This is a genomic window from Roseateles puraquae (genome assembly GCF_002205845.1).
Taxonomy (GTDB): domain Bacteria; phylum Pseudomonadota; class Gammaproteobacteria; order Burkholderiales; family Burkholderiaceae_C; genus Pelomonas; species Pelomonas puraquae.
Genome location: NZ_NISI01000016.1, coordinates 56,164 through 112,381, shown reverse-complemented (window position 1 = coordinate 112,381; position 56,218 = coordinate 56,164). Strand labels below are relative to the sequence as shown.

Genomic DNA, 56,218 nt, shown 5'->3' with positions numbered 1-56,218 from the left:
GGTGACACCGGCGACGTCGCCTGTGACCACTACCGCCGCATGAAGGCCGACGTGGCCTTGATGCGCGAGCTGGGCCTCACGGCCTACCGCTTCAGCATCGCCTGGAACCGCGTGCTGCCCCAGGGCCGCGGCCCGGTGAACGGGGCGGGCCTGGGCTTTTACGAGCGCCTGGTGGACGAATTGCTGGCCGCCGGCATCGAGCCCCTGGTGACGCTGCATCACTGGGACCTGCCCGCAGCCCTGGACGACCGCGGCGGTTGGCTCAACCCCGACATGCCCGACTGGTTCGCCGACTACGCCCAGGTCTGCTACCGCGCACTCGATGACCGGGTGCAGAAGTGGGTCACGCTCAACGAGCCCTGGGTGATCGCCGACGGCGGCTTCATGCATGGCGCGCTCGCGCCGGGCCACAAGAGCGCCTACGAGGCGGCCATCGTCGCCCACCGGCTGATGCAGGGTCATGCCCGTGCGGTGCAGGCCTATCGCGCGGCCGGCCGCCACGAGATCGGCCTGGTCGTCAATATCGAGCCCAAGCATGTGCCGGCTGACGCGACCGACGCCGACCGCCACGCCGCGCGCCTGGCCGACGCCTACATGAACCGCCAGTACCTCGACCCCGCGCTGCTGGGCAGCTACCCCGACGAGCTGCGCGAGGTCTTCGGCGAGGCCTGGCCCGACTGGCCGGCTGCCGAGGTTCAGGCGCTGAAGCAGCCGATCGACTTCCTGGGCCTGAACTACTACACCCGCGCCGTCGTCCGCCATGACGCCAAGGCCTGGCCGCTGCCCGTCGCGCCGCAGCGCCAGCCCGGCGGCATCTACACCGAGACCGGCTGGGAACTGCACCCCCAGAGCCTGGCCGACACCCTGGTCTGGATGCACGAACGCTACGGCGGGCTGCCGCTGTACGTGACCGAGAACGGCGCCGCGTTCTACGACCCGCCGGTGACGGTCGATGGCCGCATCGACGACCCGCTGCGGGTGCATTACCTGCGCACCCACATCGCCGCCGTGCAGGACGCCATCGCCCGCGGCGCCGACGTGCGGGGCTACTGCGCCTGGTCGTTGTTCGACAACCTGGAGTGGGCGCTCGGCTACGCCAAGCGCTTCGGCCTCGTGCATGTCGACTTCCAGACACAGCAGCGCACGCCCAAGGCCAGCGCGCGCTTCTATGCTGAGGTCATCGCCTCCCACGGCGCCAACCTCTGAACCCCCATGAGTGTCTCCCCCGCCACGATCAAGGATGTCGCCCGCGTCGCGGGCGTGTCGGTCGCCACCGTTTCGCGTGCCTTGAACGGCGCCGAGAACGTGCTGCCCGACACCCGCCAGCGCATCCTCGACATCGCGCGCGACCTCCGCTACGCCCCGTCCGGCGCAGCCCGCAGCCTTATCACCCGCAAGACCGACACCGTCGGTGCGCTGCTGCCGGACCTGCACGGCGAGTTCTTCTCCGAGCTCATCCGTGGCATCGACCAGGCCGCCCGTGCCCGCGGCCTGCATCTGCTGCTGTCCAGCTCCCATGACGACGCCGACGAAGCCGCCGCCGCGCTGCGCGCCATGAATGGCCGGGTCGATGGCCTCATCGTCATGTCGCCCCATGCGGATGACGACTTCCTGTCCCGCAACCTGCCGCCCAACCTGCCGGCGGTGCTGCTGAACTCCGGCGTGCGCCGGCCCACCCAGCGTGTATTCGCGGTGGACAACTTCGGCGGAGCCCGCGCGATGACCGAGCACCTGGTGGCGCAGGGGCGCCGCCGCATTGCCTTCCTGGGCGGTCCGGCCGGCAACTTCGAGGCCCGTGAGCGCGAGCGCGGCTACCGCGCCGGCCTGCCTCGCGACGCTGAACCCTGGGTGCTGGCAGGCGACTTCTCCGAAGAAGGCGGCCAGCGGGCTGCTGCGCTGCTGCTGGCGCTGCCGCCGGCCCAGCGGCCGGATGCGGTGTTTGCGGCCAACGACATCATGGCCATCGGCCTGCTGGGCGCGCTGCTTGCCGCTGGCGTGCAGGTGCCGAGGGACATGGCCCTGGCCGGCTTCGACGACATCCCCATCGCCCGCTACGTGAGCCCCGCGCTGACCACCATGCATGTGCCCATCGCGGCCCTGGGCAGTCAGGCGCTCGACGCGCTGGCCGACAGCCTCGAAGCCCCCGACACCGACAGCGCCGCCACCGTCATGCCGGTGACGCTGGTGGTGCGCCGCTCCTGCGGCGTGACCCCGACCTGATCCCGTGCGAACCGAAGTACCAACAACAGGAGACAAGACACCATGAGCACATCCTTCCCCCGTATGCCCTGGCGCCGCCATGCGCTGGCCACGGCCGTCTGCTTTGCGCTGGCGGGCGCGGCCTCGGCGCAGACCTCCAACGCCACGGTGCGCGGCACCATCACCGCCGCGGGCGCCACCGCGCCTGCCGGTACCGATGTCGTCGCGGTCAACAAGGCCAACGGCAGCACTTATCGCACCAAGACCTTGGCTGACGGCAGCTACGTGCTGCTCGGCCTGAACCCTGGCACCTACGAGATCCGCGTGGGCGGCGCCACGAGCGGCAGCCTGGTCACGCTGTCGGTCGGACAGAGCGCCACGCTCGACCTGAGCAGCAGCACCAACCAGCTCGGCACCGTCGTCATCCAGGGCACGGCCCAGCGCCAGGGTGTCATCGACTCGCAGGTCGGCACCACCGTGTCCAACCGCCTGATCGAGGCCCTCCCGCAAGCGTCGCGCAACTTCCTGTCGGCGGCCGACTTTGCCCCGGGCGTGCGCTTCGATACCGACGCCAGCGGCAACACCCGCCTGCGTGGCGGCTCGCAGAACATCGACTCGGTCAATGTCTTCATCGACGGCGTGGGCCAGAAGAACAACATCCTGCGCGGCGGCGTATCGGGCCAGGACACCAGCCGCGGCAACCCCTTCCCGCAGACCGCGATCGCGGAGTACCGCGTGCTGACGCAGAACTACAAGGCCGAATACGACCAGGTCTCCAGCGTGGCCATCTCGGCAGTCACCAAATCCGGCGGCAACGAAACGCATGGAAACGTTTACGTGAACCGCACGGGCAGCAACTGGACCTCGCTCAGCCCCATCCAGAAGCAGGATGAAGCCAACGGCATTCCAGCGCCCTCGTACAAGCAGATCGAAGGCGGCTTCAGCATTGGCGGCGCGATCAAGCCCGATGCGTTGCACTACTTCCTCGCCTATGACGGCAAGAGCCTGGACAAGCCGCGGCAATTGACGGCCCAGAACCTGGACAAGTACCCCGGCAGCCCCGGGCTCGTGCCCAGCATCGCCAGCCAGCAGGGCAACTTCAAGGGCCAGTTCAAGGAGCATCTGCTGTTTGGCAAGCTCTCGGCCGAGATTGACGACCGCAATCGCCTCGACATCTCCACCACCCTGCGCAAGGAAACCGGCTACTCGGTGGACGGCGACCGCTTCGCGCCGAGCACGGCGATCAACAACAACAACAACTCCTACCGCCTCGACGTCACGCACGAGTACACCGGCGACCGCTGGTTGAACGAGGCGCGCATCGGCTGGGAGAGCAGCAAGTGGAACCCACAGTCGGACTCCTCCGAGCCGCTCGTGCGCTACAAGTATTCGCCGACCAACGCGATCAACAACGTCCAGGACATCTTCTTCACCGGCGGCTCGCCCAACGCCCAGGACCGCCGTCAGAGTGGCGTCTACCTGAAGGACGACCTCAGCTTCACCGGCATCGCCGGCCACGTCATCAAGGGCGGCGTGCAGTTCAAGGCGATGAAGTACGAACTGAGCGGCACGGCCTTCCGCGTGGCGCAGATCGACACGGTGCTCAACACCACCACCGGCCAGCCCTACTACAACGGCCTGGTTTGCACCGGCACCAACGTGAGCAGCAGCGGGCTGTCCAGCGACCAGTGCAACATCCGCCTGGCCATCCCCAGCACTTCAGCCAACTTCCGCAACAACCAGTACGGCGTCTATTTGCAGGACGACTGGAAGTTCACCAAGCAGCTCGAGCTCAACCTCGGCATGCGGTGGGACTATGAAGACAACATGCTGAACAACAGCTACGTCACGCCGGCCGATCGCGTGGCTGCGCTGAACGCGCTGGACGGCCGCACCGTGGACGGCATCACCGCGCCGGCCGGCCAGACCTACGCGCAGTCGCTGGCCAAGGGCGGCATCAACATCAACGACTACATCTCCACCGGCAACTCGCGCAAGGCCTTCAAGGGCGCGTTCGCGCCGCGCCTGGGCGCGTCCTATGACGTGCTGGGCGACAAGGCCACGGTGGTCTACGGTGGCTGGGGCCGCAGCTACGACCGCAAGATGGCCAACAACGCGCTGGATGAGCTCCAGAAGAACGCCGCGCCCAACGGCGAGATCTGGATGATCAAGAACGACTTCAAGATGCCCTATGCCGACCAGTTCAGCCTGGGCCTGCGCCAGGCGCTGGGCAGCTGGAACATGGACGTCGCCGTGTCCAACATCCACGCGAAGAATCAGTTCATCTGGTTCAACGGCAACCGTGATCCCAACGGCGGCTTCGGCAACTCCAACTCGGTCGACCCGCTGTGGGGCGGTGCGCCGCGCAACTACGGCACGCTGGTGCTCGGCGACTTCGTCGGTCAGAACAAGGCCACCAGCCTGTTCCTGTCGCTGGACAAGCCCTACACCCAGGCCAGCGGCTGGAGCATGACCGTGGCCTACACCTACACCGATGCCAAGACGACCAACAACGAATGGTCGGACGACATCTTCGACTGGACCTACGGCAAGAGCACCTACGGCTTCCGCCCCGCCAAGGATGCCGAGAAGCACCGCCTGGTGGTCGGTGGCCTGACAGACCGTCTGCCGTGGGGCCTGCAGCTCTCCGGCAAGCTGACGCTGGGCGATGGCCAGCCGCGCCGTGTGGTGGACTGCCACACCGGCTTCACCGGCGCCAACGGCTGCCGCGCGGTCGCGCGTGGCTCCGACAGCTTCAAGCAGCTGGACCTCGCCCTGGCCAAGAACTTCAAGGTCCCGGGTGGTGAACTGCAGCTGCGTGCCGACGTGCTCAACCTGTTCAACACGGCCAACTGGGGCTACTACGACGACTGGGTCGGCGGCCCGTCCACGCCGCCCAAGAACGCGCTGGGTGGCGACAACGACCACTTCGACACACGCACCGGCGTGCGCGGCCCGATGCGCCAGTTCAAGTTGGGCGTGAGCTACACGTTCTGATCCGCGTCGACCCCGGGAGCTGGCGGTGCCAGCTCCCACAATTGCCTTCACCATGCCTCACCTCACCCGACGTGCCCTGCTCGCGCACGGCGCCGGCCTCGCGCTGGCGTCTGCCTGGCCGGGCCAAGCCGCGCTTGCAGCCGCAGCGCAGCCCGCCGATGCCTTCCTGGACGACCTCGAACGCCGCACCTTCGACTTCTTCTGGGAGACCACCGACGCTCGCACCGGCCTGGCGCCTGACCGCTGGCCCACGCCGTCCTTCGCGAGCATCGCCGCAGTCGGCTTTGCGTTGACGGCCTATCCCATCGGCGTGGCGCGCGGCTACATCACCCGCGCCCAGGCCCGTGAACGCACGCTCACGACGCTGCGCTTCTTCGCCGGCCTGCCCCAGGGGCCGGGCCGGCGTGGCGTGGCCGGCTACAAGGGCTTCTTCTATCACTTCCTCGACATGAAGGAAGGCCTGCGCTACGCCGAGTGCGAGCTGTCCACGGTCGACACCGCGCTGCTGCTGATGGGCGCCCTGCATGCGCAGAGTTTCTTCGACGGCACCCATGCCGACGAGGCCCGAATCCGGGCGCTGGTGGACCGGCTCTATGGCCGGGTCGACTGGGCCTGGGCGCAAGTCCGCCCGCCCTCCATCAGCCATGGCTGGACGCCGGAGCAGGGCTTCATCCCGTCCGACTGGAAGGGCTACAACGAAGCCATGATGGTCTACCTGCTGGCGCTGGGTTCGCCCACGCGGCCCGTCAAGGCCGAGGCCTGGGACGCCTGGACCAGCACCTACGACCGCGACAGCTGGGGCGAAAGCTACGGCCAGACCCTGCTGCGCTTTCCGCCGCTGTTCGGCCATCAATTCACCCACTGCTGGGTCGACTTTCGCGGCATCCGCGACGCGTACATGCGCGCCAAGGGCTTCGACTATTTCGAGAACTCGCGCCGAGCCACCTACGCCCAGCAGGCCTATGCCGCCGCCAACCCGCTGGGCTGGCAGGGCTACAGCGCCGAGGTCTGGGGCGTCAGCGCGAGCGACGGCCCCGCCGATGTGACGCTGGCCTATCGCACGACGGGCGGCCAGATCGAGCAGCGCCGTTTCATCAGCTACGCCGGCCGCGGCATGGGCCTGTACGACGACGGCACGCTCGCGCCCTATGCGGCTGGCAGCTCCATTGCCTTCACGCCCGAGATCGTCATCCCGGCGTTGCAGGCCATCAAGGCACGTTATCCGCACACCTGGGGGCGCTATGGCTTCTGGGATGCCTTCAACCCCAGCTTCAACTACCCCGACATCAAGCTGACGCATGGCCGCATCGAGCCGGGGCAGGGCTGGGTCGACACCGACATGCTCGGCATCGACCAGGGCCCGATGTTGGCCATGCTGGGCAACCACCGTGGCGAGCTGGTGTGGCAGGCCCTGCGCAAGAACGCCCATCTCGTGAAGGGCCTCAAGCGCGCCGGCTTCTCAGGCGGCTGGTTGGGTTGACATGACACGCAAGGCCAGCCCGCGAGTCGTCATGCCCGAGCCTGCCCGGGCCCACGGCCTCCCTGTGTCTGTGTGCCTCTTTGGCCTTGTTCAGCGCTGCGGAGACTGCCGGTGAGCCTGCAACGACGCGCCTTCCTCGGGGCCTCCGTGGCCCTGGCGGGCTGCACGCCCGCCGCGGGCCCCACGACCCTGCGCTTCTGGGCCATGGGCCGTGAGGCAGAGGTGGCGGCGCAGCTCATCGCGGGCTTCGAGCGCGAGCATCCGGGCATTCGCGTGAAGGTCGAGCAGCTGCCCTGGACGGCGGCGCACGAAAAGCTGCTGACCGCCTTTGCCGGTGACGCCACGCCCGACCTGGCCCAGGTCGGCAACACCTGGCTGCCGGAGATGCAGGCCCTGGGCGCGCTGGAGCCTCTGGAGCCCTGGCTGGCGGCGAGCCCAGAGGTGCAGCCGGCCGACTATTTCGATGGCATCTGGGCCACCAACGCACCGGCTGGCCGGCGCGTGGGCCTGCCCTGGTATGTCGACACCCGACTGCTGTTCGTCCGGCAGGATCTGCTCGCCGCGGCGGGTGTCCCGCGCATGCCCGTGACCTGGGCGGACTGGACAGCGGCCATGGTCCGGCTGCGTGAACATGGCATGGCCACGCCGCTGCTGCTGCCCACCAACGAGTTCGAGCCGTTGCTGGCCTTGGCCCTGCAGCAACCCGGCGAGGTGCTGCGCGACGGCGGCCGCTACGGCAACTTCGCGTCGGCCGATTTCCGTCGTGCGCTGGGCTTTTATGCCGAGCGCTTCCGCGTGGGCGACGCGCCGGGCCTGAGCAACAACCAGGTCGCCAACCTGTGGCTGGAATTCGGCCGTGGCAGCTTTGCCTTCTACATCTCTGGGCCTTGGAACATCGGTGAGTTCAAGCGCCGCCTGCCGCCCGAGTTGGGCCAGGCCTGGACCACGGCCGAGCTGCCAGGGCCGCGTGGCCCGGGCGTGTCCATCGCCGGCGGCGCGAGCCTGGCGATGTTCAGGCGATCTGCCCACAAGCGGGAGGCCTGGGCCTTGATCAGCTACCTCAGCCGGCCCGAGGTGCAGCTGGCGTTCTACCGCCTGACGGGCGACCTGCCGCCACGGCGCAGCGCCTGGGCCTTGCCGCTGGAAGGCGCCACCTTGGCTGAAGACCGGCATGCGGCCGCCTTTCGGCGCCAGCTGGAGCGGGTGCGACCCACGCCCGCCGTGCCCGAATGGGAGCGCATCATGCAGGAGATGCAGCTGGCGGCTGCGCGTGTGGTGGGCGGGCGCGAGACCGAAGACACGGCCGTGCGCCAACTCGATGCGCGCGTGGATGGCATCCTCGAGAAACGCCGCTGGATGCTCGACCGGCAGGAGGGCGCATGAGGCACGGCCGCCGCGAATCCCTGGCCGCGTGGGCGTTCGCCGCTCCGGCCCTGGTGGTCATCGCGCTGTTCTTCGCGGTGCCGGTGTTCGCAGGCCTGGCGCTGAGCCTCACCGACTTCGACATCTACGCGCTGGCCTCGCTCAGCAACCTGCGTTGGCAGGGGCTGGACAACTACCTGCATGTGCTCAGCCTGCCGCTCTTCTGGAAGGCGCTGGGCAACACGCTGTACTTCGTCGTGCTGGGGGTGCCGCTGTCCATTGGCGTCTCGCTGGCGGCGGCGGTGCTGCTCCAGAGCAAGCTGGTGCGCTTCAAGCCGCTGCTGCGCACGGCGCTCTTCGCGCCGGTGGTGACGACGCTGGTGGCCGTGGCCGTCATCTGGCGCTACCTGTTCCACGTCAAGTACGGCCTCGTGAACTACACGCTGCAGTCCCTCGGCATCGACCCCATCGATTGGCTGGGCGACCCGCACTGGTCCATGCCGACCATCATCCTGTTCGCGGCCTGGAAGAACTTTGGCGGCAACATGATCATCTTCATCGCGGCGCTGCAGGCCGTGCCGCACGACCTGTATGAAGCCGCCCGGCTGGACGGCGCACGGCCCTGGGCGCAGTTCCGCCACATCACGCTGGCCAACATCGCGCCGACGCTGCTGATGGTCAGCATCCTCACCACGGCCGGCTATTTCCAGCTCTTTGCCGAACCCTATGTCATGACGCAGGGTGGCCCGCTGCAAAGCACGGTGAGCGTGCTCTACCTGATGTACGAAGAAGGCTTCAAGTGGTGGAACCTGGGCCTGGCTTCGGCGGTGGCCTTCGTGCTGTTCGTGATCATCGTCGTGGTCAGCAAAGGCCTGATCGCGTTGCAGCGCCGGCTGACGGGAGGCGAGGCATGAAGCCAAAGGCCCTGCTCATCAACGGCCTGCTGTGGGCCTTCGCCGCGCTCGCCGTGTTCCCGCTCGTCTGGATGGTTTGCGTGTCGCTGATGCCGCTGGGCAGCGCCTCCAGCCTGCCACCGCCCGTGCTGCCGCATGAGCCAACGCTGGTCCACTACCGCGCGCTCCTGGGTGACGGTGGCCTCAAGCGCGCCTTCGTCAACAGCTTCGGCCTGGCCGTGGCCAGCACGCTGATCTCGGTGAGCTTCAACACGCTGGCCGGCTATGCCTTCGCCAAGCTGCGCTTTCGCCATCGTGAGCGCGTGTTCGGCTTGCTGATCGCCGCGTTGGTCATTCCTGGCCAGGTGGCCATGCTGCCGCTCTTTCTGATGCTCAAGAGCATGGGCCTGGTGAACACCTGGGCGGGCGTGCTCATTCCCAGCATGGCCGGCATCTTCGGCATCTTCCTGGTGCGCCAGTACGCCCGCGGCGTGCCGGACGAACTTCTGGAGGCCGCGCGGCTCGATGGGGCAGGGGAGTGGCGCATCTTCTGGAACATCGTGCTGCCCACCCTCAAGCCGGTGTTGGTGACGCTGGCGGTGTTTGCCTTCCTGGGCAGCTGGAACGACTTCATGTGGCCCCTCATCGTGCTGACCGACGGCGACATGCACACGCTGCCCGTGGCCCTGGCGGCCCTGTCGCGCGAGCACGTGCAGGACAGCGAGCTGATGATGGCCGGCGCGGTCATCACGGTGCTGCCGGTGCTCGCCTTGTTCGTGGCCTTGCAGCGGTACTACATGCAGGGGTTGTTGATGGGAAGCGTGAAATGAACGCGACAAGCAAGAGGGCCACAGAGGCACAGAGGCACAGAGGCATGCGGGTGCTGTCGTTCCTGTGTCTGCATGCCTGCGCGGCCTTGCTTCTTCTGCCTGGATCGGGCGCCGCCGCCGTTCTCGACGACATGAAGGACACGGCCCGCTGGCAAGCCAGCGCCTCCGACCAGGTCAAGGCCAGCCTGCGCCGCGATGCTCGTGATGACAGCCTGTGCCTGGACTACGACTTTGCCGGTGTCTCCGGCTATGCCGTCATGCGCCGGGAGCTGCCGACGGACTGGCCGGCCGACTTCGCGCTGGCGGTGCCACTCAAGGGGCAGGGCCGCGGCAACGATGTGCAGATCAAGTTCGTGGACGCCAGCGGCGACAACGTCTGGTGGGTCAACCGCCCCGCGCTGGCCTTGCCCGACACGTTGACCGAGATGCGCTTCAAGCGCCGGCATGTCGATTTCGCCTGGGGGCCCGCGGCGGATCGCCAGCTCAACCGCACGCAGTTCCTGGAGTTCGTCGTGGTGGCCGGCCAGCAGGGCGGGGGCGCCGGGTCGTTGTGCATTGGCGCACTCGACCTGAGCCCGCGCGAACCCGCCCCGGCCGCCTGGCCTGCGCCCCTGCGCAAGCTGGGTGCCGGCGAGTTGACGCTGGACTACCGCGGCCTGCGCGAGTTCAACGGCCTGTGGTTTGCCCGCGGTGCGGCCACGCGCGTGGAGGTGTCGGAGGACAACCGGCGCTGGCAGCTGCTGTCTGCCCAGCCGGGGCGTGCGCTCTTCCTGGGCGAGCAGGAGTGGCGCTGGCTGCGCCTGCGTTACGAAGGGCGCCAGCCGCCCGAGGTCGAGCTGCGCGACGCGCGCCAATGGCCCGACCGCAATGCCGCCGTGGCCGAGTTGGCGCGCTCCCTGCCGCGCGGCGACCTGCCGCGTGCCTTCCTGGGGGCCCAGAACTACTGGACGGTGGTCGGCGTGGACGGCGGTGCCCAGCGCTCCGGGCTGATGAGCGAGGACGGTGCGATCGAACTCACGCGCGGCGGCCCCAGCATCGAACCTGCCGTGCGTCTGGACGACGGCCGCCTCGTGACCTGGGCCCAGTCGCGGCAGGAGCACCGTTTGGTCGAGCAGGCGCTGCCCGTGGTGCAGTGGCGGCATGCCGAGGTCGAGCTGCGGGTGGAAGCCGGGGCCGATGGCCCGCCCGCTGCGCCCGGCCTGCTGGCCCGCTACACGCTGCACAACCCCACGTCGCGGCCGCAGCGCTATGCCTTGCTGCTGGCGCTGCGACCCTGGCAGGTCAACCCGCCGCAGCAGTTCCTGTCCACGCCGGGCGGTGTCAGTCCGGTGGCCTCGCTCGCGTGGGCGGACGGCCATCTGGCGATCGATGCCCTGCGCCTGCGCCCGCGCGAAACACCGGCCGAGGTGCGAGCCGCGCCCTGGCATGCAGGGCCGAGCCTGGCCGCGTTGCAGGCGGCGCCCCCCTTGACGCAGCTCGCCGATCCCGAGCAGCTGCCGTCGGCGCTGATGCGCTTTGACCTGATGCTCGCGCCCGGTGAATCACGCAGCGTGGGCTGGGTCACGGCCGGCGAGGCCGCCGCACTCGACACTCGCCTGGCCGTGGCCGCAGCACAATGGCGCGACCGGCTGGGCCACCTGACGATGCGTCTGCCCGCGGCGGCCCAGCCCGTGGCCGACAGCATGCGCAGCGCGCTCGCGCAGATCCTGATGTCGCGCGAGGGCCCGGCTTTGCGGCCCGGCACGCGCTCCTACGCGCGCTCCTGGGTGCGCGACGGCGCCATGATGGTGGCCGGCCTGGTGCGCATGGGCGAGCTGCAGGCGGCGCGCGAGTTCGTCGACTGGTTCAGCGGCTACATCTTTGCGTCAGGCAAGGTGCCCTGCTGCGTGGATCAACGCGGCGCCGACCCGGTGGTGGAGAACGACAGCCATGGCCAGTACCTGTTCGCCGTGGCCGAGCTGTGGCGCCACACCCAGGACCGCGCCCTGCTGCAGCGCCACTGGCCGCAGGTGCAGCGGGTGATGGCCTGGATGGAGGCGCTGCGCCAGAGCGAGCGCAAGCCTGGCGCCGACCCGCGCTTCAAAGGCCTGATGCCGCCGTCCATCAGCCATGAGGGCTACTCGGACAAGGCCGCCTATTCCTACTGGGACGACTTCTGGGCCCTGCGCGGCTACAAGGACGCGGTGCAGATGGCGCAGGCGCTGGGCGAGGCACCGCTGGCCGCGCGCTGGGCCGGCTGGCGCGACGAGTTCGAAGCCGATCTGTCCGCCTCCATCGCGGCTACGGCGCGTCACTACGGCCTGGACCACATTGCCGGAGCTGCGGATCGGGGCGATTTCGACGCCACCTCCACCACCATGGCGCTCAATCCCGCGCAGGCAGAGCATCTGCCACCTGCGCTGCTGCGTGGCACCTTCGACCGCTATGTGGCCGAGGCCTTCGCGCGCATCGACGGCCGCAAGCCCTGGCGCGACTACACGCCCTACGAGCTGCGCAATGTCAGCGCGCTGGTACGCCTGGGCCGGGTGGACGAGGCGCACCGCCTGCTCGACTGGTTCTTCACCCACCAGCGCCCGGCGGGCTGGCAGCAGTGGGCCGAGGTGGTGCTGCCGGATGCGCGCGAGCCGCGCTTTCTGGGTGACATGCCGCACGCCTGGGTGTCGTCCGACTACCTGCGCGCCGCGCTGGACCTGCTGGCCTACGAGCAGGAGTCCAGCGGCAGCCTGGTGATTGCGGCCGGCGTGCCGGCGCGCTGGCGTGACGCAGGTGAGGTCGGGGTGGCGGGTTTGTCCACCGCCTGGGGCCGGCTCGACTACCGGCTGCTGCGCCGTGACGGCGGCTGGACGCTGCACCTGGACCGTCGCCCCGACCGCCTGCCCGGGCTGGTGCGCTTGGCCTGGCCGGGCGCCGAACCCTTGCCGCGCGCCCGCGCCGCGGGCCAAGCCCTCGCTTGGCAGGGCCGCGAACTGCCGCTGCCTGCCGATGTCCTGACCGTCGAACTGGATGCCACCCCATGAGCCTGAACCGACGTGATCTGCTGAAAACCTCTCCCGCGCTGTTGACCGCCTGCGCCAGCCTGCCGCCCACCGTGCCCGCCGGGCTGGTTGCGGGTGAGCAGCGTGCCTGGGAGGTGGGCGGCGAACGCTGCTGGGTGTGGCTGCCGCCTGGCTACGCCCAGCGCAGTGCCCGCTGGCCGTTGGTGGTCTTCCTGCACGGCTCCGGCGAGCGTGGCACCGACCTGGAGAAGGTCAAGGTCCATGGCCCGCCCAAACTCGTCGCCCAGGGCGCGGCCTGGCCCTGCATCCTGGTCAGCCCGCAACTCGAAGACGGAGCCCGCTGGAACCCGGACCGGCTGCATGCCCTGCTGCTGGCGTTGCAGGCGCAACTGCATGTCGACCGACAGCGTTGCACCGCCACCGGCCTCTCACTCGGTGGCTACGGCGTGTGGCACTGGGCGACGGCCTATCCGCGCGACCTCGCCGCCATCGCGCCGGTGTGCGGCTACGGTGACCCGGCGCGCGTCGCCGCGCTGCGGCAGGTGCCGGTGCGCGCTTATCACGGCGACCAGGACACCGTCGTGCGCCTGGCGCCCCATGTGGCCTGCATTGAGGCGCTGCGCGCCGCCGGTGGCAGCGCCACGCTCACCATCTACCCTGGCGTCGGCCACGACTCATGGACGCCCGCCTACAACGACCCTGGCCTGCTGCCTTGGCTGCTGGCGCAACAGCAAACATGACCCCGCATCTCCTCCGCAACGCAGCCGGCCTCCAGGTCGAGCTGCTGTCCCATGGCGCGTTGCGTCGGCTGATGGCCGGCCCGGCGCTGATGATCAACCTCTTCCCCGGCAATGAGCTGGAGGGTGGCCCCGCCAATGTGTGGCTGCGTCGGCGCGAGCCGGGCGCCGACTGGCAGGTCGTGCCGCTGCTCGGGCCGCAGTCGCCGCTGAGCGTGCATGCTGGCGAATCGAGCTTCGAGATGCGCGGCAGCTGGGCGGGCCTGTTGCTGCGGCTGCAACTGCGCCTGGCGGCCGAGGCGCCCGTGCTGTTCTGGCACCTGGAAGCGGTCAACGAAAGCGGGGTGGCCTGCGAGCTGTCACCGGTGCTCGTGCAGGACGTGGGCCTGGCCGACTACGGCGCCGTGCGCACCAATGAGTTCTACGTCAGCCACTACCTCGACCTGCAGCCGCTGCAGCACGCCATGCACGGCGCGCTGCTCGCGGTGCGCCAGAACCAGCCACAGCGCGGCCAGCATCCGTGGCTGCTGGCGGGCTCACTGAGCCGGGCGGACGCCTATGCGACCGATGCCGCGCAGGTCTGGGGCCTGGCCGCGCGTGACGGCGCGCCCCCGCCCGCCCTGAGCGCGGGCCTGCCCAACCGGCGACTCCAGCAGGAGCACGCCGTGGTGGCGCTGCAGGATGAAGTGGTGCATCTCGCGCCGGGCGAGCGGCATGGGGCCGGCTTCTTCCTGGGCTTGCAGGCCCATCACGAAGCCGCCAGCAGCGACGCCGACCTCGCATGGCTGGCTGACTGGTTGTCTCTGCCCGAAGCCTTGCCCGCAGCGCGGGTCGAGGCGCCAGCGCGTGCGCCGGCCCGCAGCCTGTTCGCGTCGGCGCCGCCCCTGGCCAGCCGTGACCTCGCGCCGTCGGAGTGCCAGGGGCTCTTCCCTGGAGAACACCGTCACGCCGAGTGGCAGGACGGCCGGCTGCAGAGCTTCTTCAGCGGCGAGGCCAGCCATGTCGTGCTGCGGGCCAAGGAACTGCGGGTGCAGCGGCCGCATGGCCACATCTTGCGCAGCGGCCAGCACCTCGTGCCCGACGAGTCCGCGCTGACCTCCACCTGCTGGATGGGCGGCGCCTTTCACACCATGCTCACGCAGGGGCATGTCAGCATCAATCGCATCCTGTCCACCCAGCGCAGCCTGCTGGGCCTGTTCAACACCGCGGGGCTGCGCCTGTTCGTCGACCTGCCCGGCCAGGGCTGGCGGCGGCTGGGCCTGCCGTCGGCCTTCGAGATGCGGCCCCAGGCCTGCCGCTGGCTGTACGCGCATGAGGCCGGGCTGATCGAAGTGGTGGCCGAAGCCGACGCCGCGCCCGACCGCATGGCGCTGCACCTGCGCGTCATCGAAGGCGAGGCCCTGGCCCTGCGTGCCACCTTGAGCCTGGCCCTGGGCGGCGATGACGGCGCGGCGCCCCAGCGGCCGCTGTGGCAGCACAGCGGGGAGCGGGTGCGCATCACGCCGCCGGCGGGCAGCGAGCTGGCGCAGCGCTTTCCGGCCGGGGGCGTCGAGGTCGAGGCGCTTGGCGCGGCCATCGTCGGCGATGACGGGCGCCTCTACGACGACGGCCTGAGTCGCGGCGAGCCCCTGGTGTGCCTGGACTTCGCTGCGGCGCGGCAGTTCGCGCTTGCGTTGCGCGGCGACCTCGTGCGGGCGGCGCCGGCGGCGCCGCAGCCCCTGGCTCTGCCGCGCTGGCAGTCCCGTGTGCCGGCGCTGGCCCAGCTCGGCGAGATCCTGCCCTGGTACGCCCACAACGCACTGGTGCACTACCTGTCGCCGCGCGGCCTGGAGCAGTACTCCGGCGGCGGCTGGGGCACGCGGGATGTCTGCCAGGGCCCGCTGGAGATGCTGCTGGCCCTGGGCCAGACGGCGCCGGTGCGTGACCTGCTGCTGCGCGTGTTCAGCGCCCAGAACCCCGATGGCGACTGGCCGCAGTGGTTCATGTTCTTCCCGCGCGAGGCGAGCATCCGCGCGGGTGACTCGCACGGCGACATCGTGTTCTGGCCGCTGCTCGGCCTGGCGCAGTACCTGATCGCCTCGGGCGACGCGGGCGTGCTGGACGAGCCACTGCCGTTCCATGGCGGTGACGTCGCCCCGCTGGCCGCGCACGTGGCCCAGGCACTGGCCCTGATCCGCCGCCGCGTGGTGCCCGGCACGGGCCTGGCAGCCTACTGGCATGGCGACTGGAACGACTCCCTGCAGCCGGCCGATCCTGCGCTGCGCGAGCGCCTGTGCAGCGCCTGGACGGTGACCCTGCACCACCAGATGCTGCACACGCTGTCGGCAGCCTATGCGCAGCTTGGCCGGGCCGACGAGGCCGCGCAGCTCGGCGCCGAAGCCGTGGGCGTGAAGGCCGAGTTCCAGCGCCTGCTGGTGCAGGATGGTGTCGTGGCCGGTTATGCCCTCTTCCCGGAGGCCGGCGAGCGTGAGCTGTGGATCCACCCAGCCGACACCCGCACCGGCCTGCGCTACAGCCTGCTGCCGATGATGCATGCGGTGCTCGACAGTCTCTTCACGCCCGAGCAGGCGCGCACCCAGGCGGCGCTGATCGAGCAACACCTCAAGGGTCCGGACGGTGCGCGGCTGTTCGACGCGCCGCTGCCCTACCGCGGTGGGCCATCGACTCTCTTCCAGCGGGCCGAGACGAGCACCTTCTTCGGCCGCGAGATCGGCATCATGTATGTGCATGCCCATCTGCGGTACGCGCAAATGCTGGCCCACCTGGGGGAGGCCGAGGCCTTTCTGCAGGCGCTGGCGCAGGCGCACCCGGTGGGCCTGGTCGACCGGGTGCCCGTGGCCAGCCCACGCCAGGCCAACTGCTACTACTCCAGCTCCGACGCCGCCTTTGCCGACCGCTACGAGGCCCAGGCCCAGTACGGCCGCGTGCTGGCCGGCGAGGTGGCGCTGGATGGCGGCTGGCGCATCTACTCCAGCGGCCCGGGCATCGCGCTGGGCCTGGTCATCGGCTCGCTGCTCGGCCTGCGGCTGGAGCACCAGGCGTTGATCGTCGACCCGGTCATGCCGCCGCTGTTGGATGGCTTGCGCGTCGACCTGAGGCTGGGCGAGCTGCACTTCGAGCTCACCTACCGCGTCGGCGCGCAGGGCCATGGCGTGGCCCGCGTGTTGGACGAATCCGGCCAGCCGCTGCCCGCCACGCGGCGTCCTCACGCCTACCGCACCGGCGCGCTGGCGCTGGCGCGTCCTCCCGGGGGCGGCGTGTACCGCTGGACGATCGAGCTGGGCTGACCGCCCGCGCTGCGGGGCCGCCTCAGCCTCGTCTTCAGGCGCCGATGAAGCAGTTCCGGCCGCGGGCCTTGGCGGCGTAGAGCGCCTCGTCGGCCTCCCGCAGCAGGTCGTCGGCGCTGCGCTCGTCGCCGGGCTCGCACAGGGCGAAGCCGCCAGACAGGGTCACGTGAGGTGCCGTGGGTGAGTCCGGGTGCGGGAGGGCGGTGCTGGCAAACACCCGTGAGATCGCGTTGGCCAGCGTGCGTGCCCCTGAACGCGGCGTGTCAGGCAGCACCAGGGCGAACTCCTCGCCGCCATAGCGCGCCACGGCGTCCAGCGGGCGTCGTGCCAGCTGGCGCAACATATGGCCAATGGTTCTGAGGCAGTCGTCGCCGGCCTGATGGCCGAGCGCATCGTTGTACTGCTTGAAATGATCCACGTCACACAGCATGACCGTCAGCGGCTTGCCCGCCGACCGGCACAGGGCCATGGCCTCCTGCAGCTGATGGTTGAAGCCGCGGCGGTTGAGCAAGCCGGTGAGCGCGTCGTGTGATGCCTGCTGGCGCAATTCGGCATTGGCGCGCTGCAGTTCCAGCGTCAGCGCCTGCAGGCGCTGCTGCATCACGCCCAGGCGCTGCATGGAGTAGAGCTTGGCCTCCAGCACCAGCGGATGAACCGGCTTGGTCAGGTAGTCGTCGCCGCCGGCCGCGATGCCGTCCGCCACGTTCGTCGCCTCGGTCAGCGATGACAGGAAGATGATTGGTGTCCAGCCGCCCAGCCGCGCCTCCAGCGCCCGCAGCTGCCGGGCGAGCCAGTAGCCGTCCTGGTCGGGCATGACGATGTCGCTGAGCACCAGATGAGGCCGGTGGCGTTCAAACAGCTCCAGCGCCCAGGCGGCGCCCGAGGCTTCGATGACCTGGTGGCCCAGGCGGTCCAGGTGGTAGGCCAGGCTGCCGCGTACGCTCTCGTCGTCGTCCACCACCAGGATGCGCAGGGGTTGTGCCATCGGGTCGGTCATGTTGCGCTCGTCACATCCACCAGCACGAAGTGCTTGCGCACGGGCATCACCACTTCGAACTCGCCCTCGAAGCCCGGCGGGATGACGCCGCCCTGGCCGGGGCCGATGTCCAGCGTCCCGTCGGGCCCGTGCAGGCGCACATGGCCTTCGAGCACATGGAAGTACTCCTGCCGGCCGGGCGGGAAGACGATGCGCCAGCGGCCGACCTCGCAGGCCCAGATGCCGGCGCTCATGGGGCCGCACGCGTGCAGCGTCCAGGTCTGGCGGTGCGGGGCACCCTGCACGCGGCGGTCCTCGCGGGGCTGGTCGTGGACCGGCGCGAGGCCGTCGGTCGAGTCGATGAGCACGAGGCGGGACGTCATGCGGCCATCCGCATCGGGATCGTCACCGGGCCGTCGTTGACGAGGTGCACCTGCATGTCGGCGCCGAATTCGCCACTGGCCACCACCGGGTGGTCGCGGCGCGCGATGGCCAGGGTGTGCTCGTACAGCCGCCGACCGAGTTCAGCCGGGGCGGCGCCTGAGAAGCTCGGCCGGTTGCCGCCGGCCGTGTCGGCCGCCAGCGTGAACTGGCTGACGATCAGCAGCCCGCCGCCCACGTCCTGCAGGCTGCGGTTCATCTTGCCGGCCTCGTCGCTGAAGACGCGCAGCTTCAGCACCTTGGCGATGAGCTTCTCGGCAATCGCTTCGGTGTCGGTGGGCTCGGCGCAGACCAGCATCAGGAAGCCGGCGTCGATCTGGCCGATGACTTGGCCAGCCACTTCCACGCGGGCTTCCCGCACTCGTTGCAACAACGCGATCACATCAGGTCCTTGGGGTCGTCAAAGTGGGCTTCCACGTTCATCGGCAGCATCTGGATGCTGGCGCGCAGGCCGGGCAGGGCGCGCATGAGGGCTTGCTCCACCTCATTGCGCAGGGCGGCGGCGCGGGTCAGCGTCCAGTGGGCTGGCATGTGCATGTGCAGGTCGATGAAGCGACGCTGGCCCGCCACGCGGCTCACGATGTGGTCAAAGCGCACGTCTTCGGGGTGACGGTAGCTGTCGAGCACGGCCTTGACCTGGGCCTGGGACTCCGCGTCCAGCGCTTCGTCCATGAGCCCGCGGGTGGATTCGCGCATCAGGTGCACGCCTTCGCGCAGGATGTTCAGCGCCACGCCGATGGCCAGCAGCGGGTCCAGCCACTGCCAGCCGGTGGCCATCACGCCGAGCAGACCCGCCACGACGCCCGCCGACGTCCAGACGTCAGTGAAGAGGTGCCGCGCGTCGCCCTCCAGTGCGATGGAGCGCACCTCGCGTGCCTTGCGCAGCATGGCCCAGGCCAGCACGCCGTTCAGGGCGGAGCTGACCACCGCGAGCGCCACGCCGATGCCCACGTCATGCAGCGGCTCGGGCTGGCGCCAGCGGTCGACTGCGCCCCAGAGGATGCCGAGGGCGGCCGCGATGATGAGGATGCCCTCGAAGCCGCTGGAGAAGTACTCGGCCTTGTGGTGGCCGTAAGGGTGCTCGGCATCCGGCGGCTGGGCGGCCCAGGTGATCATCCCCAGCGCGAACATCGCGCCGGCCAGGTTGACGAGGGATTCCAGTGCATCCGCGGCCAGGCTCACCGAACCCGTCCACCACCAGGCGAGGGACTTCAGCACGATGGTGACCACCGCGGCGGCCACGGAGAGTTTCAAGTACGCGCGGGCTTGCATGCCGCCATTGTCGCCAGCCTTCCTAGAATGCCGGCCATTCTCCGGAGCCTGACGCATGACCGCCACCACCACGACCGACGTTTCCCACATCGCCCCGCGCGAGAAGGCCGAGATCCTGTCCCAGGCCTTGCCCTACATCCGCAAGTTCCACGGCAAGACCATCGTCATCAAGTACGGCGGCAACGCGATGACCGATCCGGTGCTGCAGCAGGACTTCGCCGAAGACGTGGTGCTGCTCAAGCTCGTGGGCCTGAATCCGGTGGTGGTGCACGGCGGCGGCCCGCAGATCGAGGACGCGCTGAACAAGCTCGGCAAGAAGGGCCACTTCATCCAGGGCATGCGCGTGACCGACGAAGAGACCATGAGCGTCGTCGAATGGGTGCTGGCGGGTGAGGTGCAGCAGGACATCGTCGGCCTCATCAACGCCGCCGGCGGCAAGGCCGTAGGCTTGACGGGGCGTGACGGCGGCATGATCCGCGCCAAGAAGCTGCGCATGCTCGACAAGGACGACCCGGCCAAGGAACACGACATCGGCCAGGTTGGCGACATCGTCTCCATCGACCCCTCGGTGGTGAAGGCGCTGCAGGACGACCAGTTCATCCCGGTCGTCAGCCCCATCGGCTTCGGCGAGAAGAACGAGAGCTACAACATCAACGCCGACGTGGTGGCGGCCAAGCTGGCCACCGTGCTGCAGGCCGAGAAGTTGCTGATGCTGACCAACATCCGCGGCGTGCTCGACAAGGCGGGCGAACTGCTGACCGAACTCACGCCCCGCCGCATCGACGAGCTGGTGGCCGACGGCACCATCAGCGGCGGCATGATCCCCAAGATCGCAGGCGCCATCGACGCAGCCAAGAGCGGCGTCAACGCCGTGCACATCATCGACGGCCGGGTGCCGCACGCGATGCTGCTCGAAGTGCTGACCGACCAGGCCTACGGCACCATGATCTCGTCACGGTGATCGCCCCCGTGAACCCCCGCGACCGGGTCTGGCTGTTCGACCTCGACGACACCCTGCACAACGCCTCGCATCGCGCCTTCCGCGAGCTGAATGCGTCGATGACGGCCTACATCGAGACCCACCTCGGCCTGCCGACCGAGGAGGCCGTGGCCTTGCGCAACCGCTATTGGCTGCGCTACGGCGCCACGCTCACCGGGCTGCAGCGGCACCACGGTGTGAAGTCTGCGCATTTCCTGGACGAAACCCACCGCCTGCCCGGGCTGGAAGCGCATCTGCACGGCCACGCCCACGACCTGGCGGCGCTGCGCCGCCTGCCGGGGCGCAAGTTCCTGATGACCAATGCGCCGGTGGCCTATGCCGAGCGCGTGCTGGCCGCCATCGGGCTGCAGGGTGTGTTCGAGCGGCTGATCTGCATCGAGGACATGCATTGCTTCGGCCAGTCCCGGCCCAAGCCGGATGCGCGCATGTTTCGCATGGTGTTGGCGCGCCTGAAGCTGAACCCGGCCCGCTGCGTGCTGGTCGAAGACACCCTGGAGCACCAGAAGACCGCGCACGGCCTCGGCATGGACACCGTCTGGATGCAGCGCTGGTTGCGCCAGGCGCGCCGCGCGCGTCTGAACCGGCGGCCGGTCTACGTGGGGCGCCGGGTGCGTTCGCTGGCGGCTTTGGTGAGGTCCCCCCACTTCTGAAGGAAGACCGGCGTGACCGAGGCGGTATCCTCAGCCGACAATCCGTGCCTGGCGCCGATCGGTGGCGCCGTCTTTTGAGCCCAGAGAGCCAATGACCCCGTTTTCGGTCCTCATCGTCGAAGACCAAGCCCGCTTCCGGGAGGCCTTCACGCACGCGCTTGGCAGCGTTCCCGACATCGAACTGCTCGGCATCGCGCCCGACCTGCCCCAGGGCCGCCGCATGTTCGACCAGCTCCAGCCGGATGTGCTGCTCGTTGACCTGGACCTGCCGGGGGGCAGCGGCATCGAGCTGATCCGGCATGCGGCGCAGACGCGGCCGCAGTGCGAGGTCATGGTGATCTCGGTCTTCGGTGACGAGCAGCATGTGGTGGCCAGCATCGAGGCCGGCGCCACTGGCTATCTGCTCAAGGACAGTCTGGCCCTGGACCTTCCCGGCCAGTTGCGCTCGTTGCGGGCGGGTGGCAGCCCGATCAGCCCGGTCATTGCGCGCCGGCTGCTGGTGCGCCTGGCCCCGGGTTCCCAGCCCAGTGGCCCCTCGCCCGAAGCCATGGCCGCGGCCATGGCCGACGAGGAGGTGGTGGCCCTGTCGGAGCAGGAGTCGCGCGTGCTGCACCTGGCTGCAAAGGGCTTCACCTTTGACGAGATCGCGCAGTTCATGCAGGTCTCGCCCCACACCGTGATGACCTACGTGAAACGGGTCTATCGCAAGCTGCATGTGCGCTCCAAGGTGGAAGCCATCTACGAGGCCCGCCGCCTGGGCTGGCTGAGGGACTAGGGCCTTCGCGGCCCCTTGCCTGGGTGCCAGCAGGCCCTGGTCATCGCGGTCGACTAGCATCGCAGGCATGGACGCCGACCTGCCCGCTGCCGATCCCGCTGCTCCCAACCCGGCGCCTGGCGCGCCGCGCAAGCGCCTGAAACCCGGCGAGCGGCGCACCCAGATCCTGCAGGTGCTGGCCGGCATGCTGGAGCAACCGGGCGCCGAGCGCATCACGACCGCAGCCCTGGCCGCCAGGCTCGACGTCAGCGAAGCCGCGCTTTACCGGCACTTCGCCAGCAAGGCGCAGATGTTCGAAGCGCTGATCGAGTTCATCGAGGCCAGCGTGTTCGGCTTGGTCAACCAGATCGTCGACAACCCGCATCCGCTGCCGCCACCGGGCAAGGCGGCGCGCATCGCCAGTGTGGTGCTGCAGTTCGGCGAGAAGAACCCCGGCCTCACGCGCGTGATGGTGGGCGATGCGCTGGTCTACGAGAACGAGCGGCTCACGGCCCGCATCAACCAGTTCTTCGACCGCATCGAGTCGTCGTTGCGTCAGGTGCTGCGCGCGGCGGCCGAGGCGCAAGGATCGGCCACGCCCACGGTGCAGGCCAATGCGCAGGCCTCGGTGTGGGTGAGCTTCATCATCGGCCGGCTGCAGCGCTATGCCCGCTCGGGCTTCAAGCGGCTGCCCACCGAGCAGCTGGAGCCCTCGTTGCGCAGCATCGGGTAACTACACTGGCGGCATGTCTGCCGCGCTTGAATCCCTGATCACCCGTGCCGAGGGCCTGCTGAGCCGGCTGGAGGCCGTGCTGCCCCATGCCGCGACGCCGCCCGACTGGGCCGCCTCGACCGCCTTCCGTGCCCGCCGCCGCCATGGCGCGCTGTGCCTGGAGCCGGTGCGCGCGGTCAGTCGCATCACGCTGGCTGACCTGCAAGAGGTCGATGCGCAGAAGGAAAGGCTGCTGCGCAACACCGCGCAGTTCGTCGCCGGTCGCCCGGCCAACAACGTGCTGCTGACCGGCGCCAAGGGCACCGGCAAGAGTTCGCTGATCAAGGCGGTGCTCAACGAGTTCTCGGGTCAGGGGCTGCGGCTGATCGAGGTCGACAAGGCCGACCTCGTGGACCTGCCGGACCTGGTGGAGCAGGTGCAGGCCCGCCCGGAGCGCTTCGTGGTTTTCTGCGACGACTTGAGCTTCGACGAAGGCGAGGCCAGTTACAAGGCGCTCAAGAGCGTGCTCGACGGGTCGGTCGCGGCAGCCACCGACAACGTGCTGATCTACGCCACCAGCAACCGCCGCCATCTGCTGCCCGAGAAGATGGTCGATAACCTCGGCGGCACCCACGGCGAGCATGGCGAGATCCACCCGGGCGAGGCGGTCGAGGAGAAGATTTCCCTGTCCGAGCGCTTCGGCCTGTGGATCAGCTTCTACCCCTTCAGCCAGAACGAATACCTGGCCATCGTGGCGCAGTGGCTGCGCCACTTCGGGCTGGATGAAGCGGCCATCGAGGCCGCACGCCAGCCGGCACTCATCTGGGCGCTGGAACGCGGCTCGCGCTCGGGCCGCGTGGCCTTCCAGTTCGCACGCGACCTGGCGGGGCGGGCATGAGTGACCGGCCCATCACGGAAGTTGCCGTCGGCGTGCTGGTGCGGCCGGATGGCCAGTTCCTGCTGACCTCCCGGCCCGAGGGCAAGGTCTACGCCGGCTACTGGGAGTTCCCGGGCGGCAAGGTCGAGCCGGGCGAGACCGTCGAGCAGGCCCTGGCCCGCGAACTGCGGGAAGAGCTCGGCATCCAGATCGGCGCGGCCCATCCCTGGAAGGTCGAGATGTTCGACTACCCCCACGCGCTGGTGCGGCTGAACTTCTGCAAGGTGTTCGACTGGACGGGCGAGTTCCAGATGCTCGAAGGCCAGCAGATGGCCTGGGCCGACCTGCCGGTGCAGGTCAAGCCCGTGCTGCCCGGCACCTTTCCCGTGCTGGACTGGTTTGCCCAGGAACGCGGCCATGCCGGCCCCACTCACCTAGACTGACGCCATGAGCAGTGCTTGGTTGGATGAAGTGAAATGGGACGAGCGCGGCCTGGTGCCCGTCATCGCCCAGGAAGAGGGCACGGGCGACGTGCTGATGTTCGCGTGGATGAACCGCGAGGCGCTGGCGCTCACCGCCGAGCGCGGCCAGGCGGTGTACTGGAGCCGTTCGCGCAACAAGCTCTGGCACAAGGGCGAGGAGAGCGGCCACTTCCAGCAGGTGCACGCCATCCGCATGGACTGCGACAACGATGTGCTGCTGCTGACCATCACCCAGCTCGGGCACGATCCCGGCATCGCCTGCCACACCGGCCGGCACAGCTGCTTCTTCCAGAAGCTCGAGAACGGTATCTGGCACACCACCACCCCGGTGCTGAAAGACCCGCACAAGATCTATGAGTGACGACATCCTCGCGCGCATCGGCGCGGTCATCGAGTCCCGCAAGGGCGCAGACCCCGGCACCAGCTATGTGGCCAAGCTCTTCGACAAGGGCCTGGACGCCATCCTGAAGAAGGTCGGCGAGGAAGCCACCGAGACGGTCATGGCGGCCAAGGACGGCGACCCGAAGAAGGTCGTCTACGAGGTGGCCGACCTGTGGTTCCACAGCATGGTGGCCCTCGCTCATTTCGGCCTGAAGCCCGAGGACGTGCTGGCTGAGCTGGCCCGGCGCGAGGGGCTGTCGGGCCTCACCGAGTTCGCCCAACGAGGACCGCAAGCATGAGCACCGACCCGAACTGCATCTTCTGCAAGATCGTCGCCGGCCAGATTCCGAGCAAGAAGGTCTACGAGGACGAGGAGGTCCTGGCCTTCCACGACATCCATCCGTGGGCGCCCGTCCACGTCCTCATCATCCCCAAGCGCCATATCGCCTCCATGGCGGACGTGACCGAGGCCGAGGCAGGCCTGCTGGGCAAGATGACCACCCTGGGGCCCCGGCTGATGAAGGAGCTCGGGGTGACGGGAGGCTTTCGCCACGTCATCAACACCGGGGCGGACGGCGGGCAGGAGGTCTACCACCTGCATCTGCATGTGATGGGCGGCCCGCGCCCCTGGTTGAAAGGCTGAGGGCCAGCCCCACCTGGGTGAATTCCTGATTAACCCTTCCGGCGCGCGGGTGTCCCCTTCGCGCCCTCCCCTAGAATTTGAGCCAGTCCTCAAGGAGCAAGCATCATGGGTGGTTTGAGCATTTGGCACTGGCTGATCGTGCTGGTCGTCGTCATCGCCGTTTTCGGCACCAAGAAGCTGCGCAATGTCGGCTCTGACCTGGGCGCGGCCGTCAAGGGCTTCAAGGACGGCATGAAGGACGGCTCCGCCGATCCGCAGGCCCCCGCGGCACCGGCCCAGCAAGTGGCCAACAGCAAGGTCAACGACCCCAACACGGTCGACGTCGACGCCAAGACCAAGTCCTAAGTGCTCGACTTCGGCTTCGACAAGCTCGCGCTGATCGGCGCGGTGGCGCTGGTCGTCATCGGGCCGGAGAAACTGCCGCGCGTGGCCCGCACGGTCGGCGCGCTGCTGGGCAAGGCCCAGCGCTATGTGGCCGACGTCAAGGCCGAGGTGAACCGCTCCATCGAACTGGAAGAACTCCAGAAGATGAAGTCGCAGTTCGAGACCGCCGCGCGGGACGTTGAACAGAGCGTGCGCCAGGAGGTCGATACCGCCAGCCAGGCGCTCAACCAGACCTGGAGCGACGTCACCAGCGACTCCGCCTACGAAGGCGGCGGCTACACGCCGCCGCCGCCCAGCTACCGGCACCCCAAGAAGAACTGGCGCCTGAAGCGGGGCGCCACGCCGCTGTGGTTCAAGCAAAAGGCCGGCGTGCGCCGTCACACCCAGTCCGGCGCGGCCCGCGTGGCGCGCTTTCGCCCGCCCCAACGTTGATGCCCCCCGCCCAAGGTACTCCTTGGCCGGCCCCCCGAGTGGGCGGCGAGGCTTGCCGGCTCGACCGGCAAGCCGATCGCCATGACGGGCCGGCTTGGGAGCGGCCCGGCGCTCGACCCGACAATACCCGCTCGTGCCGGTAGCCTGAAGAAACGACATGAGCTCCTTCCAGAACCCTGACCACGACGAGCTGGCCGGCACCGAGCAGCCCTTTGTCGCTCACCTCATCGAGCTGCGTGACCGCATCATCCGTGCGGCCTACGGCCTGATCGCGGCCACGGTGCTGCTGGCCATCTGGCCGGGGCCGAGCCGGCTGATCGACATCATCGCCGCGCCGATCCGGGCCCACATGCCGGCCGACGCCAAGCTGATCGCGGTCGGCGTGTTCTCGCCCTTCTTCATCCCGCTGAAGGTGCTGCTGATGGCGGCGGTGCTGCTCGCGCTGCCCTGGCTCATCTACCAGGCCTGGGCTTTCATCGCGCCGGGCCTGTACAGCCACGAGAAGCGTTTTGCACTGCCGCTCATCACCTTCGGCAGCCTGCTGGCCTATGGCGGTATCGCCTTCGTGCAGCTGTTCGTGCTGGACCGCATGTTCGGCTTCATCCAGGCCTTCACGCCCGCGTCGGTGGCGGCCACGCCCGACATCGCGTCCTATGTGGAAGCCATCCTGGGCCTGTACATCGCCTTTGGCATGGCCTTCCAGGTGCCCATCGTGGTGGTGCTGGCGGTGCGTGTGGGGCTGGTGACGGTGGAGCAGCTGGTGTCCTTCCGCGGCTATTTCATCGTGGTGGCCTTCATCATCGCGGCCGTGATCACGCCGCCGGACGCGATCTCGCAGCTGGCTCTGGCCGTGCCGATGTGCCTGCTCTACGAAGCTGGCATCTGGGTGGCCAAGATCTTCCTGAAGAAGCGCACCGACGACGAGGGCGCCAGCCCGCCCGGTCAGTCGTCCTGAGTGCGCGGCGGCGTGGGCCGCTGCCCGACGGCAATCTGGAAACTCAGCGTCTTGCCGGCGCGTTGAACGGCCACCTCCGCCTCGCTGCGGGGCTTGAGCGCCGCGACCGTGGCCAGCAGCTCGGCCGGTGAATGCACCGGATGCGCGCCAATGCGGGTCAGCAGGTCACCCGGCTTCAGGCCGGCCTTGGCGGCAGGCGCTTCCGCCACGACCGCCGCAATCAGCACGCCCTTGGCATCGCCGCCCAGCTTCAGGGCCTCGGCGAGCTCGGGCGTGAGCTCACGGGTCTCCACGCCGATCCAGCCGCGTGCCACCACGCCATCACGGAGCAGGGCGCTCGCTACCTGGCGGGCCATGTCCACCGGGATCGCAAAGCCGATGCCCAGGCTGCCTCCGCTGCGCGAGAAGATGGCCGTGTTGATGCCCACCAGCCGGCCATCGGCATCCACCAGGGCGCCGCCCGAATTGCCGGGGTTGATGGCCGCATCGGTCTGGATGAAGTTCACGAAGTTGTTGATGCCGAGCTGGCTGCGGTCCAGCGCCGACACGATGCCCGACGTCACCGTCTGCCCCACGTTGAATGGATTGCCGATGGCCAGCACCGCGTCGCCCACCTGCAGGCTGGCGGCATCGCCGAGGGCAATCACCGGGAGGTCGGGCAGATCAATGCGCAGCACCGCCATGTCGGTCTCGGGGTCGGTGCCGATGAGCTGGGCCTGGGCCTGACGGCCGTCAGCCAGCATGACTTCGATGTCCGACGCGCCCTCGACCACATGGTTGTTGGTCAGCAGCACCCCGTCGGCCGAGATGATCACGCCCGATCCCAGGCCGCGCTGGGGGCCGCTGCGGGGCTGGCGCGGGCCGAAGGGGAAGCCGAAGAAGCGCTCATGCGCCTGGTCGGCACGCGATGGCGCCTTGCTGGCGGTGATGCTGACCACGGCCGGTGCCGCCAGGCGGGCCGCCTGCGAGAAGCCGGCGCGCAGCACCGAGGCCGGTGGCGACGGGGGCAGGGCGATCTGCTGCGCGGTGCGGGCCGTGACGGCGGGCGAGGGCTGCCGCCAAGGCGTCTGCTGTAGCCACTGGGGCTTGAGCGTCTGGACGACGAAAAGCCCGGCGAGAGCGACCGTGACCGCCTGCGCGAAAATCAGCCAGAGCCTCTTCAACACCCGAACATCCTCTTCAAGCCATGACCGATCGCGCCGCGCTGGAACAGCACCTGAACCGGCTGCTCGAACCCTCACGCTTCAAGGATTATGGGCCGAACGGTCTGCAGGTCGAGGGGCGCGCCACGGTCAGCCATCTCGTCTGCGGGGTGACCGCCAGCCTGGCCTTGATCGATGCCGCCATCGCGGCGGGTGCCGATGCCATCCTGGTGCACCACGGCCTGTTCTGGCGGGGGCAGGACGGCCGCGTCACCGGCTGGATGAAGCAGCGCCTGGCCCGCCTGATCCAGCACGACATCAACCTCTTCGCCTACCACCTGCCGCTGGATGCCCATCCGGCGCTCGGCAACAACGCGCAGCTCGGCGCGCGCCTGGGCTGGGTGGCCGACGGCCGCTTTGGCGAGCAGGACCTGGGCTTCACCGGCGCCTTGCCGGCCACGGACCTCGCCACGCTGACCGAGCAGGTGCAGACCGCGCTCGGCCGTGCGGTCACGGCGGTGCCCGGTGACGGCCGACCGCTGCGGCGCGTGGCCTGGTGCAGCGGTGGCGCGCAGGGCTACTTCGAGGCCGCCATCGCCGCGGGAGCCGATGTCTTCCTGACGGGCGAGATCTCCGAACCCCAGGCCCACTACGCCCGCGAGACCGGGGTGGCCTTCATCGCCGCTGGCCACCATGCCACCGAGCGCTACGGCGTGCAGGGCGTGGGCGCTCAGGTCGCGCAGGACCTGGGCTTGCGCTGGCAGTTCATCGATATCGACAACCCGGCTTGACCGGCGATCGGCACGAGGCAGCGCTTCACGCCGCCTAACCTCGGCTTCACTTTCCAGCACACCCGGCGCCCTAGCATCGGGCGCATGCGCTGTACCCGCCGTTGTCCTCCCCGTTTGCGGGTCTGCCAGAGTCATTTCACTTCAGCCGGCACGCGGGTCGATCGGGCCGCAGCTTGACCCGGCCTGGCAGCCAGGGCCCCGGTTGGGCGGGCGGCGCGCCACGGCGGCGACAGGTGGCCTGCTGTGCCGTCATCGCCGGCCATGCGGCGCTGTTGTTGCTGGCATGGCAGTCTCGGCGGCTGCCAGCGGGGGCTGCGCCGCCCCGACCCTCACTCGTGGTGCAACTGCTGCCGTCGCTGCTGGAACGGCGCCGACTGCCGGAAGTCGCGCGGGTCCGCGCCCCGGCCGCGCTCCCACAACTGCCCAACGTGCCATTGCCGGCGCTGCCCACGCTGCCTTCGGAGCCGACCCTGCCGGTGGCAGGAGGCGATGCGGTCGCGACCGGCAGCCCCGCCTCCTTGGGCGCCGCCGCGGCCGGTTCAGCAGCCTCAGGCCCGCGGGCACTCGACCTGCGGCCGAGCATCGCGGTGCTGCGAGGCGCCCTCGTCAACCCGGCAACCGTCGACCCACGCAGCAACAGCCCCAAGCCCACCTTCGAGGAGCGTGTGGCGATGGGGCTGGACCCGACGCTGTGCGTGAAGCTTGAGCGCGACCCCGACGGCACGGTGCGCCGGCGCATGGGCAAGCTGGGCCGTGCGCAGTCGCTGCTGCAGTCCACGCATGGCGTGGGCGCCCAGGGCCTGCTGGTCTGTGAATGACGGGCGCCTGGCCCGAGGCTCAGGCTGCGGCCATCGCGTAATCGATGGCTGCCTTCACGGCCACGACCTGTGCCAGGTTGCATTCGGCCGGCGTGGTGCGCGGGCTGTCCGGGTAGACCTCGGTCGTCGTCGCGAACCGGGCGCCGGTGATGGCGGCGCACAGCGCCCAGCGGCTGACCGGGAACTCGATGACGCCCGGCGATTGCAGCGGCGATTCGTTGATCTGCCCTTGCGCATCCGGCTCGGCGATGTGTGTGACCTGCGCGACCGCGTCGATGACCGCGCGCTGGAAGGCGGGTTGCGGGTGATCGGCGTCGTCGACGAGATAGAAGCCGTCCTGGATCTCGCCGGGCTCGAAGGGCTTGCCGTCGCGGGCGGCCAGGGCGGGGCGGAACTCGGATTCGTCGGTGTCGGTGGTCTCGTGCAGGTCGATGTGCATCAGCACCCGGCCCTTGAGCGGCGCGAGCAGGGCGACCAGCGCCGCGGACTCGGCCGCCGGGCTGCCCTCGCGGAAGTTGCGGTTGGGGTCGAGCGCGCCATGGTTCCAGCGCTGGATGCGTTCGTAGGCCCAGGGGCTGACGCAGGGCACCACCAGCAGGTTGGCGCGGCCCGCGGTCTCCTCGCCGTGCTGCCTGAGGTACTGCAGCGCGCCATGCACGCCGCTGGTCTCGTAGCCGTGCACGCCGCCGGTGACCACCAGGTGGGGCAGGTCGTCCCGCCAGCCGCGGCTGCGCACCACCTGCAGCGGGAAGCGCTCGCCGTCGTAGTCGAGCTCGCCGTAGGTTTGGACGTCGAAGCGTTCGCGCAGCGGCGCCAGGGCGGCGAGCACATCGTCGGCATAGCGGCGTTGGCGCACAAGCCGGGCGCGCCAGGCGGCCACCTCGGCCTCGCCCCAGGGCACGCCGGGCGTGCCGACCGGATAGAACGGCGTGTTCATGCGCGGCCCTTCTCGCTGGCGATCCAGGCGTTGATGCGCTGCTCCAGCAGCGGCAGCGGCATGGCGCCCTGGTCGATCAAGGCATTGTGAAAGCGCCGCTGGTCGAACTTCGGCCCCAGCGCGGCTTCGGCGCGGGCGCGCAGCTCCTTGATCTTCAGCAGGCCCATCATGTAGCTGAGCGCTTGGCCGGGTTGCGAGGCATAGCGGTCCACTTCGGCCGCCATGAAGACCGGGTCATGGCCGGTCTGCTCGATCATGTAGGCGATGGCTTTGTCGCGCGACCAGCCCATCGCGTGGATGCCGGTGTCCACCACCAGGCGCGCGGCGCGGAACATCTGCGCCTGCAGGTGACCGAAGCGGGTGTAGGGGTCGCGGAACAAGCCGATCTGCGGCCCGAGGGTCTCGGCATACAGCGCCCATCCCTCGCTGAACACCGAGTACTGCGACTGCCGGCGGAAGTTGGGCAGCTCGCCGAGTTCGACCTGGCGAGAGATCTGCAGGTGATGGCCCGGCACCGTCTCGTGCGCCACCAAGGTTTCCATGGCCCATTTGGGGCGGCGCTTGAAGGCGATGGCATTGGCGTTGAACCAGCCCGGTGTGGTGCCGTCCAGCGATGGGCCGTTGTAGTTGTCGGCTGCGCCTTCGCCGGTGTAGGGCGGCATGCCACGGATGCCGTAGGGCGAGCGCGGCAGTTGCGCGAACAGCTTGGGCAGCTCGGGGTCGATGCGCTTGGCGATGGCGCGGTAGCCTTCCAGCAGCTCCTCGCCGCTCTGGTTGAAGAACTTGGGGTCGCTGTAGAGAAACTTCTTGAACGCGGCCAGGTCACCGTCGAAGCCGGCCTCGGTGCGCACCTTCTCCATGTCGGCGCGGATGCGCGCCACTTCGCGCAGCCCGGTGGCGTGGATATCGCCCGCGCCCAGCGGCAGCGTGACGTTGCGCAGGATGAGGGCCTCGTAGACCTTGTCGCCGCCCGGGTAGCCCGACAGGGAGCCACTTTCCGGCGCCTTGGGCGCCAGCTCGTCCTTCATCACCGCGAGCAGCTTGCGCTGGGCCGGGTAGAAGTGCTCCTTCAGCGCGGCCTGGCCCTGGGCCTGCAGCTGGGCCTTGACGGCCGGGTCCACTGTCATGCGGTTGAAGGGTTCGTAGACGGGGCTCTTGGTCAGGTCGTCGGTGAGCTGGCCTTCCACCTGCGCGATGGCGCGGGCCAGCACCGGCCGCGCCGTGACCCAGCCCAGGCTCAGGCCCTGGCGCAGGATGGCGATTTCCTGCTCGACCCGCGCCGGGTAGGCCGCCAGGCGTGCCAGCCATTGCCGCACCTGCGCCTCGTTGTTGGCCGGCACATTGCGCGCCAGGCCGGCGAGGGCGGACTGTGCGCCGTACAGCGTGCCCAGCGTCAGCGTGCGCCAGCCGGGGAAGGCCTGCATCGCCACTTCCTGCTGGTAGCGGTTGATGAACAGGGCGAGGGAGACCCGGTCGGTGTCGCTCAGCAGGCTGGCGTCCACGCGCTGCGCCCGTGCCAGCAGGTCGCGCGACAGGGCATCACGGGCGGCGAGGCCGGCCGGCGAGCGGTCGCTGAGCTTGTCGTTGAAGCGCAGGTCCCCGCGCATCGTGGCCCACTCGGGCGCGGCCTTGGCTTCGGCTTCCCAGGCGTCATCGAAGAGGGCGTGCAGGGACTGGCGCGCCTTGGCGGCGGCATCGGTGGCCGCGGGCGGGCGAGTGGTGTCGGCGGCATGGGCAAGGGGCCCGCTGAAAGACAGGCCGATGATCACGGCGGCAACGAGGGTCAGGCGCAAGGGGGTCTCCGGTGCGTGGGGATGAGGCGGGGTCAGCCGGCCGGCAGTCTGCCAGTGCGCCTGCGGGGTGATGAAAGAATGAGGCATGACCTCGGAAAACTCCCTAGGCGAACCGCGCGCCGTGCCCCTGGCCATCAGCATGGGTGATGCCTGTGGCATCGGCCCGGAGATCATCGCGCGGCTGTGGCAGCAGGGCGCCGTGCAAGACGCGGTGGTCGTTGGCGATGCCGCCGTCATGAGGCGGGCGCTTCGGGTGGTGGGCGGGGGCCTGGCGGTCGCCACGCTGACTGACCTGTCGGAGCGGCCTCGCGTGCCGCCCCATTGCCTGCCTGTGTGGGCGCCTGAGGGGCTGCCGGCGGATCTCGTCGAGGCGCCGGTCGGCCAGATCGATGCGCGCGCCGGGGCTGCCGCTGCGCGGTGCATCGAGGCTGCCGTTGCCCAGGTGCAGGCCGGCGCGGCGCGGGCCCTGGTCACGGCGCCCATTCACAAGGAGGCGCTGCATGCCGCCGGGTCGCCTTACCCCGGGCATACCGAGATGCTGCAGGCCCTGGCCGGCGGCGCGCCGGTGCGCATGATGCTGGCTAACGAGGAGCTGCGCACGGTGCTGGTCACCATCCACTGCTCGCTGCGCCAGGCCATCGAGCGTGTCACGCGCGAGGCCGTGCGGGAGACGCTGGTCATCACCCACGCCGCGCTGCGCCGCATGGGCTTTGCCACGCCGCGCATCGCGGTGGCCGGTCTGAACCCGCACGCGGGCGAGGGCGGCCTGTTCGGTGATGAGGAGATCGTGCACATCGCGCCTGCCATTGCGGACGCACGTGCCGCAGGCATCGAGGCCAGCGGCCCGTTTGCGCCCGACACCATCTTCATGCGCGCCCGCCGTGGCGAGTTCGACGTGGTGGTGGCGATGGTGCACGACCACGGCCTCATTCCGGTGAAGTACCTCGGCGTGGAGCAGGGCGTGAACGTGACGCTGGGGCTGCCCTTCGTGCGCACCAGCCCCGACCACGGCACGGCTTTCGACATCGCCGGCCGAGGCGTGGCCGACCCGGCCAGCCTGGCAGCGGCACTCGCGATGGCGCGACGGCTGACCGCCGACGCGGCGCGTTAGCGTGACGTGCCGCCCAGCGCCGCGAGCTGGGCGCGGGCGCGTGCGGTGGCGCGTTCGATCAGGTGGGCGCGTTCGTAGGCGCGCATGCGGCCCGTCTCGCACAGCTTGCGCAGCATGCGGGCGGTCATCGTCACGGTTTCCTGGTGGCGATTGCCGTGGGTGAAGATGAAGAAGCTGCGGCCCGCGCTCACATGGGCCAGGCGCACCTTCTGCCAGTGCTCGCCGGTGTGCATCTGGTAGGCGAAGCCCAGCTCCATGTTGTCCATCAGCACCGCGCCGCTGGCGGGCTCGGGGGCGCTTTCGGCAGGCGGCAGGCCGTCGATCGAGATGTCGACCGCCTGGATCGGCTCGGCGGCGGCGACGGCATCGTTGCCGGACAGGTCCAGGTCGAGCTCGCCGTTCCAATCGACGGTGGACTCCTCCACGAGGCCGAGGCTCTTGGCCTCGGCCGGGGTCAGGCGCTGGCTGGCATCGAGATCGCCAGGCGCCGTCTCGCCCGCGATGGGTTTGGCCAGGTCGGCTTCCACCGGCGGGGCAGCGCCGAAGATCTGGTCCAGCTGCTTGATCAGCAGATTGGTATCGAGCGCGCTCGGGGCCTGGCCTTTCAGCGACTCGGCATGCGCGGGCAGCAGGGCGCCGAAGAAGTCCTTGCGCGGCGCGTCCGGCCAGCGGATCAGGTCCAGCCCCTCGTTGAGGGTGCGCATCAGGTTGGGCAGCTCGCGCAGGAAGTCGGCCCGCGCCGCCGTGCCACCCTTGGGCTGCACGCTCATCACCAGCGCACGGCCGAGCTGGCGCAGGCGCAGCGCACGCTCCGGCGCGCCTTCACGGGAGGCCAGCACGATGGCCTGGCTCCAGACCTGCGCCAGGAAGTTGCGCAGGAAATCCTGCATCGGCACCTTGGCCAGCTGCTGCTGCAGTTGCAGGGCGTAGCGCTGTTGCAGGCGCAGGTCGGTCTCGCGCCGCTCCACCACCGCGGCGGCATCACCCGCGGCCTTCAGCGTGTTGCGGGTCTGCTCGGCGATGAAGGCTTCCAGGGCGTCCAGCTTGGCCGTGTAGACGTCCATGCGGTCGAAGTCGCCCTGGGCCACGTCCTGCACGAGGTCGCGCACATGCGACAGGAAGGAGCGGCCGGGGTCGTCGCTGAAGTCGTCGAAGGCGCAGGCGAGGGACGCCATGCGGTTGACGAACTGGCGCACCGGGTGGCGGCGCGACGAGAAGAAGGTTTCGTCCCCCAGCGCGACACGCAGCACCGGCAACTGCAGCCGGGCCAGCAGGCGCGCCATTTGCGGCGGTACCTTGGGGTCGGACAGGATCTGGTCGAACAGGCTGCTGACCACATCGATGACCATGTGGTCCAGCCGCCCGGTGGCCAGCTGGCGCAGTTCGTCTCGGTGCTGCTGGATGACGTTGGTCGGCAGCGGCAGCTGCCCCCAGGCGCTGGGCTCGCCACTCAGGGTGTCCAGGCCCATGCGGCCGGAATTGCCGGTGTCGTAGCCGCCGAGATCGGCCGGCATCGGCGCCTGCGCCAGGCGGCGCAGCAGATCCATCATCTGCGGGTCGACACGGCCCAGGCCGCCGCCACCACCGCCGCGCCCGCCGTAGCCGCCGGGGCCGCCAGAGCCTGCGCCATAGCCGCCGCGCTGGCCGAGCCCGCCATGGCTGGAGCCGCCCAGGCCGCCGGGGCCACTGCCGCCGTAGGGACCGCCGCGGGTCGACAGCGGCGCGTGGCTGGAATCGAAATCGCCGTGCTGCGTGTTGCCCAGGCCACCGTGGCGGGACAGGCCGGCATCGGGTGTTGCGCGCACCCGCAGGTCCTGCGGGCGCAGGCCCCGCGAGCGCAGCAGCTCGGCGATGTCGCCGTAGCAGGCCCGCATCTCCTGGGCCAGGGCGCGGGTCAGTTCATCGGTCAGGGTCTGCCGGGTCTGCGGGTCGTCGGTGATGCTTTGGATGGCATCCAGCAGCCCTTGCGCCACCAATTCGGGCCGCAGCGGGTTGCGCTCGCCGACCTGGATGCTGGCGACGTAGGACTCCACTTCCCGCAGCTCCCACTCGCAGTGGTGGCCGATGGCCAGGCCGATGCGGTCTGCGGCGACCAGGTTGTTGACCTGGTCGTCATCCATGAGGGAGAGCTCACCCCAGTCCTTCTTGCCGGTGGGGGCGGCGGTCGGCTTGGTCTCGGCCTGCTCGGCGGCCACCTGGCGGCGCAGGCTCTGCACAAAACGTTGCGAGAACACCGCCTGCTGCTGCCGGAAGACAAACTGCGCCGCCAGCAGCGCATCGCGCCGCTTGATCTGCCCGGCCGACAGCGCCGACAGCCCCAGACCTTCCGCGCAGCGCTCAGCCGCCTGCTCGCCCGCGAGTCGGATGCGGGTGAGCGAGGCTTCGAGGTGAGGATTCAGGCGTATCTCAGGCGCGTTCATCAAGAATGGGGCTCGAGCAGCGGCGAAAGTATCGCGCTTGCAACAGGTGCGGGTTTTCCGCGGGTCGCCAACTCCGTGACAAAAAAAAGCCCGGTAACCAATCCTTACCGGGCGGCGGGGTGGGGCGAGAGCTTAGCGCTTGAGCGAATCCCGGATTTCGCGCAGCAATTGGATGTCTTCCGGGGTCGGCGGCGGCTCGGCCGGCGCGGGCGCGGCCTCGGGGGCGCGCTTGAGGCGGTTGATCTGCTTGATCATGAGAAAGATCACGAACGCCAGGATGATGAAGTTCAGGGACACCGTGATGAAGCTGCCGTAGGCGAGCACCACGCCCTGTTTCTTGGCGTCGGCCAGCGTGGTGGCCGTCTGGCCCGCCAGCGGAATGAAGTAGTTGCTGAAGTCGAGCCCGCCGAAGATCTTGCTGACCACCGGCATGATGACGTCGCCCACCAGCGAGTCCACGATCTTGCCGAAGGCGCCGCCGATGATCACACCGACCGCCAGGTCGACGACATTGCCCTTGACGGCGAACTCCTTGAACTCGGAAAAGAAACTCATGCGCGCTCCTGTGGGCGTGGTTGTGGCGGTGGATGGAAAAGCCGCGGATTATGTTGGCGCCAAGCGTGCGGCCCCCGAAAGCGGGTAAACCTGTGGTCCGACTCGGTTGTCCCGGCCAAAGGGGGCGATGCGCGTCCGCTAGAATCCCGAGTTGCCCCTGATCAGAAGTCTCTTTAGAGGACCCTCATGAGTGACCAGCAAGTGGACCAAGGCAAACGCACCTGGTTGATTGCAACCGGCTGCGCCGGCGCCGTCGGTGGCGTCGCGACCGCCGTGCCCTTCGTCAGCACCTTCGCGCCCAGTGAGCGCGCCAAGGCCGCGGGCGCCCCCGTCGAGGTCGACATCTCCGGCATCAAGCCTGGCGAGAAGCTCACCGTCGAATGGCGTGGCAAGCCGGTCTGGATCGTGCGCCGCACGCCCGAGCAGGTCGAGGCCCTCAAGAAGAACGACAGCCAGCTGGCCGACCCGAACTCCGATCGCAAGGCCTACCCCATCCCCGAGTACGCCAAGAACGAAGCGCGCTCGATCAAGCCCGAATACCTCGTCGTCGTGGGCATCTGCTCGCACCTGGGCTGCTCGCCCAGTGACAAGTTCGCCGCCGGCCCGCAGCCTTCGCTGCCGGACGACTGGAACGGTGGCTTCCTGTGCCCCTGCCATGGCTCCACCTTCGACATGGCCGGCCGGGTCTTCAAGAACAAGCCGGCGCCCGACAACCTCGAAGTGCCCCCCCACATGTACCTGTCCGACAGCAAGCTGCTGATCGGCGAGGACAAGAAGGCTTAACGAGAAACCACGGGACGAGACATGGCTGAATTCAAGGAAGCGCCCGCAGGCGCCTCGGTCGGCGTGAAGACCATGACCTGGCTGGAGAACCGGTTCCCGACCGCGTTCGACGCCTACAAGGTCCACATGGCCGAGTACTACGCGCCCAAGAACTTCAACTGGTGGTACATCTTCGGCTCGCTGGCCCTGCTGGTGCTGGTGATCCAGATCGTCACCGGCATCTTCCTGGTGATGCACTACAAGCCCGACGCGGCCCTGGCCTTTGCGTCGGTCGAGTACATCATGCGCGACGTGCCCTGGGGCTGGCTGATCCGCTACATGCACAGCACCGGCGCCTCGGCGTTCTTTGTCGTGGTGTACCTGCACATGTTCCGCGGCCTGATCTACGGCAGCTACCGCAAACCCCGCGAACTCGTCTGGATCTTCGGCTGCGCGATCTTCCTGTGCCTGATGGCCGAAGCCTTCATGGGCTATCTGCTGCCCTGGGGCCAGATGTCCTACTGGGGCGCTCAGGTGATCGTGAACCTGTTCGCCGCCGTGCCCTTCGTCGGTAACGACCTGGCCCTGATGATCCGCGGCGACTACGTGGTGGGCGACGCCACGCTGAACCGCTTCTTCAGCTTCCACGTCATCGCCGTGCCGCTGGTGCTGCTCGGCCTGGTGGTGGCCCACCTGCTGGCCCTGCATGACGTCGGCTCCAACAACCCCGACGGCGTGGAAGTCAAGAAGGGCCCGAAGGATGCACAAGGTCGTCCGCTGGATGCCGTGCCCTTCCACCCCTTCTACACGGTGCACGACATCTACGGTGTCTGCCTGTTCCTGATCGCCTTCACGTCGATCATCTTCTTCGCGCCTGAGCTGGGTGGCTACTTCCTGGAGTACAACAACTTCATCCCGGCCGACCCGCTCAAGACGCCGGCCCACATCGCGCCGGTCTGGTACTTCACGCCGTTCTATTCGATGCTGCGCGCCACCACCGACGTGATGGTCAACGTGCTGTGTGGCGTCATCGGCGTGGCGGCCGTCGTGAGCTTCCTGAAGGGCAAGTTCGGCGGCGCGGCCAAGCTGGCGCTGCTGGTGGGTGCCGCGGTGCTGATCTTCCTGCTCAAGGTCTTCGATGCGAAGTTCTGGGGCGTGGTCGTGATGGGTGGCGCCGTCGTCATCCTGTTCTTCCTGCCCTGGCTGGACCACAGCCCGGTCAAGTCGATCCGCTACCGCCCGAGCTGGCACAAGTACGTGTACGCCGTCTTCGTGGTCTTCTTCCTGTGGCTGGGCTACCTCGGCATCCAGCCGCCGAGCGACATGGGCACCCTGGTGGCCCAGGCCGGCACGCTGTTCTACTTCGGCTTCTTCCTGCTGATGCCGTGGTGGAGCCGCCTGGGTACGCCCAAGGCCGTGCCCGACCGTGTGACCTTCCACGCCCACTGAGCCGCGGAGCAACAACACAAATGAAAAAGCTGATCGCCATCCTGCTGGCCTCGCTGAGCCTGGCTGGTGCCGCCCACGCCTCCGGCGGCGGCATGGAGTGGGACAAGTTCCCCAAGGAGAAGATGTCGGACATGGCCGCGCTGCAACATGGCGCCAAGCTGTTCGTCAACTATTGCCTGAACTGCCACTCCGCGGCCTACATGCGCTACAACCGCCTGCGCGACATCGGCCTGTCCGAGGCGGACATCAAGAACAACCTGCTGTTCGCCGGTGAAAAGGTCGGTGAGACCATGAAGGCCAGCATCGATCCCAAGGATGCCAAGGCCTGGTTCGGCGCCAACCCGCCTGACCTCACCGTCATCGCCCGCTCGCGTGCCGACGGCAGCAAGGGTTCGGGGGCTGACTACCTCTACACCTACATGCGGACGTTCTACCGCGACGAGAGCAAGGCCACGGGCTGGAACAACCTCGCCTTCCCGAACGTCGGCATGCCGCACGTGCTGTGGGAGCTGCAGGGCCAGCGCGCCGCCAAGTTCGACGAGGTGGCCGACCCGCACGACCACGAGAAGAAGACCCACGTCTTCGCCGGCTACGAGCAACTCACCCCCGGCAAGCTGACCGAGCGCCAGTACGACGACGCGGTGGCCGACCTGGTTGCCTACCTGCAGTGGATGGGCGAGCCCGCCCAGGCCCAGCGTTTCCAGCTCGGCGTGATCGTGTTGATCTTCCTGCTCTTCCTGACCGTCTTTGCGTGGCGCCTGAATGCCTCGTACTGGAAGGACGTGAAGTAAGCCCGCAAGTCCCGACGCCGCCACAAGCGGTGTCGAACCACGCAGTGGGGAGCGTCGAGCGACCCACTGCGTTTGCTTTTTCAGCGCGGCCTCGGCCAGCGCGCGTTTTTGATTGACTGACCCCTCGGGAGCCCAAGCCATGATGGTCCTCTACTCCGGTACCACCGACCCCTACTCGCACCGCTGCCGCTTCGTGCTGTTCGAGAAAGGCATGGACTTCGAAATCCGTGACGTCGACCTGTTCGCCAAGCCCGAAGACATCGCGCTGATGAACCCGTACAACGAGGTGCCCATCCTGGTGGAGCGCGACCTCATCCTGTACGAGTCGCACATCATCAACGAGTACATCGACGAGCGCTTTCCGCATCCGCAGTTGATGCCCGGCGACCCGGTGGCGCGCGCCCGCGTCCGCCTGTTCCTGCTGAACTTCGAGAAGGAGCTGTTCGCCCACGTGAACGTGCTCGAAGGCCGCGGCGCCACGACCAAGGCGACCGACAAGCAGCTCGAAAAGGCCCGCGCCCAGATCCGCGACCGCCTGACCCAGCTCGCCCCGATCTTCCTGAAGAACAAGTACATGCTGGGCGACGACTTCTCGATGCTCGACGTGGCCATCGCTCCGCTGCTGTGGCGTCTGGACTACTACGGTATCGACATGTCCAAGAACGCGCTGCCGCTGCTGAAGTACGCCGAGCGCATCTTCAGCCGCCCGGCGTACATCGAGGCGCTGACGCCCTCTGAAAAGGTCATGCGCAGATAAAGGGCCCACCCCGTACGCGCTTCGCGCGCCCCCTCAAGGGGGGCACTGCCGGCGGCCTGGCGGAGCCAGATCCGCGGCAGTCGCTGGGTTTTGAGTGGGTTGTTGGCCAGAGGGCTGTAGTACATGGACAAATCGCAAGGCCAAGAGGGTGCAGCGGGTGGCACGTCCACCCGCCCGTACCTGATCCGCGCGCTGCACGACTGGTGCACGGACAACGGCTTCACGCCCTACATCGCGGTGCATGTCGACCGCTCGGTGCAGGTGCCGATGGAGTACGTGTCCAACAACGAGATCGTGCTGAACATCGGTTTCGATGCCACCAGCGGCCTGGACCTGGGCAACGACTTCATCCAGTTCAAGGCACGCTTCGGCGGCGTTGCGCGCGAGATCATCGTGCCGGTGGACCATGTGGTCGCCATCTACGCCCGTGAGAACGGGCAGGGCATGGCCTTCCCGGCACCGGAGCCTCTGGCTGAAGGCGCGCCCCTGCCCAGCCCCGCGCCCCAGGAAGCCCCGCGGCGCAGCGGCCTGCGCCTGGCGACCGAGTCTCCCGAGGCGGGCGAAGGCGAGGGCGATGACACGCCGCCGCCAGAATCCCCGGGCGGTTCGCCGCGGCCTTCGCTCAAACGGGTGAAGTGAGCGTCTAGAATCGCGGTCTTCTTTCGCCGGCTTAGCTCAGTTGGTAGAGCAACCGCCTTGTAAGCGGTAGGTCATCAGTTCGAATCCGATAGCCGGCACCAGTTCAAGACCCCATCGCCTCGCGGCGCTGGGGTCTTGTCATTTCTGAAGCAGCTTGACGCGGATGCGGCCCGGCAGCCCCTGCTGGGCCAGCAACGCCTCCAGGCGCGGCAGCAACTGGCGCAGCTTGGCAGCGACCGCGGCATTGGCAGCCAAGAGACTCCAGCCGTCCTCGTCCAGCGGGCCGGCCTGAAGGCTGGCTGCAAGGTTCCCGGGCAGTGCTGGCGCGATGAGGCGAAGGCGCCGTCGCGAATCCTCGAGCCGCTCGCCCAGCCGCGCCAGGCTCGCGTGTTCCCTCAGGGCTTGCGCCACCGGCGTAGGCGCCGGGATGCTGGCACGCGGCACTTTGGGCGGCAGATAGCGGGGCGCGGACGACATGGCGGCAGTGTAGTCAGCTCGCCGCCCCACCCCTGGCCCGCAGAGGCGCGCTGCTAAACTGCGCCGCTTTGCGCGACCGGGCAAGTCCTTCTTGCAATGCCTTGCCGCGTCCCCAGATTCGCGCCTTCAGTTTCGCGTCCCAGGCGACCGGGCCCTTTTGGCCGGTGCCGGCGCAGCACCCATCCTTCGCAGCATGTTGCCCAAGCTTCTCACTTCGATTTTCGGTAGCCGCAACGAGCGTCTGCTCAAGCAGTACCGCCGCATCGTGCAGCAGATCAACGCGCTGGAGCCGAAGTACGAGGCGCTGACCGACGACGAACTGCGTGCGCAGACAGCCGAGTTCAAGCAGCGCATCGCCGGTGGCGCGACGGTGGACGACATCCTGCCCGAGGCCTTCGCCGTCTGCCGTGAAGGCAGCAAGCGCGCCCTGAAGATGCGCCACTTCGATGTGCAGCTGATCGGCGGCATGGTGCTCAATGCCGGCAAGGTCGCCGAGATGCGCACCGGTGAAGGCAAGACGCTGATGGCCACGCTGCCCGTCTACCTCAATGCCCTGACCGGCAAGGGCGTGCACGTCGTGACGGTCAACGACTACCTCGCGCGCCGCGACGCCGAGTGGATGGGCAAGCTCTACAACTTCCTGGGCCTCTCGGTCGGCATCAACCTGCCGCAGATGCCCCGCGAGGAGAAGCAGGCGGCCTACGCGGCTGATGTGACCTACGGCACCAACAACGAGTACGGCTTCGACTACCTGCGCGACAACATGGTCTACGAGACCGCCGATCGCGTGCAGCGGGGCCTGGCCTACGCCATCGTCGACGAGGTCGACTCCATCCTGATCGACGAGGCCCGCACCCCGCTGATCATCTCGGGTCAGGCTGACGATCACACCGACGTCTACCTGCGCATCAACGCCGTCGTGCCCCAGCTCAAGAAGCAGATCGGCGAGCTCGATCCGCGCACGGGTGAGGGCGTCATCGAGCCGGGTGACTTCACGGTCGACGAGAAGTCGCACCAGATCCACCTGACCGAAGACGGCCATGAGGTCGCCGAGCGGCTGCTGGCCCAGGCCGGCCTCATCCCGGAAGGGGCCAGCCTCTACGACGCGGCCAACATCACGCTGATGCATCACCTGAATGCAGCGCTGCGGGCCCACCACGTCTATCACCGCGACCAGCACTACGTGGTGCAGAACGGCGAAGTCATCATCGTCGACGAATTCACCGGCCGCCTGATGGCCGGTCGCCGCTGGAGCGATGGCCTGCACCAGGCCGTCGAGGCCAAGGAAGGCGTGCAGATCCAGGCCGAGAACCAGACGCTGGCCTCGATCACCTTCCAGAACTACTTCCGCATGTACGGCAAGCTGTCGGGCATGACCGGCACGGCCGACACCGAGGCCTACGAGTTCCAGGAGATCTACGGCCTGGAAACCGTCGTCATCCCGCCCAACCGGCCGACCATCCGCAAGGACGAGCTCGACCTCGTCTACAAGACCGACCAGGAAAAGTACGCGGCCGTCATCGAGGACATCCGCGCCTGCCACGAGCGCGGCCAGCCGGTGCTGGTGGGCACGACTTCCATCGAAAACTCCGAGCTCATCTCCAAGCTGCTCACGCAGGCCAAGCTGCCGCACAGCGTGCTCAACGCCAAGCAGCACGAGAAGGAGGCGCAGATCGTGGCCCAGGCCGGCCGCCCTGGCGTGATCACCATCGCGACCAACATGGCCGGTCGCGGCACCGACATCGTGCTGGGCGGCAACGTCGAGAAGCAGATCCAGTTCATCGAGGCCGACGAGTCCATCCCCGAGGCCGAAAAGGCCGCGCGCATCCAGCAGCTCAAGGACGAGTGGCAGGGCCTGCACGACAAGGTGCGCGCCGAAGGCGGCCTGCGCATCATCGCGACCGAGCGCCACGAGAGCCGCCGCATCGACAACCAGCTGCGCGGCCGGGCCGGCCGCCAGGGTGACCCGGGCTCCAGCCGCTTCTACCTGTCGCTGGACGACCAGCTGATGCGCATCTTCGCCGGTGAGCGGGTGCGCGCCATCATGGACCGGCTCAAGATGCCTGAGGGCGAGGCCATCGAAGCCGGCATCGTCACGCGCAGCATCGAAGGCGCCCAGCGCAAGGTCGAGGCTCGCAACTTCGACATCCGCAAGCAGCTGCTCGAGTACGACGACGTCTCCAACGACCAGCGCAAGGTCATCTACCAGCAGCGCAACGACATCCTCGAGGCCGAGAGCCTGGTCGCCCAGATCGGCTCGCTGCGTGAATCCACGCTGACCGATGTGGTGCGCACCTATGTGCCGGCTGAAAGCGTCGAAGAACAATGGGACCTGGCCGGCCTGGAGCAGGTGCTGCAGAGCGAATGGCAGATTTCGCTGTCCCTGACCGAGCTGGTCAAGAAGAGCGACTCCATCACCGACGAGGACATCCTCGCCGCCGTGATCAAGGCCGGTGACGAGCTCTTCCAGAGCAAGCTCGACCGCGTCGGCATCGAGCAGTTCAACCCCTTCATGCGCATGGTGCTGCTGCAAAGCATCGACCAGCGCTGGCGCGAGCACCTCGCGGCGCTGGACTACCTGCGCCAGGGCATCCATCTGCGTGGCTACGCCCAGAAGAACCCCAAGCAGGAATACAAGCGCGAGGCCTTCGAGCTGTTCTCGCAGCTGCTCGACCTGGTGAAGATGGAAGTCACCCGCACGCTGTTGAACGTGCGCATCCAGTCGCAGGAAGAGGCCAACGAGGCTGCCGAGGCCATGGAGCGCCGCGCCGAGGCGGTGTCCAACGTGACTTACCAGCATCCCAATGAAGACGGCTCGGTCAGCCAGGAGGTCGACCCCGCCACGCTGCTGCAGCAGTACGGGCACGTCGGCCGCAACGACCCCTGCCCCTGCGGCAGCGGCAAGAAGTTCAAGGCCTGCCACGGCAAGCTCGCCTGATCCGCGGCGGCGTTTCACCCGATGACGGGCCGGTCTTGCCGGCCCGTTTTCATTGCAGCCCCCCGGGCAGACCCCACCCATCTGGGGGGAAGAACGTGCGTTTGCACACATCCCGGGCCCGGGGCCACATGCATGGGGGGTGCTCGGGGGATGCCGTCCCCCCTAGAGTGCAGTCAGACCCCTCAGATTTCGGGTAAGCCCGATAGGAATCCCAGAATGTCTCGCATCAAAGCCCTGATCGCTGCCGCAGCGCTGAGCCTGACCTCAGCTGCCATTGCCGCCACCGTGAAGGTGTCCGATATCTCGTACATCGATTTCACCGGCGACGGCGAGAACTTCTCGGTCACCAAGTCCGCCTTCACGCTGGACACCGACACCTGGGTCACCGGCTCCCTGATCACCGTGGAAGGCGATGCGCCCTCCATCGACATCCAGACCGTGGCCCTGCGCAACCTGACCAGCGGCCAGAGCCTGAGCTGGACCGAAACGCTGGCTGTGGACTGGAACCTCATCCGCGTGGGCCTGGAGCAGTGGAGCTTCAGCACGCAGCAGCTGAGCGCCGGCCAATGGGTGCTGGATGTGACCGGCACCGCCTGGGGCGACAAGATCGAGCAGGGCTTCACCGCCACCGTTGAGCTGCCGGAGCCGGATGCCGGCGCACTGGCTGCCGTGGCCGTCCTGGGCGCCCTGGTGGCGTCGCGTCGCCGCAAGGCCTGAGCCCCGCCCCCGGAGAACCCGAATGAACACCCGCCTCCTTCCCGCTGCCGCCGCCCTGGCCCTGATGTCGATCGGCCCGTCCGCCCTGGCCGCGACCGACGTGAGCCTCGCCTGGAACGGCAATGCCGCCAAGACCGGCGTGCAGCTGAACGCCTTTGACGGCAACACCAAAGTCTTCGGTGGCCTGGCCACCGAGCTGAGCTACAGCGAAGTGCTCACCGGCGGTGCGCGCGACAGCTTCGCCGCGTTCTGCATCGAGCCGCTGCAGTCCAACACCAAGCTGACCGCCACCTACAGCAAGTCCGAGTTCACCGGCGAGACGGGCAGCCTGCTGGCCGCCCTGTACACCACCTCCTACAAGACCAGCGCCACCTGGGGCAACACCGAGCAGGCCGCCTTCCAGGTTGCCGTGTGGGAACTGACGCAGCAGACCGGCGGTCTCTACGACGCCGGCACGGGCAGCTTCCGCGTGGCGGGCGCCGACAGCGTGGTGACCCTGGCCAACAGCTTCCTGGCCAGCGCCACGGCCTTCACCGGCACCAGCACCTACGCCATCTACAAGCTGACCAACAGCACCTACCAGGACCTGATCACAGCGACCAAGCTCGACGTGCCCAACACCGTCGTGCAGGTGCCGGAGCCGCAGACCTACGCCATGCTGCTGGCCGGCCTGGGCATCGTGGCCTTCAACGCCCGCCGCCGCCTGCCGCGCTGAGGTCGGACGCGCGTCAAGACAGGGGCTCCTTCGGGAGCCCTTGTGCTTTTTGGGGCCGGGCCGGCCGTGGCTTCCTACAATCCGCGCGCTTTCCCTGACTCTGCTGAGCGCGCCATGCCCGTCAACCTCACCGCCCCTGATCCCGCCACCCTCTTGCCCGTGCCGGGCGTGCGCCTCGGCGTGACGATGGCGGGCGTGCGCAAGGCCAACCGCCGCGACCTCACGGTCATCGCGCTCGACGAGGGCGCCGCGGTGGCCGGCGTGTTCACCACCAACCGTTTTTGCGCCGCGCCGGTGCAGCTGTGCCGCGAGCATCTGGCCGCCGGGGCTGCCGTGCGCGCGCTGCTCATCAACACCGGCAATGCCAACGCCGGCACTGGCGCCGATGGCCTGGCCCGGGCCCGCGCCACCTGCGAGGCCCTGGCCGGGCTGATGGGCTGCGAGCCCACGCAGATCCTGCCCTTCTCGACCGGCGTCATCATGGAAACGCTGCCGGTGGACCGTATCACCGCCGGCCTGCCCGGCGCGCTGTCGGCCCTGCGGGACGATGGCTGGGCCGAGGCCGCGGCCGGCATCATGACCACCGACACCCTGCCCAAGGCCGCCTCGCGGCGCATCACGCTTGGCGGCGTGCCGGTCACGCTGACCGGCATCTCCAAGGGCGCGGGCATGATCCGCCCCAACATGGCCACGATGCTGGGCTTCATCGCCACGGACGCCAACATTGCGCCGGCCCTGCTGCAGCCACTGGTCAAGGCCGCGGCCGATGCGTCCTTCAACCGCATCACCATCGACGGCGACACCTCCACCAACGACTGCTTCATGCTGATCGCGAGCCGCCGCGCCGCGCACGCCGAGATCATGTCGCTGGACAGCGCCGATGCCCAGGCCCTGCTTGCGGCGCTCACGGCGCTGGCCCAGGAACTTGCCCAGGCCATCGTGCGCGATGGCGAGGGGGCCACCAAGTTCATCACCATCACCGTGGAAGGTGGTCGAGACGAGGCGGAGTGCAAGCTGGCGGCCTACGCCATCGCCCACTCGCCGCTGGTCAAGACGGCCTTCTTCGCGAGCGACCCCAACCTCGGCCGCATCCTGGCGGCGGTGGGTTACGCCGGCATTGGCGACCTCGACCAGGGCCTGATCGACCTCGACCTGGACGACGTGGCCGTCGTGCGCCAGGGTGGGCGGCTGCCGGCCTACCGCGAGGAAGATGGCCAGCGCGTGATGAAGCAGGCCGAGATCACCATCCGCATCGGCCTGAACCGCGGCAACGCCCGCGCCACCGTGTGGACCTGCGACCTGAGCCACGACTACGTCAGCATCAACGCCGACTATCGGAGTTAGCCCACCCCTACCGGCTTCGCCGGCCCCTCAAGGGGCGCACCACGCGGCCCGGCAAAGCCGGTTCCGCGGGCGCTGCTGGGTAAAACCCTGCGTGACCATCGGCGCGGCAGCAGCGCGCGATGACAATCCTTTGCATTGTCATTACCCCAGGACATCGCTCGATGAAGCTCTCCCTGTCTGCCCTGACCCTCGCTGCCGTCGTCGCCACAAGCGCCCAGGCCCAGGGTCTCAGCTACCCCGTGACGCGCAAGGTCGACCAGGTCGACACCTACCACGGCACCACGGTCGCCGACCCGTACCGCTGGCTGGAAGACGACAACAGCGCCGAGACCAAGGCCTGGGTCGTGCAGCAGAACGAAGTCACCGACAAGTTCCTGGCGGCCATGCCGCAGCGCCTGCCCACCCGGCGCATCTACACCGAGCTCTACAACTTCGAGCGCTTCAGCATCCCCTTCCGGGAAGGCGGCCGCTACTTCTGGAGCCGCAACGATGGTCTGCAGCAGCAAAGCGTGCTCTACACGGCCAAGACGCTGAAGGACGAGCCCCAGGTGGCCCTGGACCCCAACGCGATGAGCAAGGACGGCACCGTCGCGCTCAGCGGCGTGGTGCCCTCGCGCGACGGCAAGCTGCTGGCCTACGGCGTGGCCGGTGCCGGCTCTGACTGGCAGACCTGGAAGGTGCGCGACCTGGCCACCGGCCAGGACCTCGCCGACAAGATCGAATGGGTCAAGTTCAGCAGCGCCAGCTGGACGGCTGACGGCCGCGGCTTCTTCTACGCCCGCTACGACGCGCCCAAGGAAGGCGAGGCTCTCAAGGGCGCCAACTACTACCAGAAGCTCTACTACCACCGCCTGGGCACGCCACAGTCCGAGGACGTGCTGGTGGCCGAGAACCGCGAGGACAAGGAGTGGGGCTTCGGCACCGAGGTGTCCGACGATGGCCAGCTGCTGTTGATCAGCGTCTGGAAGAGCGCCGGCCGCAAGAACGGCCTGATGGTGCTGCCCCTGCCCAAGGGCAGCTTTGCCGGCGGCAAGCCCCAGCCGATCACGCTGGACTTCGACGCCCAGTACTCGCCCGTGGCCGTGGTGGGCGGCAAGCTCATCGTGAAGACCGACAAGGACGCGCCCCGTGGCAAGCTGATCAGCATCGACCTGAAGAAGCCCGCACCCGCCGGCTGGAAGACGCTCGTGGCTGAAGGCCCCGACGCCATGACCGGCGCCTCGGCCGTGGGTGGCCGCTTCCTGCTGACCTATCTGCAGGATGCCGCCACGCTCGTGCGCGTGCACGCCGCCGACGGCAAGCGGCTGACCGACGTGAAGCTGCCCGGCGTGGGCACGGCCGGTGGCTTTGGCGGCCGCTGGACCGATGCCGAAACCTTCTTCAGCTACACCAGCCTCACCACGCCCGCGTCCATCTACCGCTATGACGTGAAGACGGGCAAGGTTTCGCTCTTCAAGGAGCCCAAGACCATCTTCAACAGCGACGAGTACGAGACGCGCCGCGAATTCGTCACCAGCAAGGACGGCACGCGCTTCCCGATCTTCATCGCGGCCAAGAAGGGCCTCAAGCTCGATGGCAAGAACCCCACGCTGCTCTACGGCTACGGCGGCTTCGACATCTCCATCACGCCCGGCTACGGCGTCACCGCGGCCACCTGGCTGAAGATGGGCGGTGTCTACGTGATCGCTTCCATCCGCGGCGGTGGCGAGTACGGCGCGGCCTGGCATGAGGCCGGCACCAAGCTCAAGAAGCAGAACGTCTTTGACGACTTCATCGCGGCCGGCGAATGGTTGGTGGCCAACAAGGTGGCCAGCCCCGCCACGCTGGCCATCAACGGGGGCAGCAACGGCGGCCTGCTGGTCGGCGCGGTCACCAACCAGCGCCCCGACCTCTTCGCCGCGGCCGTGCCGCAGGTCGGCGTGATGGACATGCTGCGCTACCAGAACTTCACCATCGGCTGGGCCTGGGCCACCGACTACGGCACCAGCAAGGACAGCCCGGAGATGTTCAAGGCCCTGCAGGCCTACTCGCCGCTGCACAACATCAAGAGTGGCGTGAACTACCCGGCCGTGCTCGTCACCACGGGTGACCACGACGACCGCGTCGTGCCCGCGCACAGCTTCAAGTACGCCGCCACGCTGCAGGCCGCCGACACCGGCGCTGCGCCCAAGCTGATCCGCATCGAGACCAATGCCGGCCACGGCGCGGGCAAGCCCACCTCCAAGATCATCGAGGAGCGCAGCGACATCCTGGCCTTCATCGCCCACGTGATGAAGCTGGAAGTGAAGTGAGCACGGCGGCCACCTTGCGCGATCTCGGCGTCGGCGACGCCGAAGCCTTGGTGGCCCTGTACGAGCACCTGAACCCGGGCGACCCGCCCCCGTCGCCCGCGGCGGTGCGGGCGGTGTTCGCCCATCCGGGCCTGCGGCATTTCGGGCGGTTTGCCGAGGGCCGGCTGATTGCCAGCTGCAACCTCGCCGTCATCCCCAACCTCACGCGCGGCGGGCGCAGCTACGGCGTCATCGAGAACGTCGTCACCGAGGCTGCGCACCGCGGCCGGGGCCACGGCCAGGCGGTGATCCAGCATGCCCTCGGCCAGGCCTGGGCGAGCGGCTGCTACAAGGTCGTGCTGACCACCAGCCGCAAGGACCCAGCCGTCTGGGCCTTCTATGAGCGCTGCGGCTTTGCCAGCGGCGACAAGCGCGCTTTCGTCATCCGCGCGCCAGCCACCTGAGCGTTCAGAAGTTCACGGCCTTGGTCTTGAAGCCACGGGCCACCAGCGTCGCGTTGATGAGCTGCGCCTGCTCACGGCTCGGGAAGGGCCAAACCGCCGCGCGCCAGCCTTCCGGCGTCTGGATGACGTCGGCCTGCAAGGTATCGGGGTCGCCATGCACCCCGGCCAGGCTGGCCTGCATCTTCTTGAGCAGGGCTTCAGCATCCGCCTTGCTGCCCGGCGGGCCCACCAGAGCGACCACCACCTTGTCGGGTGACTGCGCCATGCGCGTCAGGCGCGGGTCCGCGGGTTCCGACTTGCCGGTCTTGGCTTCACCGCGCGCCGCGGGCTTCTCGCCCGCCTTGTCCGAAGAGGTGTCGGGCGACTTGTCGGTGACCTTCTCCGCAACCTTGCCTTCCGGCTCGCGCGGCTTGCTCGACAGCAGCGGCGGGCGCTTGATGCCGTCTGCGCGCTCCACGAGCCGCGGGCGGATATCGGGCGGCGGCGCGTCAGCGTCGGGCTCGCTGGCGGCCGTCGCGGGCGACGAGGCTGCGGTGCTGGCGGGCGCAGAGGCGGGTGCAGACGTGGCCTCGGCACCCTCCGATGCCGACGCAGCCGACGCAGCCGATGGGGCGGATGCGGTCGATTCAGCGGGTGCCGCTACGGAGGCTGCAGGCGCTGCCGGTGTCGAGGCGGCTTCTGCCGGGGGCGTCACGGGTTCGCTCACCGAGCGAGGCCACATGAGCCACGCGGCGCCCGCGGTCAGCACCAGCGCCAGCGCGGCTGCGATGCCCACGCGCCGCGGGTCCCACAAGCGCCGGCCGATGATCTCCGACGGGATGCCGCGCCCGGCCAGCACGCGCGTGCGCTGCTTGCCGTGGTCGATGCCCGCCGTCATCAGATAAAGCTCGAAGGGCCAACCGCTGTGCCGGCTGGCCAGCGCCTCGTCGATGACCACCACGCGCCAGGGCTGCGCTTCGGGGGTGGCGGGCGGGTCGGCAAAGCCGTGGGCCAAAGCGAAGGCTTCGATGCGCGCCGGCCGCAGGCCCGGCACGAACCGCTCGTTGAAGGCGCGCCACTGTGTGCGCGGCTTCAGGCCGGGCAGCTTCAACCGGTGCGTGAGGGCCTGCAGCCGATGCCACAGCGCGGCCACCGCCGAAGGCCGGGGCGCGGCGGCCAGTTCGTCGAAGGTGACGGCGTCGGTCAGGACGGGCTCGACCAGGCCGCCCGCCTCGGCCGAGGCGCGCACGAAGGGCAGGGCCACCACGCCCACGGTATGCACGTCGCCCGCGGCAATGCGCCGCGCCAGGGGGTGGCGGTTGTGCCAGGCGACGATCTGTTCAGCAAGACGCTCCATGACGACTACATCTTCCCCGCTCGGCCTGTGCGGCGGCCAGCCGAACAGGCAGGTGAACTCAGCCCAGTTGCTTCAGCAGCCAGGCGTTGAGGTTGCGGATCTCCTCCAGGCAGACCGAATGCGCCATCGGGTAGTCGTGCCACTCGACCGCATGCCCGAGGGCCTGCAGCGCATCCCGGCTGGCCGTGCCGCGGGCGGGCACCACCACGCCATCCTGGGTGCCGTGGGCCATGAAGATCGGCAGGTCGGCATTGGCTGGCGCCCGTTCGGCCGCCGTGCTGGCCGCCAGCGGCAGATAGCCCGACAGGCCCACCGCGCCCGCCAGGCGCTCGGGGTAGCGCAGGGCCGTCATCAGGGCCATGGCGCAGCCCTGCGAGAAGCCCATCAGCACGATGCGGTTGGCCGCTACGCCGCGGGCGCGCTCGGCGTCCACCAGCGCGGCAATCGCCGCCTGCGATTCGCGCAGGCCGGCTTCGTCCTCGCGGCGCACGAGGTCGGTGCCGAGGATGTCGTACCAGGCGCGCATCACATAGCCGCCGTTGATCGTCACCGGCCGCTCGGGCGCATGCGGAAAGATGAAGCGCACCGCGCCGAGCGAGGTCAGGTCCAGCTCCTCGCAGATGGGCACGAAGTCATGCCCGTCGGCGCCCAGGCCGTGCAGCACGATGAGGGTGGTGCCCGGATTGGGGCCGGTGTCGAAGACGAGGGTCTCAAGCATGGCGTTGCCAGTCGTTCAGATGAAGTTCAAAGGGCTGGTCGCCCCAGCGGTCCAGGCCTTCGCCCGTGGGCTGCCACCCGGCACGGCGGTAGAAGGCCTCGGCGCGGGAGTTCGGTTCGGTGGCCAGGTCCAGCCGCGTGTGGCCCTGCGCGAAGAGCCAGTCCACCATCACATCGTGCAGCTGGCGCCCGTAGCCCTGGCCGTGCAGGGCCGGGTCCACGAACATCGCCCAGATGTGGCCGTTGCGCGCATCGCCGATCGCAAAGCCCGCGATGCGCAGCGCCGGGTGCGGTGCCAGCTCCACCACCCAGCCGCGGCCGTAGTCCTCCAGATAGGCGTGCAGCTCGGCATCGCTGATGCGGCCAGGGGTGAGGGTGTTCTCCGTGACGGCGTAGCGAACGCGCCAGAGTTCGGCGGTGTCGGCGCGGGTGGCGATGCGAAGGGTCATGGCGTCATTGTCGCGACAGCCGGGGCCGCTCGCGGCCCGCATGATGCGCGGCATGGGAACCCTCTACCTCGTCCGTCACGGCCAGGCCAGCTTCGGTGCGGCCGACTACGACCAGCTCAGCCCCCGTGGCCATGAGCAATGCCGGCTGCTCGGCGCCTACTGGCGCGAGCGCGGCCAGCGCTTCGACGCCGTCTTCACCGGCACCCTCAAGCGCCACGCGCAGTCGCTGGCGGGCATCGTCGAAGGCCTGGGCGAGGCGCTGGCACCGGTGGCGCTGCCGGGTCTCAATGAATACGACAGCGAGGCCGTCGTGCGCGCCATCCACCCCGAACCGCTGGCGCCGCCGCGCGACCCCGAGGCGGTGAAGCAGCACTTTCGCCTGCTGCGCCAGGGCCTGCTGGCCTGGATGGCGGGCGAAACGGCGCCCGCGGGCATGCCCTCCCACGCCGAGTTCTCCGCGGGCGTGGCCCAGGCGCTGGACCGCGTGCGCGAAGTCGGCATGGGCCGCCAGGTCCTCATTGTCTCCAGTGGCGGCCCCATCGCCACCGCCGTGGCCCAGGTGCTCTGCGCACCCGCCGAGACCTTCGTGGAACTCAACTTGCGCATCCGCAACTCGGCCGTCACCGAGTTCGCCTTCAACCCCAAGCGCCACCACCTGGTGACCTTCAACACCTTGCCGCATCTGGACACGGCAGAGACGCGGGGCTACATCACCCACGCCTGACGCGGCGGCGCCACAGGGGCCCGCTCAGAATGCCGCCCGGGCGTCGCCGAAGATGCGCGCCTCGGGAGGAGATGGCGTGATCGATTTTCAGCAACTGGGCAAGCGCTACGGCAACTTCGAGGCTGTGAAGGGCCTGGACTTCAGCGTCGCGCGCGGCGAGCTGTTCGGCTGCCTCGGCCCGAACGGCGCGGGCAAGACCACCACCATCCGCATGATGATGGGCATCCTCGTGCCCAGCAGCGGCCGGGTGCAGATCGCGGGGCTGGACTGCCACAGCGAGCGGGCCGAGGTGCAGCGCCATGTGGGCTACCTGCCGGATACGCCGGTGTTCTACGACTTTCTGCGTGGTCGCGAGATTCTGCAGTTCGTGGCCGAGATGCACGGCTTCGGCCGCCGCGAGGCCGGCGTGCGGGCCGACCGCATGCTGGACGAGTTCGCGCTGCGCGACGAGGCCCAGGAGTACGCGGTCAACTACTCGCTGGGCATGAAGAAGAAGCTCGGCCTGGCCTGCGCCCTCATCCATGAGCCCGAGGTGCTCATCCTGGACGAACCCATCAACGGGCTGGACCCGCGCGCCTCGCGCGATGTGCAGGAGCGCCTGCGTGACCTGGCCGCGCGGGGCTGCACCGTCTTCGTCTCCACCCACCTGCTGGACATGGCTGAGCGCCTGTGCAGCCGCATCGGCATCTTCCACAAGGGCCAGCTGGCGGCGCTGGGCGCGCCGGCCGAGGTGAAGCAGCGCCTGACGGGCGCGGGTCAGGATGCGTCGCTGGAAGATGCCTTCCTGCAGATCACGAGCGCCGGCGCTGCCGAGGGCGACGCCCAGGAGCCGCGCCCGTGACGCCCCTGCGACCGGTGCCGAGTGCCTGGCAGATGCTGTGGCTGCTCACGCGGCTGCGCCTGCTGCGATTGGTCAACTTGTTCGGCGCCGTGAGCCGCCTGTCCTTCGGTGCCAAGAGCAAGCGCGATGCGCACAGACCCCAGCGCACAGGAACAGGCCGCAAGAAGGGCGTCGGCCTGCTGGCCGGGCTGTTCCTGGGCGGCATGATGCTGTTCGGGTTCGGCGTCATGGCGAAACAGAGCCTGCGCAATCTGCATCACACGCTCGTCGTGCAAGCGCAGATCGACGCGGTGGGCGGTGCGGATGGCGTGAGCGAGGCGGGCGAGAAGTTCCGCCAGACCTTCGAGCGCACGGCGGTGGAGCCGGTGCTGTTGCGTGCCACCACGGGCCTGATCGCGCTGCTGTGGGTTGTCGCCGTCTGCAATGACCTCGGCACCCGCGAGCTGGCACGGCCGGAGTGGGACATGGAATGGCTGGTCACGCTGCCCATCCGCATGCCTACCTTGCTCTGGGCACGGTTGGCGGAGCGCAGCGTGACCAGCCTGTTCGCGCTGTTGTCCCTGTTGCCCCTGCTGCTGGTGCTGGCCTGGCAGCAGGTGTCGCCGGGTTGGCTGGTGCCCCTGATGGCGTTGGCCGCTGCGTTGCCCCTGTTTGCGCTCGCGGCGCTGCTGAGGTCGGTGGTGGACATCGGCCTGCGCCTGCGCCTGGCGCCGGCACGCCTGCGCAATCTGCAGGCCCTGATGTCGGTGCTGGGGCTGTTGGGCTTGTACCTGGCCTTGTCGGTCGGGAGCTCGCAGGGGGCGAGCTTGGGGGTGTCGATGGTCAGCGAAAGCCCGGGCTGGCTGCTGTGGACGCCACCGGGCCTGGTCGTGCAGGCGCTGTATGCCGGTACGCCATGGCAGGCCCTGGTGCTGCTGTTTGCCGCCTGGGCGCAGGCTGGGCTCTTGCTGGCGGCGGGCGTGGCCTGGATGCACCGGCAGTTGCGCCACGGGCTGCTGTCGGGCGGCTCGCGCGAGGCCGGCACCCGCGGGCCGGGCGTCGCGCGCAGCGCCCGAGGCGGCTGGCAACTGCCTTTGCGCTCGCCCGTGCAGCGTCGCGAACTGCTGCTGCTCGCTCGCGACCGCAACTTCCTGGTGCAGACCCTGCTGCTGCCCGTGCTGATCATCGGCAGCCAGATCGTGCTCAATGGCGGCACCCAGGCACTCGGCCAGCTGTTCAGCGGCCCGCCAGCACTGATTGCATCCATCGCCTTCGGGCTGGCGAGCTACATGCTGATGCTGTCGGCCTTCCAGACGCTCAACACTGAAGGCGCGGCCTTGTGGCTGCTCTACACCTTCCCCCGCAGTGTGGGCAGCGTGCTGCGCGACAAGGCGGCCCTGTGGGCCGTGATTGCGCTGGCCTATCCGGTCGGTGTGCTGCTGCCCGGCGCCCTGCATATGGCACCCGGCGCGGGCTGGCGCTACCTGGGACTTGGCCTGTTGGCTTTGGCCGGGGTGCCGCTGTTCTCGGTGATCGCCGTCTCGCTCGCGGTGTTTGCCAGCGACCCGCTGGCGCAGGAGCGCAGCGCGCGCGTGCGGCCGGGCTTCGTCTACCTGTTCATGATGCTGAGCGGCTTCTATGGGTATGGCCTCTGGGCGGCGGCGTGGTGGCAGTCCCTCGTCATCCTGCTGCTGGTCGGCCTGCTCGCCCTGGCACTGTGGCAGAAGGCGAACGACGCCTTGCCCTTCCTGCTCGATCCCGTGGCCTCGCCCCCGGCCCAGCCGTCGGTGGCGGACGGCCTGATCGCCGCGACGGCTTTCCTCGTGCTGCAGCTGATGCTGTCAGCCCTGTGGCGAGTCTTTCAGCCTGACAGACCCGGCGCCGGCGTGCTGGTGTCCTTTGTGGCGGCCGGCGCACTGACTTATGGCCTGGCGCGCCTGGTGTACTGGCGTGCCGGCGTGAAGACGCTGCCCTCGCTGCTCGGCAGGGCCGGGCAACGCAGCGCCGCGGTGCGGGAGGGCCTGCTGTGGGGCGCGGCGGCGGCCGGGCTGGGGGCTGCCTACCTGCTGGCCCTCAGGCAGCTGTTGCTGATGCCCGAGGCCGGCGCTGCGGTGGCGCCGGCCTTGCGCATCGGGCTAGCCTGGCTGTGCGTGCTGGCGGCGCCGGTGTTCGAGGAGTTCATCTTCCGCGGCCTGATCTTTGCAGGCTTGCGTCGCTCTTTCGCTTGGTGGCCCTCGGCGGCTGCCAGCGCGGCGGTCTTTGCGGTCGTGCACCCACCGGTGTCCATGATCCCTGTGTTCTTTCTGGGGCTGTGCACCGCGGCGGCCTACGAGCGTGGCCGCAGCTTGATGGCTCCGATGCTGGTGCACGCGGTCTACAACGCGGTGGTCGTGGGCCTGCAGTTCGGTTGGCCGGGGCGCTGAGGCCGCGGAGGCTGGCCCCATCGGGCCATCCCTTGTTCACGGGCAGTGGCTCTCCTGGGCGAAGTGCCTGCGGCGCCAGGTCGGCAGCATGACGACTCTTTTCAACGGATGGAGTCCCG

Annotated in this window: 52 protein-coding genes and 1 tRNA gene (1 of these 53 cut by a window edge); 40 read left to right on the top strand and 13 right to left on the bottom strand. The window is 68.9% G+C overall.

The window, feature by feature from the left end:
• The 10 genes from CDO81_RS24860 to CDO81_RS24815 form a co-directional block, all read left to right on the top strand.
• Window positions 1–1,206: the 3' portion of a GH1 family beta-glucosidase gene (locus tag CDO81_RS24860; RefSeq protein ID WP_088485960.1), read on the top strand. 138 nt of this gene lie to the left of the window's left edge; 1,206 of the gene's 1,344 nt are visible here — the last part of the coding sequence; its start codon lies beyond the left edge, outside the window; its stop codon occupies window positions 1,204–1,206.
• 6 nt (window positions 1,207–1,212) lie between these two features.
• Window positions 1,213–2,220 carry a LacI family DNA-binding transcriptional regulator gene (locus CDO81_RS24855; protein ID WP_088485945.1) on the top strand — a complete coding sequence of 336 codons (1,008 nt, stop codon included), beginning with the start codon at window positions 1,213–1,215 and terminating at the stop codon, window positions 2,218–2,220.
• A 42-nt stretch (window positions 2,221–2,262) separates the two neighbouring features.
• Window positions 2,263–5,196, top strand: coding sequence for a TonB-dependent receptor (locus CDO81_RS24850; protein WP_088485944.1), 2,934 nt, complete (start codon window positions 2,263–2,265; stop codon window positions 5,194–5,196).
• A 52-nt stretch (window positions 5,197–5,248) separates the two neighbouring features.
• Window positions 5,249–6,676, top strand: a complete 1,428-nt coding sequence (locus CDO81_RS24845) for a glucoamylase family protein (RefSeq protein ID WP_088485943.1) — start codon at window positions 5,249–5,251, stop codon at window positions 6,674–6,676.
• A gap of 111 nt (window positions 6,677–6,787) precedes the next feature.
• Window positions 6,788–8,059, top strand: a complete 1,272-nt coding sequence (locus CDO81_RS24840) for a sugar ABC transporter substrate-binding protein (protein ID WP_206602170.1) — start codon at window positions 6,788–6,790, stop codon at window positions 8,057–8,059.
• Window positions 8,056–8,952 carry a carbohydrate ABC transporter permease gene (locus CDO81_RS24835; protein ID WP_088485942.1) on the top strand — a complete coding sequence of 299 codons (897 nt, stop codon included), beginning with the start codon at window positions 8,056–8,058 and terminating at the stop codon, window positions 8,950–8,952. The genes CDO81_RS24840 and CDO81_RS24835 overlap by 4 nt, the downstream gene beginning before the upstream one ends.
• A complete protein-coding gene (locus CDO81_RS24830) occupies window positions 8,949–9,761 on the top strand; it encodes a carbohydrate ABC transporter permease (RefSeq protein ID WP_088485941.1) in 813 nt (270 codons plus the stop codon). Before CDO81_RS24835 ends, CDO81_RS24830 begins: the two co-directional genes overlap by 4 nt.
• A 44-nt stretch (window positions 9,762–9,805) precedes the next feature.
• Window positions 9,806–12,778 (top strand): glucosidase family protein, encoded by a 2,973-nt coding sequence (locus CDO81_RS24825; protein WP_088485940.1) that lies wholly within the window; start codon window positions 9,806–9,808, stop codon window positions 12,776–12,778.
• Window positions 12,775–13,497: a carboxylesterase family protein gene (locus CDO81_RS24820; protein ID WP_088485939.1), complete on the top strand. Its 723-nt coding sequence runs from the start codon at window positions 12,775–12,777 to the stop codon at window positions 13,495–13,497. The genes CDO81_RS24825 and CDO81_RS24820 overlap by 4 nt, the downstream gene beginning before the upstream one ends.
• Window positions 13,494–16,781 carry a hypothetical protein gene (locus CDO81_RS24815; RefSeq protein WP_088485938.1) on the top strand — a complete coding sequence of 1,096 codons (3,288 nt, stop codon included), beginning with the start codon at window positions 13,494–13,496 and terminating at the stop codon, window positions 16,779–16,781. The genes CDO81_RS24820 and CDO81_RS24815 overlap by 4 nt, the downstream gene beginning before the upstream one ends.
• A gap of 34 nt (window positions 16,782–16,815) precedes the next feature.
• On the opposite strand, the gene CDO81_RS24810 is transcribed toward CDO81_RS24815, so the two are convergent.
• Genes CDO81_RS24810 through CDO81_RS24795 form a run of 4 tightly spaced genes read right to left on the bottom strand, consistent with a single transcriptional unit; the run spans window position 16,816 to window position 19,470 of the window.
• On the bottom strand, window positions 16,816–17,778 hold the full coding sequence (locus CDO81_RS24810; protein WP_088485937.1) for a GGDEF domain-containing response regulator: 963 nt from the start codon (window positions 17,776–17,778) through the stop codon (window positions 16,816–16,818).
• Complete coding sequence (locus CDO81_RS24805; protein WP_088485936.1) at window positions 17,775–18,140, bottom strand: cupin domain-containing protein; 366 nt, start codon at window positions 18,138–18,140, stop codon at window positions 17,775–17,777. Before CDO81_RS24805 ends, CDO81_RS24810 begins: the two co-directional genes overlap by 4 nt.
• Entirely contained in the window at window positions 18,137–18,580 is a 444-nt protein-coding gene (gene dtd / locus CDO81_RS24800; protein ID WP_088485935.1) for a D-aminoacyl-tRNA deacylase, read from the bottom strand. Before dtd ends, CDO81_RS24805 begins: the two co-directional genes overlap by 4 nt.
• Window positions 18,577–19,470 carry a cation diffusion facilitator family transporter gene (locus tag CDO81_RS24795; RefSeq protein WP_088485934.1) on the bottom strand — a complete coding sequence of 298 codons (894 nt, stop codon included), beginning with the start codon at window positions 19,468–19,470 and terminating at the stop codon, window positions 18,577–18,579. The genes dtd and CDO81_RS24795 overlap by 4 nt, the downstream gene beginning before the upstream one ends.
• A 55-nt stretch (window positions 19,471–19,525) precedes the next feature.
• Here CDO81_RS24795 and argB point away from each other — a divergent pair, with 55 nt between their 5' ends.
• The 12 genes from argB (at window position 19,526) to tatC (ending at window position 26,740) form a co-directional block, all read left to right on the top strand.
• Window positions 19,526–20,431: an acetylglutamate kinase gene (gene argB, locus CDO81_RS24790; protein WP_088485933.1), complete on the top strand. Its 906-nt coding sequence runs from the start codon at window positions 19,526–19,528 to the stop codon at window positions 20,429–20,431.
• A gap of 8 nt (window positions 20,432–20,439) precedes the next feature.
• Complete coding sequence (locus CDO81_RS24785) at window positions 20,440–21,120, top strand: pyrimidine 5'-nucleotidase (protein WP_338139990.1); 681 nt, start codon at window positions 20,440–20,442, stop codon at window positions 21,118–21,120.
• Window positions 21,121–21,211: 91 nt separating this feature from the next.
• Window positions 21,212–21,895, top strand: a complete 684-nt coding sequence (locus CDO81_RS24780; RefSeq protein ID WP_088485932.1) for a response regulator — start codon at window positions 21,212–21,214, stop codon at window positions 21,893–21,895.
• Between the two features lie 67 nt (window positions 21,896–21,962).
• A complete protein-coding gene (slmA, locus tag CDO81_RS24775) occupies window positions 21,963–22,607 on the top strand; it encodes a nucleoid occlusion factor SlmA (RefSeq protein ID WP_088485931.1) in 645 nt (214 codons plus the stop codon).
• A 13-nt stretch (window positions 22,608–22,620) separates the two neighbouring features.
• Window positions 22,621–23,484, top strand: coding sequence for an ATP-binding protein (locus tag CDO81_RS24770; RefSeq protein WP_088485930.1), 864 nt, complete (start codon window positions 22,621–22,623; stop codon window positions 23,482–23,484).
• Window positions 23,481–23,906, top strand: coding sequence for an NUDIX domain-containing protein (locus CDO81_RS24765; RefSeq protein ID WP_088485929.1), 426 nt, complete (start codon window positions 23,481–23,483; stop codon window positions 23,904–23,906). Before CDO81_RS24770 ends, CDO81_RS24765 begins: the two co-directional genes overlap by 4 nt.
• A 4-nt stretch (window positions 23,907–23,910) precedes the next feature.
• Window positions 23,911–24,306 (top strand): phosphoribosyl-AMP cyclohydrolase, encoded by a 396-nt coding sequence (gene hisI, locus CDO81_RS24760; protein WP_088485928.1) that lies wholly within the window; start codon window positions 23,911–23,913, stop codon window positions 24,304–24,306.
• On the top strand, window positions 24,299–24,625 hold the full coding sequence (locus CDO81_RS24755; protein WP_088485927.1) for a phosphoribosyl-ATP diphosphatase: 327 nt from the start codon (window positions 24,299–24,301) through the stop codon (window positions 24,623–24,625). The genes hisI and CDO81_RS24755 overlap by 8 nt, the downstream gene beginning before the upstream one ends.
• Window positions 24,622–24,969 (top strand): histidine triad nucleotide-binding protein, encoded by a 348-nt coding sequence (locus tag CDO81_RS24750; RefSeq protein WP_088485926.1) that lies wholly within the window; start codon window positions 24,622–24,624, stop codon window positions 24,967–24,969. The genes CDO81_RS24755 and CDO81_RS24750 overlap by 4 nt, the downstream gene beginning before the upstream one ends.
• Before the next feature lie 105 nt (window positions 24,970–25,074).
• The gene (gene tatA / locus CDO81_RS24745; protein WP_088485925.1) at window positions 25,075–25,314 is read left to right on the top strand and encodes a Sec-independent protein translocase subunit TatA; all 240 of its coding nucleotides are present in this window, start codon (window positions 25,075–25,077) and stop codon (window positions 25,312–25,314) included.
• On the top strand, window positions 25,315–25,785 hold the full coding sequence (tatB, locus tag CDO81_RS24740) for a Sec-independent protein translocase protein TatB (RefSeq protein ID WP_088485924.1): 471 nt from the start codon (window positions 25,315–25,317) through the stop codon (window positions 25,783–25,785).
• Window positions 25,786–25,942: 157 nt separating this feature from the next.
• Window positions 25,943–26,740 carry a twin-arginine translocase subunit TatC gene (gene tatC, locus CDO81_RS24735; protein ID WP_088485923.1) on the top strand — a complete coding sequence of 266 codons (798 nt, stop codon included), beginning with the start codon at window positions 25,943–25,945 and terminating at the stop codon, window positions 26,738–26,740.
• Here the strand turns inward: tatC and CDO81_RS24730 are convergent.
• Window positions 26,728–27,906 (bottom strand): trypsin-like peptidase domain-containing protein, encoded by a 1,179-nt coding sequence (locus CDO81_RS24730; protein WP_088485922.1) that lies wholly within the window; start codon window positions 27,904–27,906, stop codon window positions 26,728–26,730. The genes tatC and CDO81_RS24730 overlap by 13 nt on opposite strands.
• A 20-nt stretch (window positions 27,907–27,926) precedes the next feature.
• Here CDO81_RS24730 and CDO81_RS24725 point away from each other — a divergent pair, with 20 nt between their 5' ends.
• Both CDO81_RS24725 and CDO81_RS24720 read left to right on the top strand, forming a co-directional pair.
• Window positions 27,927–28,673, top strand: coding sequence for a Nif3-like dinuclear metal center hexameric protein (locus tag CDO81_RS24725; protein WP_088485921.1), 747 nt, complete (start codon window positions 27,927–27,929; stop codon window positions 28,671–28,673).
• A gap of 338 nt (window positions 28,674–29,011) precedes the next feature.
• Window positions 29,012–29,491, top strand: coding sequence for a hypothetical protein (locus tag CDO81_RS24720; protein ID WP_158218421.1), 480 nt, complete (start codon window positions 29,012–29,014; stop codon window positions 29,489–29,491).
• 19 nt (window positions 29,492–29,510) lie between these two features.
• Here the strand turns inward: CDO81_RS24720 and CDO81_RS24715 are convergent, their stop codons facing one another.
• Complete coding sequence (locus tag CDO81_RS24715; protein ID WP_088485919.1) at window positions 29,511–30,428, bottom strand: M14 family metallopeptidase; 918 nt, start codon at window positions 30,426–30,428, stop codon at window positions 29,511–29,513.
• Window positions 30,425–32,221 carry a DUF885 domain-containing protein gene (locus CDO81_RS24710; protein ID WP_241517143.1) on the bottom strand — a complete coding sequence of 599 codons (1,797 nt, stop codon included), beginning with the start codon at window positions 32,219–32,221 and terminating at the stop codon, window positions 30,425–30,427. The genes CDO81_RS24715 and CDO81_RS24710 overlap by 4 nt, the downstream gene beginning before the upstream one ends.
• 85 nt (window positions 32,222–32,306) lie before the next feature.
• On the opposite strand from CDO81_RS24710, the gene pdxA reads away from it, so the two are divergent.
• Entirely contained in the window at window positions 32,307–33,332 is a 1,026-nt protein-coding gene (gene pdxA / locus CDO81_RS24705; protein ID WP_241517142.1) for a 4-hydroxythreonine-4-phosphate dehydrogenase PdxA, read from the top strand.
• On the opposite strand, the gene CDO81_RS24700 is transcribed toward pdxA, so the two are convergent.
• A complete protein-coding gene (locus CDO81_RS24700; protein ID WP_088485917.1) occupies window positions 33,329–35,752 on the bottom strand; it encodes a DUF1631 family protein in 2,424 nt (807 codons plus the stop codon). The two genes, pdxA and CDO81_RS24700, sit on opposite strands and share 4 nt — an antisense overlap.
• A 132-nt stretch (window positions 35,753–35,884) precedes the next feature.
• A complete protein-coding gene (gene mscL / locus CDO81_RS24695; protein WP_088485916.1) occupies window positions 35,885–36,307 on the bottom strand; it encodes a large conductance mechanosensitive channel protein MscL in 423 nt (140 codons plus the stop codon).
• A 186-nt stretch (window positions 36,308–36,493) separates the two neighbouring features.
• On the opposite strand from mscL, the gene petA reads away from it, so the two are divergent.
• The 6 genes from petA (at window position 36,494) to CDO81_RS24665 (ending at window position 40,806) form a co-directional block, all read left to right on the top strand.
• Window positions 36,494–37,090: a ubiquinol-cytochrome c reductase iron-sulfur subunit gene (petA, locus tag CDO81_RS24690; protein ID WP_088485915.1), complete on the top strand. Its 597-nt coding sequence runs from the start codon at window positions 36,494–36,496 to the stop codon at window positions 37,088–37,090.
• A gap of 21 nt (window positions 37,091–37,111) precedes the next feature.
• Window positions 37,112–38,518, top strand: coding sequence for a cytochrome b (locus tag CDO81_RS24685; RefSeq protein ID WP_088485914.1), 1,407 nt, complete (start codon window positions 37,112–37,114; stop codon window positions 38,516–38,518).
• Between the two features lie 20 nt (window positions 38,519–38,538).
• A complete protein-coding gene (locus CDO81_RS24680; protein WP_088485913.1) occupies window positions 38,539–39,309 on the top strand; it encodes a cytochrome c1 in 771 nt (256 codons plus the stop codon).
• A gap of 139 nt (window positions 39,310–39,448) precedes the next feature.
• Window positions 39,449–40,066 (top strand): glutathione S-transferase N-terminal domain-containing protein, encoded by a 618-nt coding sequence (locus CDO81_RS24675; RefSeq protein WP_088485912.1) that lies wholly within the window; start codon window positions 39,449–39,451, stop codon window positions 40,064–40,066.
• Between the two features lie 123 nt (window positions 40,067–40,189).
• Window positions 40,190–40,705 (top strand): ClpXP protease specificity-enhancing factor, encoded by a 516-nt coding sequence (locus CDO81_RS24670; protein WP_088485911.1) that lies wholly within the window; start codon window positions 40,190–40,192, stop codon window positions 40,703–40,705.
• 25 nt (window positions 40,706–40,730) lie between these two features.
• Window positions 40,731–40,806, top strand: a tRNA-Thr gene (locus CDO81_RS24665).
• Between the two features lie 37 nt (window positions 40,807–40,843).
• Here the strand turns inward: CDO81_RS24665 and CDO81_RS24660 are convergent.
• Window positions 40,844–41,182 (bottom strand): hypothetical protein, encoded by a 339-nt coding sequence (locus tag CDO81_RS24660; RefSeq protein ID WP_241517140.1) that lies wholly within the window; start codon window positions 41,180–41,182, stop codon window positions 40,844–40,846.
• 193 nt (window positions 41,183–41,375) lie between these two features.
• Here CDO81_RS24660 and secA point away from each other — a divergent pair, with 193 nt between their 5' ends.
• The 6 genes from secA (at window position 41,376) to CDO81_RS24630 (ending at window position 49,630) form a co-directional block, all read left to right on the top strand.
• Entirely contained in the window at window positions 41,376–44,120 is a 2,745-nt protein-coding gene (gene secA, locus CDO81_RS24655; protein ID WP_088485910.1) for a preprotein translocase subunit SecA, read from the top strand.
• A gap of 216 nt (window positions 44,121–44,336) precedes the next feature.
• Window positions 44,337–44,837, top strand: coding sequence for a hypothetical protein (locus CDO81_RS24650; protein ID WP_088485909.1), 501 nt, complete (start codon window positions 44,337–44,339; stop codon window positions 44,835–44,837).
• 22 nt (window positions 44,838–44,859) lie between these two features.
• The gene (locus CDO81_RS28965; RefSeq protein WP_144397398.1) at window positions 44,860–45,552 is read left to right on the top strand and encodes a PEP-CTERM sorting domain-containing protein; all 693 of its coding nucleotides are present in this window, start codon (window positions 44,860–44,862) and stop codon (window positions 45,550–45,552) included.
• A gap of 114 nt (window positions 45,553–45,666) precedes the next feature.
• Window positions 45,667–46,896, top strand: a complete 1,230-nt coding sequence (argJ, locus tag CDO81_RS24640) for a bifunctional glutamate N-acetyltransferase/amino-acid acetyltransferase ArgJ (RefSeq protein ID WP_088485907.1) — start codon at window positions 45,667–45,669, stop codon at window positions 46,894–46,896.
• A gap of 161 nt (window positions 46,897–47,057) precedes the next feature.
• Complete coding sequence (locus CDO81_RS24635) at window positions 47,058–49,187, top strand: prolyl oligopeptidase family serine peptidase (protein WP_088485906.1); 2,130 nt, start codon at window positions 47,058–47,060, stop codon at window positions 49,185–49,187.
• Window positions 49,184–49,630, top strand: a complete 447-nt coding sequence (locus CDO81_RS24630; protein WP_241517139.1) for a GNAT family N-acetyltransferase — start codon at window positions 49,184–49,186, stop codon at window positions 49,628–49,630. Before CDO81_RS24635 ends, CDO81_RS24630 begins: the two co-directional genes overlap by 4 nt.
• Window positions 49,631–49,634: 4 nt before the next feature.
• Here the strand turns inward: CDO81_RS24630 and CDO81_RS24625 are convergent, their stop codons facing one another.
• From CDO81_RS24625 to CDO81_RS24615, 3 genes are read right to left on the bottom strand one after another with little or no spacing between them, the layout of a single operon-like run.
• Window positions 49,635–50,966 carry a hypothetical protein gene (locus CDO81_RS24625; RefSeq protein ID WP_088485905.1) on the bottom strand — a complete coding sequence of 444 codons (1,332 nt, stop codon included), beginning with the start codon at window positions 50,964–50,966 and terminating at the stop codon, window positions 49,635–49,637.
• 58 nt (window positions 50,967–51,024) lie between these two features.
• Window positions 51,025–51,684 carry an alpha/beta hydrolase gene (locus CDO81_RS24620; RefSeq protein WP_088485904.1) on the bottom strand — a complete coding sequence of 220 codons (660 nt, stop codon included), beginning with the start codon at window positions 51,682–51,684 and terminating at the stop codon, window positions 51,025–51,027.
• On the bottom strand, window positions 51,677–52,132 hold the full coding sequence (locus CDO81_RS24615; protein ID WP_158218420.1) for a GNAT family N-acetyltransferase: 456 nt from the start codon (window positions 52,130–52,132) through the stop codon (window positions 51,677–51,679). The genes CDO81_RS24620 and CDO81_RS24615 overlap by 8 nt, the downstream gene beginning before the upstream one ends.
• Before the next feature lie 52 nt (window positions 52,133–52,184).
• On the opposite strand from CDO81_RS24615, the gene CDO81_RS24610 reads away from it, so the two are divergent.
• The 3 genes from CDO81_RS24610 to CDO81_RS24600 all read left to right on the top strand — a co-directional run bounded on the left by CDO81_RS24610 (window position 52,185) and on the right by CDO81_RS24600 (window position 56,099).
• The gene (locus tag CDO81_RS24610) at window positions 52,185–52,856 is read left to right on the top strand and encodes a histidine phosphatase family protein (RefSeq protein ID WP_088485902.1); all 672 of its coding nucleotides are present in this window, start codon (window positions 52,185–52,187) and stop codon (window positions 52,854–52,856) included.
• Between the two features lie 76 nt (window positions 52,857–52,932).
• On the top strand, window positions 52,933–53,697 hold the full coding sequence (locus CDO81_RS24605; RefSeq protein WP_088485954.1) for an ABC transporter ATP-binding protein: 765 nt from the start codon (window positions 52,933–52,935) through the stop codon (window positions 53,695–53,697).
• Window positions 53,694–56,099: a type II CAAX endopeptidase family protein gene (locus tag CDO81_RS24600; RefSeq protein ID WP_088485901.1), complete on the top strand. Its 2,406-nt coding sequence runs from the start codon at window positions 53,694–53,696 to the stop codon at window positions 56,097–56,099. The genes CDO81_RS24605 and CDO81_RS24600 overlap by 4 nt, the downstream gene beginning before the upstream one ends.
• Window positions 56,100–56,218 lie beyond the last annotated feature (119 nt).

Coding starts and splice junctions, on each gene's coding strand:
- CDO81_RS24855 (WP_088485945.1), top strand. CDS start 1,213: ATGAGTGTCTCCCCCGCCACGATCAAGGATGTCGCCCGCGTCGCGGGC.
- CDO81_RS24850 (WP_088485944.1), top strand. CDS start 2,263: ATGAGCACATCCTTCCCCCGTATGCCCTGGCGCCGCCATGCGCTGGCC.
- CDO81_RS24845 (WP_088485943.1), top strand. CDS start 5,249: ATGCCTCACCTCACCCGACGTGCCCTGCTCGCGCACGGCGCCGGCCTC.
- CDO81_RS24835 (WP_088485942.1), top strand. CDS start 8,056: ATGAGGCACGGCCGCCGCGAATCCCTGGCCGCGTGGGCGTTCGCCGCT.
- CDO81_RS24830 (WP_088485941.1), top strand. CDS start 8,949: ATGAAGCCAAAGGCCCTGCTCATCAACGGCCTGCTGTGGGCCTTCGCC.
- CDO81_RS24825 (WP_088485940.1), top strand. CDS start 9,806: ATGCGGGTGCTGTCGTTCCTGTGTCTGCATGCCTGCGCGGCCTTGCTT.
- CDO81_RS24820 (WP_088485939.1), top strand. CDS start 12,775: ATGAGCCTGAACCGACGTGATCTGCTGAAAACCTCTCCCGCGCTGTTG.
- CDO81_RS24815 (WP_088485938.1), top strand. CDS start 13,494: ATGACCCCGCATCTCCTCCGCAACGCAGCCGGCCTCCAGGTCGAGCTG.
- CDO81_RS24810 (WP_088485937.1), bottom strand. CDS start 17,778: ATGACCGACCCGATGGCACAACCCCTGCGCATCCTGGTGGTGGACGAC.
- CDO81_RS24805 (WP_088485936.1), bottom strand. CDS start 18,140: ATGACGTCCCGCCTCGTGCTCATCGACTCGACCGACGGCCTCGCGCCG.
- CDO81_RS24795 (WP_088485934.1), bottom strand. CDS start 19,470: ATGCAAGCCCGCGCGTACTTGAAACTCTCCGTGGCCGCCGCGGTGGTC.
- argB (WP_088485933.1), top strand. CDS start 19,526: ATGACCGCCACCACCACGACCGACGTTTCCCACATCGCCCCGCGCGAG.
- CDO81_RS24780 (WP_088485932.1), top strand. CDS start 21,212: ATGACCCCGTTTTCGGTCCTCATCGTCGAAGACCAAGCCCGCTTCCGG.
- slmA (WP_088485931.1), top strand. CDS start 21,963: ATGGACGCCGACCTGCCCGCTGCCGATCCCGCTGCTCCCAACCCGGCG.
- CDO81_RS24770 (WP_088485930.1), top strand. CDS start 22,621: ATGTCTGCCGCGCTTGAATCCCTGATCACCCGTGCCGAGGGCCTGCTG.
- CDO81_RS24765 (WP_088485929.1), top strand. CDS start 23,481: ATGAGTGACCGGCCCATCACGGAAGTTGCCGTCGGCGTGCTGGTGCGG.
- hisI (WP_088485928.1), top strand. CDS start 23,911: ATGAGCAGTGCTTGGTTGGATGAAGTGAAATGGGACGAGCGCGGCCTG.
- CDO81_RS24755 (WP_088485927.1), top strand. CDS start 24,299: ATGAGTGACGACATCCTCGCGCGCATCGGCGCGGTCATCGAGTCCCGC.
- CDO81_RS24750 (WP_088485926.1), top strand. CDS start 24,622: ATGAGCACCGACCCGAACTGCATCTTCTGCAAGATCGTCGCCGGCCAG.
- tatA (WP_088485925.1), top strand. CDS start 25,075: ATGGGTGGTTTGAGCATTTGGCACTGGCTGATCGTGCTGGTCGTCGTC.
- tatC (WP_088485923.1), top strand. CDS start 25,943: ATGAGCTCCTTCCAGAACCCTGACCACGACGAGCTGGCCGGCACCGAG.
- CDO81_RS24725 (WP_088485921.1), top strand. CDS start 27,927: ATGACCGATCGCGCCGCGCTGGAACAGCACCTGAACCGGCTGCTCGAA.
- CDO81_RS24715 (WP_088485919.1), bottom strand. CDS start 30,428: ATGAACACGCCGTTCTATCCGGTCGGCACGCCCGGCGTGCCCTGGGGC.
- pdxA (WP_241517142.1), top strand. CDS start 32,307: ATGACCTCGGAAAACTCCCTAGGCGAACCGCGCGCCGTGCCCCTGGCC.
- CDO81_RS24700 (WP_088485917.1), bottom strand. CDS start 35,752: ATGAACGCGCCTGAGATACGCCTGAATCCTCACCTCGAAGCCTCGCTC.
- mscL (WP_088485916.1), bottom strand. CDS start 36,307: ATGAGTTTCTTTTCCGAGTTCAAGGAGTTCGCCGTCAAGGGCAATGTC.
- petA (WP_088485915.1), top strand. CDS start 36,494: ATGAGTGACCAGCAAGTGGACCAAGGCAAACGCACCTGGTTGATTGCA.
- CDO81_RS24685 (WP_088485914.1), top strand. CDS start 37,112: ATGGCTGAATTCAAGGAAGCGCCCGCAGGCGCCTCGGTCGGCGTGAAG.
- CDO81_RS24680 (WP_088485913.1), top strand. CDS start 38,539: ATGAAAAAGCTGATCGCCATCCTGCTGGCCTCGCTGAGCCTGGCTGGT.
- CDO81_RS24675 (WP_088485912.1), top strand. CDS start 39,449: ATGATGGTCCTCTACTCCGGTACCACCGACCCCTACTCGCACCGCTGC.
- CDO81_RS24670 (WP_088485911.1), top strand. CDS start 40,190: ATGGACAAATCGCAAGGCCAAGAGGGTGCAGCGGGTGGCACGTCCACC.
- CDO81_RS24660 (WP_241517140.1), bottom strand. CDS start 41,182: ATGTCGTCCGCGCCCCGCTATCTGCCGCCCAAAGTGCCGCGTGCCAGC.
- secA (WP_088485910.1), top strand. CDS start 41,376: ATGTTGCCCAAGCTTCTCACTTCGATTTTCGGTAGCCGCAACGAGCGT.
- CDO81_RS24650 (WP_088485909.1), top strand. CDS start 44,337: ATGTCTCGCATCAAAGCCCTGATCGCTGCCGCAGCGCTGAGCCTGACC.
- CDO81_RS28965 (WP_144397398.1), top strand. CDS start 44,860: ATGAACACCCGCCTCCTTCCCGCTGCCGCCGCCCTGGCCCTGATGTCG.
- argJ (WP_088485907.1), top strand. CDS start 45,667: ATGCCCGTCAACCTCACCGCCCCTGATCCCGCCACCCTCTTGCCCGTG.
- CDO81_RS24635 (WP_088485906.1), top strand. CDS start 47,058: ATGAAGCTCTCCCTGTCTGCCCTGACCCTCGCTGCCGTCGTCGCCACA.
- CDO81_RS24625 (WP_088485905.1), bottom strand. CDS start 50,966: ATGGAGCGTCTTGCTGAACAGATCGTCGCCTGGCACAACCGCCACCCC.
- CDO81_RS24620 (WP_088485904.1), bottom strand. CDS start 51,684: ATGCTTGAGACCCTCGTCTTCGACACCGGCCCCAATCCGGGCACCACC.
- CDO81_RS24615 (WP_158218420.1), bottom strand. CDS start 52,132: ATGACCCTTCGCATCGCCACCCGCGCCGACACCGCCGAACTCTGGCGC.
- CDO81_RS24610 (WP_088485902.1), top strand. CDS start 52,185: ATGGGAACCCTCTACCTCGTCCGTCACGGCCAGGCCAGCTTCGGTGCG.